A 57,128-nucleotide genomic window follows, 5' to 3' on the forward strand; every position below is an offset into this window, starting at 1 on the left:
CTCCGTCGAGTAGCGTTGCCGACCATGCGTCTCGTCATTGCCCGCTGCTCCGTCGACTACGCGGGCCGGCTCACCGCCCATCTGCCCTCCGCACCCCGTCTGATCCTCGTGAAGGCCGACGGCAGTGTCTCGATCCACGCGGACGACCGGGCGTACAAACCGCTCAACTGGATGTCCCCGCCGTGCACCCTCAAGGAGGGGACGGGAGACGAGGCGGGCGTCTGGACGGTCGTCAACAAGGCGGGCGAGAAGCTCATCATCACGATGGAAGAAGTCCTCCACGACTCCTCGCACGAACTGGGCGTGGACCCCGGCCTGATCAAGGACGGCGTGGAAGCGCACCTCCAGGAACTCCTCGCGGACCGCATCGACACCCTGGGCGAGGGCTACACGCTGATCCGCCGCGAGTACATGACGGCGATCGGCCCGGTGGACATCCTGTGCCGGGACGCCGACGGCGCCACCGTGGCTGTCGAGATCAAGCGGCGCGGCGAGATCGACGGCGTGGAGCAGCTCACCCGCTACCTGGAACTGCTGAACCGGGACCCGCACCTGGCCCCGGTCCGCGGCATCTTCGCGGCCCAGGAGATCAAGCCCCAGGCCCGCGTCCTCGCCACCGACCGCGGCATGGACTGCTTCGTCCTGGACTACGACGCCCTCCGCGGCATCGAGGACGACAAGCTCCGCCTCTTCTGACCCCCGGCCCGGTACGGGCGCCCGCCCGGTGTGGGCGGGCATCCCGCCCCGGTGTGGGCAGGCGTCCCGCAGGGCCCCGGAGTCCGCAGAGCCGGCGCGTCCCGCAGCGACGCCGCTACGACGCCCCGCTCCCGGAGGACGCGCTCGCCGAGGAAGACTGCGCGCCCGCGGTCACACTCGCCGAGGACGTGCTCGACGGCGACCCCGTCGGAGACGAAGACGGCGAGGAAGTCGGCGTCCCCGACGCCGGCGGCTCCGAAGTCGGCGTCGTCGGCGGCTTGGTGGCCGACGAAGACACCGGCGGCGAAGTCGGCGGCTTCACCGGCGGCGTCCGCGTCCCGCTCACACTCGCCGAAGGCGACGCCGACACCGACTGGCTCACCCCCGGCGACGGGCTCGACGTGGCGCTCGCGGACGAGGACGCGCTCCCCGACGCAGACGGCCGGCCGCTGTCCTCCGCCTCCTCCGAAGGCTCCGGCGCAGGATCGTTCCAGCTGTTCTTGGGGTCGACCGAGGTCGCCGTCCCGGACTTCGGCTGCACGCCCGGTTCGGTGCCGTCGCCCGAGGTCAGGACCAGGCTGATGCCCGTCCCCAGCAGGGCCACCACCAGGACGGCCGCGCCGGCCAGCACCACCGGGTCCCGGCGGTTCTGCTTCGGCCGCGGACCCTTCGGCGCCGGGCCGAGGTGTACGTCGTCCTCGAACGCCGCGGCCTGCGTGGTCGGCACCGTGGCGGAACCATGAGTCCCCGGCCCCCCGGAAGCACCCGGCAGCCCCACTCCGGGGCCGTAGGGCGCAACCGGCCCCGCCCCCGGCCCGGCCACCCGCGTCACGAGCTGCGTGGCCGCCTCCGAACCACCCGCGCCGGCCCCGGCCGCCGCAGCGGCGGCGACGGCAGCGGCAGCGGCGGGAGCTCCGGCAGCTGCGGCCGCGGCCGCAGCGGGCCGTACGGGCGCCGTGGGCGCACCCGCGGGCCGCACTCCGGGCACCGCCCCGGAAGACCCCGCCCGGCCGGGCAGGAACGCCGAAGCGGCCGAGGACGCCGAAGCGGGCAGGACCGGCGGACCGGCCGGGGCAGCCGGAGCGGGCAGCGCCGGCGGAGCAGCCGACGACGCCGGAGCGGACAAGCCCGCAGGGCCGCCCTCGGCGCCACCCGCCGCGCCACGGGGCAGCGCCGGCGCACCCGCGCCCGCACCCGCGCCCGCACCCGCACCCGCACCCGCACCCGCAGCACCCTGCGGCGCCTCCAGCCGCAGCGGCGGCGAGGCCACCGCCCGTCCGGCCGCCTCGGCCCGCTCCTGGTCCGCGACCAGCGCCAGCGCCCGCCGGCCGGCCACGGTGCCGCGCTTGTCCGCCAGCGCGCCCCTCAGCCCGATCGACGCCTCCAGTTCCGCCCGGGCCCGGTCCAGCCGGCCCCCGCACAGCGCGAGCACGCCCAACTCGTGGTGGAAGTAAGCCTGTTCCGCGACCTCCCCGGCCGTCCGCGCGGACTCCGCACCGGCCCGCAGCACCCGCTCCCAGGCGCCCCACTGCAGCGAAGCCGCGAAGGCGGGTGCGGCGCTGCGCGCCAGCATCACGCCCGCGACCACGTCGGCGCCGCCCAGTGCCGCCAGCACCGCGTCCGTCTCCGCCGCCACCCGTTCCGGGGTCACCGAGGCGTGCCCGGTCCACCAGGCGTAGTGCCGGGCCGCCGTACGCGCCTCCTCCGTCGGCTCCCAGCCCTCCTCGGCCAGCTGGCGCGCCACTCCGGCCGCCAGCCGGTACCGGGATCCGGCGGGGGTCAGCAGGCCGCAGGCCAGGAGTTCGCCGACGGCGAGGTCCGCGTGCGTGTCCCCGACCAGGGCCGGCAGGTGCGCGTGGTGCGGCATCTCGCCGCCCAGCGCGCAGGCGAAGCGGAGGGCGGCCTTCGCGGCCTCGCCGGCCCGGGCGGCCAGCAGCGCGGCGGGCGCGGCGGCTTCCGCCAGGGTCGGCAGCGGAACCGGTGCCGCATCGCGCGGACGCTCCTCGAAGACGCCCGGCTCCTCGCCGTCCTCGTCCTCCGGGCCCGCGGCCCGCCGGTTGAGTCCGTCGCACTGCCGCAGCAGCGCCGCCGCCTGGACGAAGCGCAGCGGCAGCCCCTCCGAGGCGAACCACAGGTCTCCGGCCCAGCCGCTCTCGTTCTCGGTCAGGGCGCGTCCGAGCGCCGCCTCCAGGAGTTCCGCGGAGCCGTCCCGGGTGAGCCCGCCGAGGGCGACCTCGTCCAGGTGGGCGTCCTCGGGGAGGGCGGGGCTGTCGGGGGTGGCGGCCAGAAGATAGGCGCATTCCGGGGTGGCGCGCAGGAGTTCGTCGAGGGCCGGGCCGCCCGGCTCCAGGTCGTCGACGAGCACGATCGCGCCGATCTCCCGGACTCCGGCGAGGAGTTCGTCCCGGTCGGGCCGCCGCAGGTCCGCTTCGTACACGGTGGTGTAGAGGACGTGCAGCAGCTCGGTCGCGGTGTGGCGGTGCCCGGAGAGCCGTACGACCCCGTCCGGGGCCAGTCCGGCGCAGTCCTCGGCGACCGCGTCGAGCAGGGCGCTGCGGCCGGATCCGGAGGCGCCCGTCAGCCGCACGGAACGGCCGCGCCCGAGCAGCCGTACGAGCCGCTCCCGCTCCTCCTCGCGCTCCAGCAGCGGAAGGGCGGGCAGGCCGGGTCCGGGCGGTACGGCGGGCAGTGCGGCGGCGGCGAGGGAGGTGCGGGCAGAGGCGCTCCGGCGGGCGGGGCGGCCGGTGTCCGCGGCGGCGTTCACGCCGGGGCGGAGCGGCTCGATCTCGCTGCCGTCCACGGGGTTGACGGTCAGGGCGAGTGCACCGGCCGTCAGCCGGACGACCCGGGCCGGGGCGATCGCGGATCCCGCCGTGCTGCCTGCCGGGGCTCCTGCCGGAACACCCGGTTCCGGGCCTGTGTGTCCCTGTGTGCGGTCCATGACCCTGTCCCCCGATCCCATTGTGCGGGCCCAAACCTAAACGGTGGCCGGGGCAGCCGGAACCGCAGGGGGGCCATCACCACCGGACCGTTACGTTTCGCCCGGTCTGCGCTCACACGAACAGGAAGAAAAGGGGCCGCGCGCCCTCGGGAGGGGCTGATCCCCCACCGGAACCACACCGGAATTCACACCGGATCTCACACCCGGGGCAGGGACTCCGCCTCCAGGCCGCCCTCGATCGCAAGGATCCGGTGGAGCCGGGTCGCCACCAGCAGACGCTGCATCTGCGGCGGGACACCGCGCAGCACCAGCCGTCGCCCGGTCCGGCCGGCCCGCCGGTGCGCGCCCATGATCACGCCGAGGCCGGTCGCGTCCCAGGAGTCGAGCGCGGTGAGGTCGAGGACGAGGTCACCCGCACCGTCGTCGAGGGCGGTGTGGAGGACCGAACGGGCGTCCGCCGCGCTGCGCACGTCGAGGCGGCCCCCGACAGCGAGTTCGGCGTGGTCGCCCCTGATGTGCATATGTGCTCCCCGGCAGGACTGCGTAGGCGTGCAACTCTCACTGCAACTGACTGCCGCACGGGCAGGGAAGTTGCCGACCGTGAGCGAACCGATACCTAATTCACCCGTGGGGGTGAGAAAGGTATCGGCCGCTATCGACAGGTTCCAACTGGTTTACGGGTGCGCGGTGAGCGCTCAGTGCTTGTAGAAGCCCTGCCCGCTCTTGCGGCCGATGTCGCCCGCGTCGACCATGCGGCGCATGAGCTCCGGCGGTGCGAACTTCTCGTCCTGGGACTCGGTGTAGATGTTGCTGGTGGCGTGGAGCAGGATGTCCACGCCCGTCAGGTCGGCGGTGGCAAGGGGACCCATCGCGTGCCCGAAGCCCAGCTTGCACGCGATGTCGATGTCCTCGGCGGACGCCACGCCCGATTCGTACAGCTTCGCCGCCTCCACCACCAGGGCGGAGATCAGACGGGTCGTCACGAAGCCGGCGACGTCGCGGTTGACGACGATGCAGGTCTTGCCGACGGACTCGGCGAAGGAGCGGGCGGTGGCGAGGGTCTCGTCACTCGTCTTGTAGCCGCGGACCAGCTCGCAGAGCTGCATCATCGGGACCGGCGAGAAGAAGTGCGTGCCGACGACCCGCTCCGGGCGCTCCGTCACCGCCGCGATCTTGGTGATCGGGATGGCGGAGGTGTTGGAGGCGAGGACGGCGTCGTCGCGGACCAGCTTGTCGAGGGTGCGGAAGATGTCGTGCTTGACCTCAAGCTTCTCGAAGACGGCCTCGACGACGATGTCGGCGTCGGCGACGGCCTCCAGCTCGGTGGTCGTGGTGATCCGGCCGAGCGCCGCCGCGGCGTCCTCGGCGGAGAGCTTGCCCTTGGCCACGAACCGGTCGTACGACGACTTGATGCCGTCGGTGCCGCGGGTCAGGGCGGCGTCGGTGACATCGCGCAGTACGACGTCCCAGCCCGCCTGCGCGGACACCTGAGCGATCCCCGAACCCATCAAGCCGGCACCGATGACGGCGAGCTTCCCAGCCACTGCACACCCCTGGTTTGTCGTAGGTCTCCGGCGGAGAGTAGCGCCCGCGGGCGGCCGTGTGACCGGGAAGTAACACGCGTCACGTCTCAGATGACGGACATCACACCGGTCCGGCCCAGCACCCCGCCCGCGCCCGGGACTTCGCTCCGCGGGCCCGCCCGGCCAGGGCATACGCTGACGGCATGGTGAACCTCACGCGCATCTACACCCGTACCGGCGACAAGGGCACGACCGCGCTCGGCGACATGAGCCGGACGGCCAAGACGGACCTGCGGATCTCCGCGTACGCCGACGCCAACGAGGCCAACGCGGCGATCGGTGCGGCCATCGCGCTCGGTGCGCTGCCCGAGGAGCTCGTGAAGGTGCTGGTCCGGATCCAGAACGACCTGTTCGACGTGGGCGCGGACCTGTGCACCCCGGTGGTGGAGGACCCGGAGTACCCGCCGCTGCGGGTGGAGCAGTCCTACGTCGACAAGCTGGAGGCGGACTGCGACCGCTTCAACGAACAGCTGGAGAAGCTGCGGAGCTTCATCCTGCCCGGCGGCACCCCGGGCGCGGCCCTGCTGCACCAGGCGTGCACGGTGGTGCGCCGCGCCGAACGCTCCACCTGGGCGGCGCTGGAGGTGCACGGCGAGACGATGAACCCGCTCGCCGCGACCTACCTCAACCGCCTCTCCGACCTCCTGTTCATCCTGGCCCGCACGGCCAACAAGGAGGTCGGCGACGTCCTCTGGGTCCCGGGCGGCGACCGCTGACGGGCCGGCCGGGGACACTCATCGGCGGCTCTTGGTGAACAGCGCGTCCACAGGGTCGGCCGGGGCGGTCCGGGGGGCCTTTTTCGGCCAGATCGTGTAGCCGACGGCGATCAGTGCGTGGATGCCCGCGATGCGGAGGGCGACGAACTGCCAGGACTCCAGCGAGCCGGTGTCGCCGTCGTCGCCGACGTACAGGATCGCGCCCTGGAGCAGGGCGAGTGTGACCGCGGCGGCGACCAGCGTGCGCAGCCACAGCTTCCACTCGTGGACGGCCCGGGCCTTGCCGTACCCGGCGCCGGGCGGCTTCGGCCCGCCGGCGAGGCGGTGCGCGGCGTGCGCATCCAGCCAGGTGATCGTGTAGTGCCCGAAGGCCACGGTGTAGCCGATGTAGAGGGCGGCCAGACCGTGCTTCCAGTCGGGTGCGGCTCCGTTCTTCAGGTCCACGGCGGTGACGGCCAGCAGCACGAGTTCGAGCAGGGGTTCCACCAGCAGGACAGCCGCGCCCAGCCGGGGCTTCTTCGCGAGGTAGCGCAGGGCGAGCCCGGCGGCCAGCAGCAGCCAGAAGCCGACCTCGCAGGCGATGATCAGCGCGACGATCACAGCGGTGTCTCCGTTCGGATCGGTGGGACGGGCGCCCGGTGGGGCACTCCTGAAAGGTTCTCGCCGCGGCGGGCCGGATGCGTCGTCTGCGGAGACGACCTCCGACTGCATCCTTCGATGTACTGCGGACTCACCTCCCGCGCCGACGTCCTGGCCGCCCGCGCCGTGTTGGATGGTCCCGTGAGACTTCCGCCGTTCCGTCCCCATCCCCATGACGTCCTGATCGCCGCGATCAGCGTGGTCGCCGGCCTGGCGCTGTGGTCGCTCGGGCTGTACACCACGGGGTTCCGGGACCTGCTGCCCGCGTGGGTGGCCCTGGTGCCGATGGCGGTGCTGGGCGTGCTGGAACTGGTCCGGCGGACCGCCACGCGGACCGCGGTGTTCGTCGGCACCCTCGCGGTGATCGCGGACCAGATCACCGTGGGGAACCTGGCCTCCGTCTTCATGTTCACGGACCTCGTCTACGCGGCCGTGGTCTACGGGCATCCCGCGATGGCCCGCAGGCTGCCGGTGTCCACCGGGCTGGTCACCGTCGCGGTCACCCTGCTCGCGGTGGCCTGGCTGCGCACCCCGGACGCGATCCTGATCGGCGTGGTGACCGGCATCGTGTCCTTCGGCCCGGCCCTGACCGGGGCCTCGGTCCGCAATCACCGCGAGGCGGCGGAGGCGGCCCGGCTGCGGGCCGAGCAGACCGCCCTGCTGGCCGAAATGGACCGCAAGGCGGCGATCGTGGCCGAGCGCGCCCGGATGGCCCGGGAGCTGCACGACATGGTGGCCAACCACCTGTCCGCCATCGCCATCCACTCCACCGCCGCCCTGTCCATCGACGAACCCGGCACCAGCCGGGAGGCCCTGGGCGTCATCCGGGAGAACAGCGTGCAGGGGCTGTCGGAGATGCGGCGGCTGATCGGGCTGCTGCGGGAGGCGGGGGCGGAGCAGGAGCCGGTGGCGGTGCCGTCCCTGGACGGGCTGGAGGCGCTGCTGGCACAGGCCGCCTCGACCGGTTCGGCGAGCGGGCTGGACTTCGTACTGGAGGACGGCCGGCCGCCCGGCGGGAACCCGCTGCCGGCGCCGGTGGAGCTGGCCGCGTACCGGATCGTGCAGGAGTCCCTGACGAACGCCCTCAAGCACGCGGTGCCCGGCACGGTCCGGGTCCGGGTGGACCGGTCCGACGGGCTGCTGACCGTACGGGTGGACAGCCCGTACGGGGACCGGACGGGCCCGCGGGCACCGGGGTCGGGGGCCGGCCTGGTCGGCATGCGGGAGCGGACGGAGCTGCTGGGCGGGGAGTTCGAGGCGGGCGGTCGGGGCCCGGTGTGGCGGGTGCGGGCGGTCCTGCCCGCCGAGGAGAAGGCGGTGGAGGCGTGACGATCAGGGTGCTGGTGGCCGAGGACCAGTCGGCGGTACGGGCCGGGCTGGTGCTGATCCTGCGCAGCGCGGGCGACATCGAGGTCGTGGGCGAGGCGGCGGACGGCGAGGAGGCGGTCCGGCTGGCCCGGGAGCTGCGGCCGGACCTGGTCCTGATGGACGTGCAGATGCCGAGGCTGGACGGGGTCGCCGCCACGGCGCAGGTGGTGGCGGAGGGGCTGGCCGACGTACTGGTGCTGACCACCTTCGACCTCGACGAGTACGTGTTCGGGGCGCTGCGCGCGGGCGCGGCGGGCTTCCTGCTGAAGAACGCGGACGCCCGGGAGCTGATCGAGGCGGTCCGTACGGTCGCCCGCGGGGAGGGCCTGATCGCCCCGGCGGTGACCCGGCGGCTGATCGCGGAGTTCGCGGCACCGCGCGCCGGGCGCCCGGCCTCCGGCCCGGTGTCCGGCCCGGCCGGCCCGCGGCGGGCCGCGGCCGTGGAGGGGCTGACCCGGCGGGAGCGGGAGGTCCTCTCCTGTCTGGGCGAGGGCCTGTCGAACGCGGAGATCGCGGTGCGGCTGGAGATGGCGGAGGCCACGGTGAAGACCCACGTCAGCCGTCTCCTGGGGAAGCTGGAACTCAAGAGCCGGGTCCAAGCGGCCGTGCTGGCACAGGAGTTGGGGATCCGCTGAGCCAACCCCAGGTTGGTCCAGACCTCTTGACGGTTGGTACAGACCTTTCTACGCTCACGCCCATACTGCGGTGAGCGCGCCATGACAAACATGCCCCCCGGCGCGCTCACGGGCGGCGCAGGTCCCACCCCCAAGCCGCCGCCGGACTCCGGCGGCGGCGGACCTACGGAGGAGCACCCTTGAGCGCAGCATCCCCCCCACGCACCCGCACCCGACTCCTGTCCCGGGTGGCGGCGACCGTCGCCGCCTTCGCCCTGCCCGTCGCAGGACTCGTCGCCCTGGCCTCCCCCGCCCAGGCCGCGACCTCCGCGACCGCCACGTACACCAAGGTCTCCGACTGGGGCTCCGGGTTCGAGGGCAAGTGGACGATCAAGAACACCGGCACCACCACCCTGAACAGCTGGACCGTCGAGTGGGACTATCCCGCCGGCACCCGGGTGACCTCGGCCTGGGACGCCACCGTCACCTCCTCCGGCACCCACTGGACCGGCAAGAACGTCGGCTGGAACGGCACCCTCTCCCCCGGCGCCAGCATCAGCTTCGGCTTCAACGGCTCCGGCCCCGGCGCCCCCGCCGGCTGCACGATCAACGGCGCCTCCTGCGACGGCGGCAGCCAGCCCGGTGACGCTCCCCCCTCCGCCCCCGGCACCCCCACCGCGACCGCCGTCACCGAGACCTCGCTGACCCTGAACTGGGCCGCCGCCACCGACGACAAGGGCGTCAAGGACTACGACGTCTACCGCAACGGCACCAAGGTCGCCACCGTCACCGGCACCTCCCGCGCCGAGACCGGACTGACCAAGGGCACCACGTACGGCTACCACGTCGTCGCCCGGGACACCGCCGGCCAGACCGGCCCCGCCTCCGGCACCCTGTCCGTCACCACCCCCGGCGGCACCGTCGACCCGCCCCTCCCCGGCGGCCCGGTCAAGCTCGGCTACTTCACCAACTGGGGCGTCTACGGACGCAACTACCACGTGAAGAACCTGGTCACCTCGGGTACGGCGAGCAAGATCACGCACATCAACTACGCCTTCGGCAACGTCCAGAACGGACAGTGCACCATCGGTGACTCCTACGCCGACTACGACAAGGCCTACACCGCCGACCAGAGCGTCGACGGTGTCGCCGACACCTGGGACCAGAGCCTGCGCGGCAACTTCAACCAGCTCCGCAAGCTGAAGAAGCAGTACCCGAACCTCAAGGTGCTGTGGTCCTTCGGCGGCTGGACCTGGTCCGGCGGCTTCGGCCAGGCCGCCGCCAACCCGGCCGCCTTCGCCAACTCCTGCTACAACCTGGTCGAGGACCCGCGCTGGGCCGACGTCTTCGACGGCATCGACATCGACTGGGAGTATCCCAACGCCTGCGGCCTGTCCTGCGACACCAGCGGCGCCGCGGCCTTCAAGAACCTGATGTCCGCGCTCCGAGCCAAGTTCGGTACGAACAACCTGGTCACCGCCGCCATCAGCGCCGACGGCTCCAACGGCGGCAAGCTGGACCTGGCCGACTACGCCGGCGCCGCCCCGTACGCCGACTTCTACAACGTCATGACCTACGACTTCTTCGGCGCCTGGGACGCCAAGGGCCCGACCGCCCCGCACTCGCCCCTGACCTCGTACAACGGCATCCCCGTGCAGGGCTTCAACTCCGAGGCCGCGATCACCAAGCTCAAGGGCAAGGGCATCCCCGGCTCCAAGCTCAACCTCGGCGTCGGCTTCTACGGCCGCGGCTGGACGGGCGTCACCCAGGACGCGCCCGGAGGCACCGCCACCGGCCCGGCCACCGGCACGTACGAGCAGGGCATCGAGGACTACAAGGTGCTCAAGAGCAGCTGCCCGGCCACCGGCACCGTCGCCGGCACCGCCTACGCCAAGTGCGGCGGCAACTGGTGGAGCTACGACACCCCCGCCACCATCGCCGGAAAGATGAGCTGGGCCAGGCAGCAGGGGCTGCGCGGAGCCTTCTACTGGGAATTCAGCGGCGACACCGCGGGCGGTGAGCTCGCCAACGCCGTCCACACCGGACTGCAATAGGCAGACCCAGACTGCAGCGACCCGCTGCAGACAGACCGAAGCCGGGATGACGGTTCGCCCCCGTCATCCCGGCTTCTTCACGTCTTGTAAGTCCTGAAAGTCCTGAAAGTCCTGAGGAAGATCCCTCAGGCGACATTCACCCTCTGTCCGGGCGGCGCCGCCTCCAGCCAGGCCAGGAAACCGGTCAGCGCGTCCTCGCTCATCGCCAGCTCCAGGCGGGTCCCCTGATGGCGACAGCCGAGCACGACCGCGTCGGACAGCAGGGCCAGCTCCTCCTCGCCCTCCGGGGCACGGCGGGCCAGCACCTCGATGGAGTCCCGCTCCAGCAGCCGGCGCGGCTTCGGTGAATAGCTGAACACTCGGAACCACTCGATGCGGTCACCGCTGTACCGGGCGACTCCGTACACCCAGCCCTTGCCGGACACGTCCGGCTCCTCCGCGACACCCCAGCGGAGGGAACAGTCGAAGGTGCCGCCGGATCGCTGGATCAGCCTCCGGCGCAGCCCGAAAACGAAGAGCCCGATCACCACCAGGGCTACGACCAGGCCGCTCACAAGCAGAGCGAGGAGCATCTTCACCGACCTCCTCGCTCATTCGAACTCGACGATTGCCCCACCGGACAGTGTCCGGTAAAGCAGCTGCATCGCCTCAGCCGCGACCCGCTCCGGAAAGTTCCGGTCGGGCCGCGGCTGAGGTTTCACACTCTTCGGTACGGGACTCAGTGCCCCGCGACCGCGCGCAGCCGGACATCGGCGCGCCGTTCGGCGGCCGCATCGGCCTCCGACTTGGCGCGCTCCAGTGCCCGCTCCGCCCGCTGGACGTCGATCTCGTCCGCGAGCTCGGCGATCTCGGCCAGCAGGGACAGCTTGTTGTCCGCGAACGAGATGAATCCGCCGTGCACCGCGGAGACGACGGTGTCGCCCCCTGCGGTACGGATGGTCACCGGGCCCGATTCCAGCACGCCGAGAAGCGGCTGGTGACCGGGCATGACGCCGATGTCGCCGGACGTGGTGCGGGCGACGACCAGGGTGGCCGCGCCGGACCAGACACTCCGGTCCGCTGCGACCAGCTCGACGTGCAGCTCAGCAGCCAAGGTGGCTCCTCGGGTCACCACCCGGCAGGTCTGCCGGGTGTTGGGTCAAATTCTAATGGGCGTGGGGAGAGGGACGGGACATGCCCGCCCCTCTCCGGTGATCCTTGGCGATCCTTTGGGAAGGACCGACCCGGATCAGGAGACGCCCAGCTCCTTGGCGTTGGCCTTCAGGTCCTCGATGCCACCGCACATGAAGAACGCCTGCTCGGGGAAGTGGTCGTAGTCACCGTCGCAGATCGCGTTGAACGCGGCGATGGACTCGTCGAGCGGGACGTCCGAACCGTCGACGCCGGTGAACTGCTTGGCGACGTGCGTGTTCTGGGACAGGAAGCGCTCGACACGACGGGCACGGTGGACAACGAGCTTGTCCTCCTCGCCCAGCTCGTCGATACCGAGGATCGCGATGATGTCCTGGAGGTCCTTGTACTTCTGAAGGATTCCCTTGACGCGCATCGCGGCCGAGTAGTGGTCCGCGGCGATGTACCGCGGGTCCAGGATCCGGGACGTGGAGTCCAGCGGGTCCACGGCCGGGTAGATGCCCTTCTCGGAGATCGGACGGGAGAGAACCGTCGTCGCGTCGAGGTGGGCGAAGGTGGTCGCCGGCGCCGGGTCGGTGAGGTCGTCGGCGGGGACGTAGATCGCCTGCATGGAGGTGATCGAGTGACCACGGGTCGAGGTGATGCGCTCCTGGAGGAGACCCATCTCGTCGGCCAGGTTCGGCTGGTAACCCACCGCGGAGGGCATACGGCCGAGCAGGGTCGACACCTCGGAACCGGCCTGGGTGTACCGGAAGATGTTGTCGATGAAGAAGAGCACGTCCTGCTTCTGCACATCGCGGAAGTACTCCGCCATGGTCAGACCGGCCAGGGCGACGCGCAGACGGGTGCCCGGGGGCTCGTCCATCTGGCCGAAGACCAGCGCGGTCTTGTCCAGAACGCCGGAGTCCGACATCTCCTCGATGAGGTCGTTGCCCTCACGGGTACGCTCACCGACACCCGCGAACACCGACACACCGTCGTGGTTGTTGGCGACGCGGTAGATCATTTCCTGGATCAGAACGGTCTTGCCGACACCGGCACCACCGAACAGACCGATCTTTCCACCCTTGACGTACGGGGTGAGGAGGTCGATGACCTTGACGCCGGTCTCGAACATCTCGGTCTTCGACTCGAGCTCGTCGAAGTTCGGGGCCTTGCGGTGGATCGCCCAGCGCTCGGTCACCTCGGAGTTGGCCTCCGGGTAGTTGAGCACCTCACCCAGGGTGTTGAACACCTTGCCCTTGGTGAAGTCGCCGACCGGGACGGTGATGCCCGCGCCCGTGTCGGTCACCGTGGCCTGGCGGACCAGACCGTCGGTGGGCTGCATGGAGATGGTGCGGACCATGCCGTCACCGAGGTGCTGCGCGACCTCGAGGGTCAGCGTCTTGAGCTTGCCCTCCTCGGCCGGGTCGGCGACCTGAACGGTCAGCGCGTTGTAGATCTCGGGCATCGCGTCGACGGGGAACTCCACGTCGACGACCGGGCCGATGACCCGGGCGACGCGGCCCGTGGCAGCAGCCGTCTCAATAGAGGTCGTCATTACTTGTCACTCCCCGCGGTCGCGTCGGCCAGGGCGCTGGCGCCACCGACGATCTCGCTGATTTCCTGGGTGATTTCGGCCTGGCGGGCCGCGTTGGCAAGCCGGGAGAGGCTCTTGATGAGCTCACCGGCGTTGTCGGTGGCCGACTTCATCGCACGCCGGCGGGCGGCGTGCTCGGAGGCGGCCGCCTGCAGCAGCGCGTTGTAGATCCGGCTCTCGACGTAGCGCGGCAGCAGGGCGTCGAGGACGTCCTCAGCCGACGGCTCGAAGTCGAACAGGGGACGGATCTCGCCCTTCGCGGCGTCAGCCTCGGAGGTCTCCGAGAGGCTGAGCGGCAGCATCCGCTTGTCCACCGCGTTCTGCGTCATCATCGACACGAATTCCGTGTAGACGATGTGCAGCTCGTCGACACCGCCGTCGGCCGTCTCCAGGGAGACCGCCTCGATCAGCGGGGCCGCCACCTTCTTGGCGTCCGCGTAGGTCGGGCTGTCGGTGAAGCCGGTCCAGCTGTCCGTGACCTTGCGCTCACGGAAGCCGTAGTAGGCGACACCCTTGCGGCCGACGATGTAGCTGTCGACCTCCTTGCCCTCGCCGCGCAGCCGCTCGATGAGCCGCTCCGCCGCCTTGATGGCGTTGGTGGAGTAGCCGCCGGCCAGACCGCGGTCGCTCGTGACGAGCAGGACCGCGGCGCGGGCCGGGGCGTCAGCCTCGGTCGTCAGCGGGTGCTTGGTGGTGGAACCGGTCGCCACCGCGGTCACCGCACGGGTGAGCTCGGTCGCGTACGGCGTGGAGGCCGCCACCTGGCGCTGCGCCTTGACGATGCGCGAGGCGGCGATCATCTCCATCGCCTTGGTGATCTTCTTGGTCGCGGTGACGGATCGGATGCGACGCTTGTAGACCCGGAGCTGGGCTCCCATGAGTCAGGTCCCTTCCGTCGTCACTTGGAGACGTTGACGGCCGGAGCGTCCTCGCCCAGGAGCTTGCCGTCCGAGGTCTCGAACTGCTTCTTGAAGTCGGCGATCGCGTCCGCGACGGACTGCAGGGTGTCGTCCGACATCTTGCCGCCCTCACGGATGGAGGTCAGGAGGTCCTTGCGGTTCAGGCGCAGGCTCTCCAGCAGCTCCGACTCGAAGCGGCGGATGTCGACGACCGGGACGTCGTCCATCTTGCCGGTGGTGCCGGCCCAGACGGAGACGACCTGCTCCTCGACGGGCATCGGCTGGTACTGGCCCTGCTTGAGCAGCTCGACCATGCGCTTGCCGCGCTCCAGGGAGTTCTTCGACGCGGCGTCCAGGTCGGAACCGAAGGCGGCGAACGCCTCCAGCTCGCGGTACTGGGCGAGGTCCACGCGGAGACGGCCGGAAACCTGCTTCATCGCCTTGTGCTGGGCGGAGCCACCGACGCGGGAGACCGAGATACCGACGTTCAGGGCCGGACGCTGGCCGGCGTTGAACAGGTCGGACTCCAGGAAGCACTGGCCGTCGGTGATGGAGATGACGTTGGTCGGGATGAACGCCGAGACGTCGTTGGCCTTGGTCTCGACGATCGGCAGACCGGTCATCGAACCGGCACCCATCTCGTCGGACAGCTTGGCGCAGCGCTCCAGCAGACGCGAGTGCAGGTAGAAGACGTCACCCGGGTACGCCTCACGGCCCGGCGGGCGGCGCAGCAGCAGCGACACGGCGCGGTAGGCGTCGGCCTGCTTCGACAGGTCGTCGAAGATGATCAGGACGTGCTTGCCCTGGTACATCCAGTGCTGGCCGATGGCGGAACCGGTGTACGGCGCCAGGTACTTGAAGCCGGCCGGGTCGGACGCCGGGGCGGCGACGATGGTGGTGTACTCCAGCGCGCCGGCGTCCTCGAGGGCACCGCGCACGGAGGCGATGGTGGAGCCCTTCTGGCCGATGGCGACGTAGATGCAGCGGACCTGCTTGTTCACGTCGCCCGAGCGCCAGTTGTCGCGCTGGTTGATGATGGTGTCGACGGCCAGAGCGGTCTTGCCGGTCTGACGGTCGCCGATGATCAGCTGACGCTGGCCGCGGCCGATCGGCACCATGGCGTCGACGGCCTTGTAGCCGGTCTGCATGGGCTCGTGGACCGACTTGCGGACCATGACGCCGGGGGCCTGCAGTTCGAGGGCGCGGCGGCCCTCGGTCGCGATCTCGCCGAGGCCGTCGATCGGGTTGCCGAGCGGGTCGACAACGCGGCCGAGGTAGCCCTCACCGACGGCAACGGAGAGAACCTCACCGGTGCGCTGCACCGGCTGGCCCTCCTCGATGCCGCTGAACTCGCCGAGGACGATCGCACCGATCTCGCGCTCCTCGAGGTTGAGGGCGAGACCGAGGGTGCCGTCCTCGAACTTCAGCAGCTCGTTCGCCATGGTCGAGGGCAGGCCCTCCACCTTCGCGATGCCGTCGCCGGCAAGGCTGACCGTACCGACCTCCTCGCGCGAGGCCGCGTCCGGCTTGTACGACTGGACAAAGTTCTCCAGCGCGTCCCGGATCTCCTCCGGCCGGATCGTGAGCTCCGCCATCTGGGTTCCCTGCTCTCCTTGTTGGGCCCGAAGTTTCTTAGGGGTCTGGGGGCGACCCCCAGGAATCTTCTGCAAGTTCTGCACGGCCCAACCGGGCCGTCGACAAATGCTTCTTGAGTTGGTGGCTGGTCAGCCGGCCATACGGCGGGACGCCTCGGCGAGGCGCTCCGCGATGGAGCCGTCGATGACCTCGTCACCGACGCGCACCGTGATCCCGCCGAGGACCTCGGGGTCCACGTCGAGGTTGAGGTGCATCTCGCGGCCGTACAGCTTGGCCAGCACCGCGCCGAGACGCGCCTTCTGCACGTCGCTGAGCGGAACCGCGGTGATCACGTGGGCGACCATGCGGTTGCGGCGCTCGGCGGCGAGCTTGGAAAGGGACTCCAGTCCCGCTTCCAGGCTACGTCCACGCGGCTGGGTGACCAGACGGACGACCAGGCGCTCCGTGGCGGCGTTGGCCTTCCCGCCGAGCAGGCTGCGGAGCAGCTCGCCCTTGGCGGTGCCGGTCGCGGCCTTGTCGGTCAGCGCGGCCCGCAGCTCGGTGTGCGAGGCGAGGATCCGGCCGAACCGGAACAGCTCGTCCTCGACGTCGTCGAGCGTGCCGGCGCGCTGGGCGGCCGTGAGGTCGGCGGTGTTCGCCAGCTCCTCGAGCGAGTCCACCAGGTCGCGCGACTGCGACCAGCGGGACCGGACCATGCCCGTCACCAGGTCGAGGGTCTCCCCGCCGACCTGGGTGCCGAGCAGCCGGTTCGCGAGCTCGGCCTTGGCCTCGCCGGACTGCGCCGGGTCGGTCAGGACCCGACGCAGCGAGACCTCGCGGTCGAGCAGCGCGGTGACGGCAGCCAGCTCGCCGGCGAGCTTCGCCGCGTCGACGGACGTGTTGTCCGTCAGCGCGTCGAGACGCTCGCGCGCGGCGCCCAGCGCCTCGCGGCTCGCTCCGTTCATCGGGCGGCCTCGGCCTTCGCCTCGAGCTCGTCGAGGAACCGGTCGATGGTGCGGCTCTGCCGGGCGTGGTCCTCGAGGGACTCACCGACGAGCTTGCCCGCCAGGTCGGTGGCGAGCTTGCCCACGTCCTGGCGAAGTGCCTGCGAGGCGGCCTTGCGGTCGGCCTCGATCTGGGCGTGACCGGCAGCGATGATCTCCTCACGCTGCCGCTGGCCCTCTGCGCGCAGTTCTTCCTTGAGCGCAGTGCCCTGCTCCAGCGCTTCCTGGCGCAGGCGAGCGGCCTCGTGCCGGGCCTCGGCGAGCTGGGCCTTGTACTGCTCCAGCACGCTCTGGGCCTCGGTCTGAGCGGCTTCCGCCTTCTCGATACCGCCTTCGATGGCCTCGCGACGCTCTTCCAGAACCTTGTTGATGTTCGGGAGGAGCTTCTTGGCGAGGAAGCCGAAGACGATGACGAAGGCGATAAGGCCGATGACCAGCTCAGGGAGCGGCGGGATGAGGGGGTTTTCTGCTTCCTCGGCCGCGAGAACCAGGAGGTTCACATCAGTGCCTTTCGTCTAGTGGGCTGGTTGCGATCCGAAGATCAGGGGCCGTAGACGAACGGCATGACCAGACCGATGAGGGCGAGCGCCTCACAGAAGGCGAAGCCGAGGATCTGGTTGGCGCGGATGATGCCGGCCGCCTCGGGCTGACGGGCAAGAGCCTGGGTGCCGTTACCGAAGATGATGCCGACGCCGACGCCCGGGCCGATGGCCGCGAGACCGTAACCGATGGAGCCGAGGGAGCCGGTGACTGCGGCAAGGGTCTGGGACATGCCAGTTCTTCCTTCTCTTTCACGGACCGGTGGGGGTTGGCCACCGGACGAATGGGGGCTTGGGGAGGGCGATCAGACGATCAGTGGTGCTCGGCGACCGCGCCCTGGATGAAGCTGCAGGCCAGGAGGACGAAGACGTACGCCTGGACAGCCTGGATGAAGAGCTCGAAGGCGGTCATCACGAGCACCATGACGAACGAGACACCCGCGTAGGCGATGCCGATTCCGTTCAGCAGGTACCAGCTGGCGATGGTGAACAGCAGCAGCAGGGTGTGACCGGCGAACATGTTCGCGAACAGTCGGACCGCGTGGGTGAACGGGCGGACCAGGACGTTCGAGAAGAACTCGATGACCATGACCATCGGCAGGACCGCGCCGAGCGACTTGTCGTAGCCCGTGATGTTCTTGAAGCCACCGACGAAGCCGTGACGCTTGAAGGTCAGCGGCAGCCAGATGAAGTAGACGATCGCGGCGAGCGCAGCCGGGTAGGCGATGATCGCCGTCACCGGGAACTGCGCCAGCGGGACGATCGACCAGAGGTTCATCATCCAGACGAAGAAGAACAGCGCCACCATGAAGGGGACGTACTTCTCGCCTTCCTTCTTGCCCAGGGTCTCGTAGACGATCCCGCGGCGGACGAAGTCGTAGCCGGCCTCGGCGACCATCTGCAGCTTGCCCGGAACGACCTTCGGCTTGCGGAAGGCGGCCCAGAAGAAGCCCAGGATCACGACGGTGCCCAGAAGGGCCAGCAGCATCGTCTTGTTGAAATAGCCGAAGGTGCTGTCTGCGTCACCGAAGATCGGCTCGAAGAGGAACGAGTGCAGGCCCGGAGCCGGGAAGCCACATCCGTCGAAGATGTGACAGTCGGTCTCGAAGGCGAGAACCTGCGTCGGGTCAGCACTCACCGCGGGCTCCTTCAGCGTGGCGCATAGGTACGGCAACCTCGTTGTGTCGGCGCGGCGCATGGCCGCGGTTCGGCACTGGACTGGTGTTACGGATGGAGGGGCGGCGGGCAGGCAGTGAGCCTCGCGATGGAACAGGCGTCAGCTCAGATGCCCGCGCCCGTTGTGCCGCACTCGGCACCGGACGATAGCAGGATCTCGAACGCGCACTTATCCCGGCCCTACCCTTCACGACTCCGGCCCCGATTTTTCGGGCTTCCCGGCCTTGGCCGAGTCCGGTTCGACGTAAAGGATCTTGGCCTTCATGTGGGCACGCGTCTGCGCGCCGATCCACACCAGGGTGGTGGCGACGAGCGTGATGGCGAAGGCCTTGGGGTTGAACAGGGTGGTGTTCTTGAACGCGGCGACAAAGATGAACAGCAGAAGAATTTGCGCCGTGTACAGCATCAATCCCATCGCCTGGAAGAGATGCGGCAGCGAGCGTGCCGTGCGCTGCAGTACGACGAATCCCATGCCCATGAAGAGGATCACGATCAGGGTCGCGACGACGGCGCCTATGGCTCCCTTGCCACCGGCGACCACACCGCTGATCACGGCGGCGAGAACGCCGACGGCAGCGGTGGGTACGGCGGCTTGCAGCAGGGATCGGACGTCATCAGACCGCATGGCGGGTTGCTCCGCATGTTTCGGGGGGCACGGGACTCGTACGGGACGAGCGTAATCCCGGTCCGAGAGAGAACCTCGGGCCAACGGACCGTCGCACTACGGTCCTTCGGCTCTGTCGCCGGGTCTAGTGAACGGTATCACAAACTATTTGATGAGGTCTTTACCTGGGTGTGTGCTCACTGTCACACATGAGGGTGAGCCTGCACGTGTGTGCGCGACACGCAGCCGTTCTGTCTGATATAGGCCGTTCGGTCCCGGTCCCCCGGGACCGCGTCAGCGCGGTGAACCGGCCTTACGCCGGTCGGGGAAGCGCGAACGGGGGCCCACGGCGGTCGCGCCGTTGACGCCGGACACTCCGCCGACGAGGAGCCCCGCCGGTTCCGGCTCGGCGTCCTGGCCGGCCCCGGGGGCACCCGCCCCCACGGCCTCGCGGGCGGCCTCCTCGGCGTCCCGCTCCGCGTGCCGGTAGCGGGGCGGGACCATGCCCTCGGCCCACTGCGGGGCGCGCGGGGTGAAGCGCGGCAGCAGGAGCAGGAGCAGGCCGACCCCGCTGAGCGCGGCGATCGCCAGCACGATCCACATCGAGGTGGAGTTGACCGAATAGGCCACCGCGCCGAAGGCGATCAGCGCCGACCAGAAGTACATGATCAGGACGGCCCGGCTGTGCGAATGTCCGATTTCCAGCAGCCGGTGGTGCAGGTGCCCGCGGTCCGCGGCGAACGGCGACTGGCCGTTCCAGGTGCGCCGGACGATCGCCAGCACCAGGTCCGCCGCCGGCAGCGCGATGATCGTCAGCGGCATCAGCAGCGGGATGAAGACCGGGAGCATCGCGTGGGTCGCGTTGCGCTCACCGCCGGCCCACAGGGCCATCGCGTCGGGGTCCACCTGGCCGGTGATGGAGATGGCGCCGGCCGCCAGCACCAGGCCGATCAGCATCGAACCGGAGTCGCCCATGAAGATCCGGGCCGGGTGCATGTTGTGCGGCAGGAAGCCCAGGCACATGCCCATCAGGATGGCCGCGAACAGGGTCGCGGGGGCCGCGGCCTCGATGCCGTAGCCGTACCAGATGCGGTACGAGTACATGAAGAACGCCGCGGCCGCGATGCAGACCATGCCCGCCGCCAGGCCGTCCAGGCCGTCGCAGAAGTTCACCGCGTTGATGGTGATGACCACCAGGGCGACGGTGAGCAGATTGCCCTGCCACTGGGTCAGCGAGACCGTCCCGATGAACGGGATCGGCAGCCACAGGATGGTCAGGCCCTGCATGACCATCACGCCCGCCGAGATCATCTGGGCGCCGAGCTTGATCAGCGCGTCGATCTCGAACTTGTCGTCCAGCACGCCGACCAGCCAGATCAGCGCCGCCCCGGAGAGCAGTGCCCGGGGCTCGTTCGACAGCTCGAAGACCCCGTTGAGGTTCTGCAGGTGGTCGGCGACGAGCAGGCCGGCGCAGAGTCCGCCGAACATGGCGATGCCGCCCAGCCGCGGAGTCGGCTCCCGGTGCACGTCGCGGGCGCGGATCTCCGGCATCGCGCCGGCCGCGATCGCGAACTTCCGCACCGGTCCGGTCAGCAGGTAGGTCACCGCGACCGTGACGCAGAGCGTCAGCAGGTATTCACGCACGGGCTGCCCCAGATGTATCGCCGGCCATCTCAGCCCCACACATTAGCCGTGATGTCCCCTGCACCGAGGACGCGAGGGGAGCGCTTCCCGGTTGCGCGGCGTCCCGACCGGGTCCGTTACTCCCCATAAGGGGGAAAAGCGTGCACCAGCTCGGCGACCTCCGCGCGGACCCGGGGGGCCTCCTCGCCGCGCAGCGCCCGCCCGAACAGCCCGGCGATCCGCACCATCTCCGACTCCCCCATCCCCTGCGTGGTCACCGCGGCCGTACCGAGCCGGATGCCGCGCTGGTCGCCGTACGGGAGGGCGCAGGTGTCCAGGACCATCCCCGCGGCCGCCAGACGGCCGCGTGCGGCCCTTCCGTCCATGCCCAGGGGTGCCGGGTCGGCGGTGATCATGTGGGTGTCCGTACCGCCCGTGGTGATCGCGAAGCCGAGGCCGGCGAGGGCCTGGGCGAGCGCGCGCGCGTTGGCGACCGTCCGGTGCGCGTACCGCGCGAACGCCGGAGTCGCGGCCTCGCCGAAGGCGACCGCCTTCGCGGCGATGGTGTGCATCTGCGCGCCGCCCTGGGTGAAGGGGAACACCGCCCGGTCGATCCGCTCGGCAAGCTCCGCACCGCACAGCACCATCCCGCCGCGGGGGCCGCGGAGCACCTTGTGGGTGGTCGCGCAGACCACGTCCGCATACGGCAGCGGGCTCGGCGCGGCACCGCCGGCCACCAGGCCGATCGGGTGCGCGGCATCGGCGATCAGCAGCGCGCCGACCTCGTCGGCGATCTCCCGGAAGGCGGAGTACTCGGGGTGCCGGGGATAGCAGATGGAACCGCAGACGATGGCTTTCGGCCGGTGGGTCCGGGCCAGTTCCTGCACCTGCCGGTAGTCGATGATCCCGGTCTCGGCGTCCACCCCGTACCCGACGAAGTCGAACCAGCGGCCGGAGAAGTTGGCCGGGGAGCCGTGGGTCAGGTGGCCGCCGTAGGTCAGGCCCATCGCCAGGACGGTGTCCCCCGGGCGCAGCAGGGCCGCGTAGGCGGCGAGCACGGCGGCCGAACCGGAGTGCGGCTGTACGTTGGCGTGTTCGGCGCCGAACAGGGCCCGGGCCCGCTCCATGGCGGTCCGTTCGGCGAGGTCGGCGTACTCGCACCCGCCGTGGTGCCGGGCCCCCGGGTACCCCTCGGCGTACTTGTTGGCGAGGGCGGACCCGAGCGCGGCGAGCACGGCCCGCGAGGTGAAGTTCTCCGCGGCGATCAGCTGCAGGGTGGTGCCCTGGCGGTGGGCCTCCCCCGAGAGGATGTCGGCCATCTGGGGGTCCTGCCGGCGCAGCACGTCCGCCCTGGGCTCACTGGTGACGGTCATGGCGCGCTCCCGAGCCGTGGGGATACCGGGTACGCCCACTGTAATTCCGAGCCCCCGCTCCCGCCCGCCGCCGTACGCGGCGCCCCTCACGCCCCTCGCGTCCCACCGGACGCGGTGCCCCTCACGCCGGCCGCCCGGTAACGGCACCGGCGGCCCGCGGTGCGGCCGGGGCGGACCCGACGCGGTCAGCGGCGGGTGGTGACGCCCGTCAGGGCCGTGACGACCGGGTCGAGGGCCTGGTCGATCTCGTCGCCGATCGAACGGAAGAACGTGATCGGCGCGCCGTACGGGTCGTAGACCTCGTCGGCGTCGGCGGACGGCGCCAGCAGCCAGCCGCGGAGCGCCGCCGCGGCCCGCACCAGGGCGCGGGCGCGGGCGGCCATGCCGTCGTCCAGCGGCGGGAGCGTCGCCGGGTCTATCGCCCGCACCAGCCGGGTGAACTCCTTCAGGGTGAAGGTGCGCAGGCCGGCCGAGTGCCCCATCGAGATGACCTGCGCCCGGTGGTCGCGGGTGGCCGTCAGGACCAGGTCGGCGCGGATGACGTGCTCGTCGAGGAGCTCGCGCCCGGTGAACCCGGACGCGTCCGCCCCGAAGTCGGCCAGCACGGCCGCGGCGTTCGCCTCCATCGGCGCACCCTCGTGGCCCCAGGTGCCGGCGCTCTCCACGATCAGGCCGCCGGTGGCGGCCCCGCCCAGACGGTGGGCCAGGGCGTGCCGGGTCAGCCGCTCGGTGATCGGCGAGCGGCAGACGTTGCCGGTGCTGACGTGGAGTATGCGGAAGGTGTCGCCCGATTCACTCGCTATGCCACGCCCCTGAGGGCTCACGGAGCGACCTCGAGGTCGGGTACGACCTCCCGCAGCTGGTCGGCGGTCAGTGCCCCCGCGCGCAGCAGCACGGGCACCTTCCCGGTGACGTCGACGATCGAGGAGGGCTCGATGCCCGGGGTGGGGCCGCCGTCGAGGTAGACGGAGACGGAGTCGCCGAGCATCGCGCGGGCGGCGTCGCAGTCCTCCGGCGCCGGGTGTCCGCTCAGGTTCGCCGAGGAGACGGCCATCGGGCCGACCTCGGTCAGCAGCTCGATCGCGACCGGGTGCAGCGGCATCCGGACGGCGACCGTGCCGCCGGTCTCGCCCAGGTCCCACGCCAGCGAGGGCTGGTGCTTGGCGACCAGGGTCAGCGCGCCCGGCCAGAACGCGTCGACGAGCTCCCAGGCCTGCTCGGAGAAGTCGGTGACCAGCCCGTGCAGGGTGTTCGGGGAGCCGATCAGCACGGGGGTGGGCATGTTGCGGCCGCGGCCCTTGGCGGCGAGCAGGTCGCCGACCGCCTCCGGGTTGAAGGCGTCCGCGCCGATGCCGTAGAGGGTGTCCGTCGGCAGGACCACGAGTTCACCGCGTCGCACGGCGGATGCCGCTTCACGCAGACCGGTCTTGCGGTCCGTCGCGTCGTTGCAGTCGTATCGCCGTGCCATCAGCGGGACTCCTCGTACGTGGGGGAAGGATCGGGCAGGGGGTGGCGGGCGCGGGTCACGGCATCGCCTTCCGGGCCGTGGCGAAGCGCGGGCGGTTGTTGAGGTCCGGGTGGTCGGCCGCGTCGGCCCAGCCCAGCTCCTCGGCGAAGATCCACGGCACCTGGCCGCCCTGGGTGTCCGCGTGCTCGACGACGACGAGGCCGCCGGGCCGCAGCAGCCGGTGCGCGGTGCGCTCGATGCCGCGGATGGTGTCCAGGCCGTCCTCGCCGGAGAACAGCGCCATCTGCGGATCGTGGTCCCGGGCCTCGGGGGCGACGTACTCCCACTCGGTGAGCGGGATGTACGGCGGGTTGGAGATGACCAGGTCCACCCGGCCGTCCAGCTCGGGGAGCGCGCTCAGCGCGTCGCCCTGGTGGACGGTGACCCGGGAGCCCTCGGCGTTCTTCCGGGTGTAGACGAGCGCGTCCTCGGACAGCTCGACGGCGTGCACGCGCGAGCGCGGCACCTCCTGGGCCATGGCGAGGGCGATCGCGCCGGACCCGGTGCACAGGTCCACGATCAGCGGTTCGACCACGTCCATGGCGCGGACGGCCTGTATGGCCCAGTCCACGACGGACTCGGTCTCCGGGCGCGGGACGAACACGCCGGGTCCGACCTGGAGCTCCAGGTAGCGGAAGAAGGCGCGCCCGGTGATGTGCTGGAGCGGTTCGCGCGCCTCGCGGCGGGCGACGGCCTCCCAGTAGCGGGCGTCGAAGTCACTGTCCCTGACGTGGTGCAGTTCCCCCCGTTTGACGCCGTGCACCCACGCGGCGAGCTCTTCCGCGTCGAAACGCGGAGAGGGCACACCGGCGGCGGCCAGCCGCTGGGTGGCCTGGGCCACCTCGGCAAGCAGCAAGTTCATCTGCGCTGGTCCTCCGGGCTGCTGTCGTACGGGGGCGGTACGCGGGGTACGCGGTCCGCTGGGCGGGAGCGGTTACTGCGCGGCGGCGAGCTTGGCGGCGGAGTCCGCGTCGACGCAGGCCTGGATGACCGAGTCGAGGTCGCCGTCGAGCACCTGGTCGAGGTTGTACGCCTTGAAGCCGACCCGGTGGTCCGAGATCCGGTTCTCCGGGAAGTTGTACGTGCGGATCTTCTCGGAACGGTCCACGGTGCGCACCTGGCTGCGGCGGGCGTCGGCGGCCTCCTGCTCGGCGGCCTCCTGGGCGGCGGCCAGCAGGCGGGAGCGCAGGATGCGCATGGCCTGCTCCTTGTTCTGGAGCTGGCTCTTCTCGTTCTGGCAGGAGGCGACCACACCGGTGGGGAGGTGCGTGATGCGCACGGCCGAGTCGGTGGTGTTGACGGACTGGCCGCCGGGGCCGGACGAGCGGTAGACGTCGATCCGCAGGTCGTTGGGGTTGACCTCGACCTCGACCTCCTCGGCCTCCGGGGTGACGAGCACGCCGGCGGCGGAGGTGTGGATGCGGCCCTGGGACTCGGTGGCCGGCACGCGCTGCACGCGGTGCACGCCGCCCTCGTACTTCAGGCGGGCCCAGACGCCCTGGCCGGGCTCGGTGGCACCGTTGCCGCCCTTGGTCTTCACGGCGACCTGGACGTCCTTGTAGCCGCCGAGCTCGGACTCGGTGGAGTCGATGATCTCGGTCTTCCAGCCCACCCGCTCGGCGTAACGCAGGTACATGCGCAGCAGGTCGCCGGCGAACAGGGCGGACTCGTCGCCGCCCGCGCCCGCCTTGATCTCCAGCAGCACGTCCTTGTCGTCGCTGGGGTCGCGCGGCACCAGGAGCAGCCGGAGCTTCTCGGTGAGCTCCTCGCGGTGTGCGGTCAGCTCCTTCACCTCGGCGGCGAAGTCGGGGTCGTCGGCGGCCAGCTCCTTGGCCGTGTCGATGTCCTCGGCCGACTGCTTCCAGGCCCGGAAGGTGGCGATGATCGGGGTCAGCTCCGCGTAGCGCTTGTTGAGCTTGCGCGCGTTGGCCTGATCGGAGTGGACCGACGGGTCGGCGAGCTTCTTCTCGAGGTCGGCGTGCTCGCCGACCAGGTCCTCGACGGCCTCGAACATCTCGGGCTCCTGGTGAAAGATTGCGAAAGGGCAGGGCAGCCGGATGGGCCGCCGGCTGCGGCGGGACGACAAAGGCGCCGGTCCGGCCACCCCCGCGTGGACAGGGGGCGGCCGGAGACCGGCGCCGAGGTCTCGCTACTTCTTGGCGGCCGCAGCCTTGCCGAAGCGGGCCTCGAAGCGGGCCACACGGCCACCGGTGTCGAGGATCTTCTGCTTGCCCGTGTAGAACGGGTGGCACTCGGAGCAGACCTCGGCACGGATGGTGCCCTCGGTCAGGGTGCTCCGGGTGGTGAACGACGCGCCACAGGTGCAGCTGACCTGGGTCTCGACGTACTCGGGGTGGATCTCGCGCTTCAAGGTGTCTCCTAGTTTCGGGAGGGCACCGGGTCGCAGGTGGCGGAATTGCTCCATGCGTGAACCGGGGCCGACGTACCAGTCTGCCAGGACCGGCCCGCCTGTCAAAATTCCAGGACGCACACCTCAACGGGTACCCGGGTCCCGTTATTCCGGCGGCTCCGCGCCGTTCTCGGTGCCGTTCCCGGTTCCGTCCCCCTAGCTGACCACGGATCCGGCGGTGCCCTTGTCCCCCGCGGACTTCTCGGTGGCCTCGGGCGGGATCGGCCGGTCGGCCCGCAGGGCCTCCCAGACCAGCGCGGACTCCTTCTGCAGCGGGACCACCCGGTTGGGGTCGCGGGTGTCCCCGCCGACCGGCAGGGTGATCATCTGCATGTCCTTGGAGTCGATGCCGCTCAGCCCGGACGCGAATCCCATCAGCGACTTCACGTCGCCCAGCCTGGAGTCGGTGGTGACCGCCTTGGTGCCGGTGTCGGCCAGGTCCAGCAGCCGCTTGGGGTTGTCGAAGAGCCCGATGCCCTTGACCTGCTTGAGCAGGGCCTTGATGAAGGCCTGCTGGAGCTGTATGCGGCCCAGGTCGCTGCCGTCGCCGACGCTCTTGCGGGTGCGGACCAGCCCGAGGGCCTGCTCCCCGTTGAGCCGGTGGGTCCCGGCGGGCAGGTCGAGGTGGCTGGCGCCGTCCTTGATGGGCTTGGCGGTGGTGACCTCGACCCCGCCGAGCTTGTCGATGATCTCCTTGAAGCCGGTGAAGTCCACTTCGAGGTAGTGGTCCATCCGGATGCCGGACATCTGCTCGACCGTCTTGACCGCGCAGGGCGCCCCGCCGACGGTGAAGGACTCGTTGAACATCCGCCGCGGGCCGCCGGGGTCGGTCCTGCCGGACGCCGTCTGGCAGGAGGGCCGGGTGACCAGGGTGTCCCTCGGTATGGATATGACGCTCGCCCGCCGGTGGCCCTCGTACACGTGGACGATCATGGCGGTGTCGGAGCGGGCGGAGCCGCCGTCGTCCCGGCCGTACTCGGAGTTCGCGCCGCCGCGCGAGTCGGAGCCGAGGACCAGGATGTCCTGGGAGCCGTTGTCCACGTCGGCCGGGCGGTCCTTGCCCAGGGCCGCGTCGAGGTCCACGCTCTTGATGTTGCCGTTGAACTTCACGTAGAAGTAGCCCAGGCCGGAACCGCCCAGGACCAGCACTCCTGCCGCGGTCCAGCCGGCGACCGCCACCGCCCGGCGCCGTTTCGCCGGTCTGGCCCGCCGCCCCGCCCGCGTCCCCGCCCTGTGGCCCGGGACCGCCTTGTCCTCGCCCATGCTCTCCTCGCCTCCCGTACGTCCGCCCTCACAGACGGGTGCCCGGGACCGCGGGTTCCATGGCAGGCCGTGAACGCACTGTGCCCACCGTGCGGACACGGTGGGCACAGAGTGGCGGCGAGTGGCCCGGAGGGCTCTTTCCCGCCGGTGCTGCCTGGGGTTTCGGCCGATCTCAGCCGAAGAGGTTGAACTGGGCCCAGGCGGTGCCGAAGGCCTTGCGTGTGGCGAAGGTCGCACCGGTGCTGCTGCCCGTTCCCGGGAACAGCCACAGGGCGTCGCCCTCGCGGGCCAGCAGGTCGGGCTTGCCGTCGTTGTTCACGTCGCCGACGGTGGCGAACGCGGTGTACGAGCTGCCCAGGGTGGCCACCTTCACGCGCGGCGCGAAGGCGTTCAGGCCCATCGTGCCGGTGCCCTTGTACAGGTAGACGTCGCCGGCGGGGGTACGGGCCAGCAGGTCCGTCTTGCCGTCACCGGTCAGGTCGCCGTGGCCGAGGACCTGGCTGTAGACCTGCCAGCCCGGTCCGCCGTCGACCTCGGCGTAGAAGCCGCCCTTGCCGTTGCCCGGGTGGATCCGCAGCCGGCCGGCCGAGTCCACCGAGATCAGGTCCTGCACGTCGTTGCCGTTGACGTCGCCGGGCGCGAGGAAGGTGCGCCGGGAACCCCAGCCGGAGGCCAGCTTGGTGTTCTGCCAGGTGCCGTTCGACTGGAACGTCCGGTACAGGTCGCCGGCGGCGGTGCGCCGGACGATGTCCTGCGAGCCGTCCAGGTCGAGGTCGGCCTGCACGAGCAGGTTGTCGGTCTTGAAGTCACCCGGAACCGAGGACTGCCAGGACAGGCTGGTGCCCTTGGAGTGGAACGGGAACAGCTTGCCGTCGGAGGCCCGGCGGGCCAGCAGGTCGGCCTGGCCGTCCTTGTTCCAGTCGGTGTCGTACGCGCGGGCCCGGATCGGGCCGGCGTAGGAGGTGACCTTCGAGTAGACCCCGTAGGCGCCCTTGTAGACGCAGTCCGTGACGCCCCACGAGACCACGCCGATCAGCCGGCCGTTGCGGACCAGCGGACCGCCGGAGTCGCCGTTGCAGGCGGTGGTGGTGCCGGCGTCCGACCCGGAGGCCGGGGTGCCCGCGCACACCATGTGGCCGCGGACCAGGTAGTCGCCCCAGAAGCCCGCGCAGGTGTCGTCGGACACCAGCGGCAGGGTGGCCTTCTTCAGGGTGGGCGAGACGTCCTGGCTGGTGGAGGTGTAGCGGCCCCAGCCGTAGACGTCGGCGGTGTTGCCCACCGCGTAGTTGCCGGTGTCGGTGCTGCGCGCGAACGGCAGCGTCGGAACGCTGACGGGCTTGGCGAGGGTCAGCACGGCCACGTCGTTGTCCGTGGTGCCGGCGTTGTACGAGGGGTGCTTCCACTGGCGGCGGACGGTCACCGGGGTGCCGCCCTTCCAGTCGGTCACCCCGGAGGAATCGACCGTGGGGAGCTGGGTGGCCCCGACGACGACCACGCTGTCCAGGGTCCAGTTGAGACCGTCGACGCAGTGCGAGGCGGTGAGGATCTTCGTGGGGGCGATGACCGTGCCCCCGCAGAAGAAGGCCTCGTCGTCGGCCTTGTCGGGGGTGTTGCGGTCGTCGTAGTAGTGCAGCTGCGCCATCCAGGGCGCGTTGGAGATGGTCTCCGTCTTGCCGCCGATGATGTACGGGGACGACTTGGGGGGTTCCGGCACGGACTTCCGCGGCGGGACCGGCTTGCTGACGTCCCTCGACTGCTGATCGGTCGTCATCGACCGGGCGACGCGCTGTCCGAGCTCTTTGGTCGTGGGCTCGGGCGTCGTGGAGGCGGCCTGCGCTCCGGTGGCCGTGAGCCCGGTACCGACCAGGGCGAGCACGGACACGGCAACAGGGACCGCCAGGCGCGAAGTGCGTATGTGCACGCGCGACATCCTTCTTCCGTTGGCGGAGCAGTTGATGGGTGCGGTGATCCTATGGCAACGCCGCCCCCACCCTCGCGGGTGGGGGCGGCGTCGGTGTGCTCCGCCGGTCCGGCCGGTGCGGCCGGTCCCGAGGTCAGTCGTTGTTGACGGCCGAGGGGGTCGTCTTGGCGATCTGCATCAGGAACTCGGCGTTCGACTTCGTCTGCTTCATCTTGTCCAGCAGCAGCTCGATCGCCTGCTGCGAGTCGAGCGCGTGCAGCACCCGGCGCAGCTTCCAGACGATGCTGAGCTCCTCGCTGTTGAGGAGGATCTCCTCCTTGCGGGTGCCCGACGGGTCGACGTCGACGGCCGGGAAGATGCGCTTGTCGGCGAGCTTCCGGTCGAGCTTGAGCTCCATGTTGCCGGTGCCCTTGAACTCCTCGAAGATCACCTCGTCCATGCGCGAGCCGGTCTCGACCAGCGCGGTGGCCAGGATGGTCAGCGAGCCGCCGTCCTCGATGTTGCGCGCGGCACCGAAGAAGCGCTTCGGCGGGTACAGCGCGGTCGAGTCGACACCACCGGACAGGATGCGGCCGGAGGCGGGCGCCGCGAGGTTGTACGCGCGGCCCAGACGGGTGATGGAGTCCAGCAGGACGACCACGTCGTGACCCAGCTCGACGAGGCGCTTGGCGCGCTCGATGGCCAGCTCGGCGACGGTGGTGTGGTCCTCGGCCGGGCGGTCGAAGGTCGAGGAGATGACCTCGCCCTTGACCGACCGCTGCATGTCGGTGACCTCTTCCGGACGCTCGTCGACCAGGACGACCATCAGGTGGCACTCGGGGTTGTTGTGCGTGATCGCATTGGCGATCGCCTGCATGATCATGGTCTTGCCGGTCTTCGGCGGGGCCACGATCAGACCGCGCTGGCCCTTGCCGATGGGCGAGACGAGGTCGATGATGCGGGTCGTCAGCACACCCGGGTCGGTCTCCAGGCGGAGCCGGTCCTGCGGGTACAGCGGGGTGAGCTTGTTGAACTCGGGGCGGCCCCGGCCGGACTCCGGCGCCATGCCGTTGACCGAGTCCAGGCGCACCAGCGCGTTGAACTTCTCGCGGCGCTCGCCTTCCTTCGGCTGGCGCACGGCACCGGTGACGTGGTCACCCTTGCGCAGACCGCTCTTGCGGACCTGGGCGAGGGAGACGTAGACGTCGTTCGGGCCGGGCAGGTAGCCGGAGGTCCGGATGAACGCGTAGTTGTCGAGGATGTCGAGGATGCCCGCGACGGGGATCAGCACGTCGTCCTCGGCCACGGTGGGCTCGCCGGCACCGAACTCGTCGCGGCCGCGACGGCCACGGCGGTCGCGGTAGCGGCCGCGACGGCCACGGCGGTTGCCGTCCTCGTCGAAGTCGTCCTGCGGACCGTTGTCCCGCTGCGGCTGGCTCTGGCCCTGGCCGCGGCTGCCCTGCTGCTGGCGGTCCTGGCGGTCCTGCCGCTCCTGGCGGTCCGGACGGCCCTGGCGCTCGCCGCCCTGGCGCTCGCCGCCCTGGGCCTGGCCGGCCTGGGCCTGCTCCTCGCCCTTGGCGCCGCGGTCACGGCGGTCGCGCTGGCGGTCGCGGCGGTCACGGCGGCCGCGGCCCTCGCCGTCCCGGTCGGAGACGGCGGTGGCAGCCTCGGCCTTGGCGTCGGCCTTGGCCTCGGGCTGCGCGGCGGGCGCCTCGGCCTTGGCCTCGGCGGCCGGGGCCACGACGGTGGTGGCGGCGGCCGGGGCCGTGGTCTCGGGAGCACCGGCGGGCGCGGTGGCCCGGCGGCGGCGACGCTCGCCGGCCGGCTGGTCGGCGGAGGCCGGCTGGCCCGGGATGTCGATCTGCTGCTGGGCGGCCGGCGCCTCGGCGGCGGCCTCGCCCGTACGGGCCTTGCTGGTGGCGCGGCGCTTCGGCTTGGCCTCGGCGGTGGCGCCGGAGTCCGCGGCCTTGGCGGTGGTGCCGCCGGCCTGCGCCTCCTTGATGACCTCGATCAGCTGGCTCTTGCGCATGCGCGCGGTGCCCCTGATCCCGAGGCCGGAAGCGACCTGCTGCAGCTCGGCCAGGACCATGCCCTCAAGGCCGGTGCCGGAGCGGCGACGCTTGGGGGCGGTGCCCGCAGCGGGAGCACTGGTGTCGACAGTGGTGTCGGCAGCGCCCATCAGATCGGTGGTGTCGCTCACGAAGGGTCCTTCCCTGGAGCGGACGTCGGCCTGTCTGGCTCGGCGACCGGTTGTGCTGTCCGACCACGGGTCGTGATCTTGTTGATCGTGGCCCGAAGTCGAGGCGGTGGTCCGCCGGACATCGATACGGCGGAGAGATACGTGCGTGGGTTCCGGCGAGAAGCCCCCCAGCTGGAAGCGTGGGAATGTGTCACGCCGATTCCGGAGCGTGCTCGAAACTGCCTGGCAGGAATCAAAGCAGTTGGGGAGGCTCCCGGAAGAAAGGTGGTCCCTGATGGGGACACTGAGCACCGAGCCCTGGCGGCTTCGGATGCGCACTTGAGAGTAACACTACCGGATCCAACAGACATTCCCCCTCTCAATCACCGGCAATCGCGCCTGTCTCCCCGGGTGCGGGCGGCCTGCCCGGCCGCCCGCCCCGGGCGGGCCGTCACTGCCCGCCCTGGGTCCCCAGGGGAAGGACGCTCGCGCCCGCGGCGTCGAGGGCGAGCCGGTTGGCCGCCCATCCCTCGCCCGCGAGCTGCGCGACCTTGTCGGCCGCACCGTTGTCGACCAGCGCGAGGACCGTGGGGCCCGCGCCGGAGATGACCGCGGGCACCCCGTCCGCCCGCAGCCGGTTCACCAGTGCCACGCTCTCCGGCATGGCGGGGGACCGGTACTCCTGGTGCAGCCGGTCCTCGGTGGCGGGCAGCAGCAGCTCGGGGCGCCGGGTCAGGGCCTCCACGAGCAGGGCCGCACGGCCCGCGTTGACGGCGGCGTCCACGTGCGGGACGGAGCGCGGCAGCAGGCCGCGCGCGGTCTCGGTCAGGACCGGCTTCGACGGCACGAAGACCACCGGAACGATGGAATCCGCGGGATCCATCCTGATGGCCTTGGCGCTGCCGCCGTCCATCCAGGCCAGGGTGAAGCCGCCGAGCAGGCAGGCGGCGACGTTGTCGGGGTGGCCCTCGATCTCGGTGGCGAGCTCCAGCAGCGCCGCGTCGTCGAGCCGGGCCTCACCGCCTATGGTCACGGCGCGGGCGGCGACGATGCCGGCGCAGATGGCCGCGGAGGAGGACCCCAGGCCGCGGCCGTGCGGAATGCGGTTGGCGCAGCGCACCTCCAGGCCGCGCGGCTGTCCGCCGAGCAGGTCGAAGGCGGTGCGCATGGAACGCACGAGGAGGTGGCTCTCGTCGCGGGGCAGCGTCTCGGCGCCCTCGCCCGCGATGTCGATGTCGAGGCCGGAGTCGGCCACCCGTACGACCACGTCGTCGTAGAGCCCCAGGGCCAGGCCGAGGGCGTCGAACCCGGGGCCGAGGTTGGCACTGCTGGCGGGGACGCGCACCCGTACGGCGGCGGCGCGGAACGCTGGACCGGCCATCGCTCGATGAACTCCTTGTGACGGTGGTGACTGTGCTGACTGCTGCGGGACCCTCGCACGGGATCTGCTCGGGGTCTGCCGGGGATCTTCCGCTGTGAATGTACTGGAGAACGTACGACACCCGAAGGCCCCCGAAACTCCCGAGGGGCAAGCACCTCGACACGTGACGGGGCACGTGCGCGGTGGCGGATGTAAGTACAGCGTATCGAAGGAAGGTTCTGTCGCGACATAGGGCGCACAGGAGGCGCACGATGCGTGTCGCGCACACCGGCCGCTCTTGCGCGGCTTTCGCCCCGCCCCGCCGGGTTCTCCGGCCCCGCACCGGCGGGTTTTCGGCCTCGTCCCGAGGGGGTTTTCGGCCTCGTACGCCGGGTTCCGGAGTGCTCCGGAACCCGGCGTACGGCGGCGGGTGCGGTCAGGTCCGGGCGCCGCGGCCCGGACCCGGTCCGGTCAGACCAGGCCGAGGCGTACGGCGGCGGCCTCGGCGTCCACCGGAACGGTGACCGGCTGCGGAGCGCCGGCGATCGCCCAGTCGGGGTCCTTCAGGCCGTTGCCGGTGACGGTGCAGACGATCGTCTGCCCCGGGTCGACCAGACCCTGCTCGGCGGCCTTGAGCAGACCGGCGACCGAGGCGGCCGAGGCGGGCTCCACGAAGACACCCTCCTGGGAGGCCAACAGCCGGTAGGCGGCCAGGATCTGGCGGTCCGTCACCTCGTCGATGAAGCCGCCCGACTCGTCCCGGGCCGCGAGCGCGTAGTCCCAGGAGGCCGGGTTGCCGATCCGGATGGCGGTGGCGATGGTGTGCGGCTCCTTGACGACCTCGCCGCGCACGATCGGCGCCGAGCCCGAGGCCTGGAAACCCCACACGCGGGGCGTACGGGAGGCCAGGCCGTCGGCCTTGTACTCCTTGAAGCCCTTCCAGTACGCGGTGATGTTGCCCGCGTTGCCGACCGGCAGCACGTGGATGTCGGGGGCGTCGCCGAGCGCGTCCACGATCTCGAACGCGGCCGTCTTCTGGCCCTCGATGCGCACCGGGTTGACCGAATTGACCAGCGCCACCGGGTAGTTGTCGGACAGCCGGCGGGCGAGCGTGAGGCAGTCGTCGAAGTTGCCGTCCACCTGCAGGATCTTGGCGCCGTGGACCAGGGCCTGGCCCATCTTGCCCAGCGCGATCTTGCCCCGCGGCACCAGGACCGCGGAGACCATCCCGGCGCGCACCGCGTACGCGGCCGCGGAGGCGGAGGTGTTGCCGGTGGAGGCGCAGATGACGGCCTTGGCGCCGTCCTCCTTGGCCTTGGTGATGGCCATGGTCATGCCGCGGTCCTTGAAGGAGCCGGTCGGGTTGGCACCCTCGACCTTCAGGTGGACCCGGCAGCCCGTGCGCTCCGACAGCACCTGCGCGGGCACGAGCGGAGTGCCACCCTCGCGGAGCGTCACCACGGGGGTCGTGTCCGTGACCGGAAGCCGGTCCCGGTACTCCTCGATGATGCCCCGCCACTGGTGGGTGTGCTTGGTGCTCATGGGTCCTTTACTCCCCTTCAACGCGCATGATGCTGGCGACACCGCGGACGGTGTCGAGCTTCCGCAGCGCCTCGACGGTCCCGGAAAGGGCGGCGTCGGGGGCGCGGTGGGTGACGACGACGAGGGACGCCTCACCGTCGATTTCTGGACGACCTTGCTGCCGGACGGTGTCGATGGACACGCCGTGCTCGGCGAAGACGGTCGCGACCTGGGCGAGCACGCCCGGCTTGTCGGCCACATCGAGGCTGATGTGGTACCGCGTCACGACGTCGCCCATCGGGCTGACCGGCAGCTGGGTGTACGCCGACTCGCCCGGCCCCGTTGCCTCGGCGAGCTTGTTCCGGCAGACGGCGACCAGGTCGCCGAGGACCGCGGAGGCGGTCGGCGAGCCGCCCGCGCCCGGGCCGTAGAACATGAGCCGCCCGGCGGCCTCCGCCTCGACGAAGACGGCGTTGTACGCCTCGCGCACGGAGGCCAGCGGGTGGCTGAGCGGGATCATCGCGGGGTGGACGCGGGCCGTGACGGACCCGCCGTCGGCGGCCCGCTCGCAGATCGCCAGCAGCTTGATGGTGCAGCCCATCCGCTTGGCGGAGGCGAAGTCGGCCGCGCTGACCTCGGTCATGCCCTCGCGGTGGACGTCGTCGAGCCGGACCCGGGTGTGGAAGGCGATGCCGGCCAGGATCGCGGCCTTCGCAGCGGCGTCGTAGCCCTCGACGTCGGCGGTGGGGTCGGCCTCCGCGTAACCGAGGGCGGTGGCCTCGTCCAGCGCCTCCTGGTAGCCGGCGCCGGTGGAGTCCATCTTGTCGAGGATGAAGTTGGTCGTGCCGTTGACGATGCCCATCACCCGGTTGATCTTGTCGCCGGCGAGCGATTCGCGCAGCGGGCGGATCAGCGGGATGGCGCCGGCCACGGCGGCCTCGTAGTAGAGGTCCAGCCCGGCCTGCTCGGCGGCGGCGTGCAGCGCGGCGCCGTCCTGGGCGAGCAGCGCCTTGTTGGCCGAGACCACGGCGATGCCGTGCTCGAAGGCGGTGGTGATCAGGGTCCGGGCCGGCTCGATGCCGCCGATGACCTCGATCGCGACGTCGATGTCGCCGCGTTTGAGCAGGGCGGTCGCATCGGTGGTGACCAGGGCCGGGTCGATGCCCTCACGGACCTTGGAAGGACGGCGCACGGCCACGCCGGCGAGTTCGACGGGCGCGCCGATCCGGGCCGCCAGATCGTCGGCGTGCGTCGTCATGATGCGCGCCACCTCTGAGCCGACCACTCCACAGCCCAGCAGCGCCACCTTCAGCGGACGCGTACGCATCATTTACCTACGCCTTTCGATCTTTGATCACTTCGATCGGCCCCGGTCCGCGGAATTGCACACCGGGGGTGGAACCAGTCTCACTCAATGGACAGCGGAATCCATCCTCGGTCCATTGAGTGAGACGTCATGAGACGTCCATTTTGGGGGGTCGGGACGTCTTCCGGGAAAAAACGCGTGTCATCCGAGGTCGAGACGCAGGAGATCTTCCTCCGTCTCGCGCCGGACGATCACCCGCGCCTCGCCGTTGCGGACGGCGACGACCGGCGGGCGGAGCGCGTGGTTGTAGTTGCTGGCCATGGACCGGCAGTACGCCCCGGTGGCCGGCACGGCGATCAGGTCGCCGGGCGCGAGGTCGGCGGGCAGGAAGGCGTCCTTGACCACGATGTCGCCGCTCTCGCAGTGCTTGCCGACGACCCGGGAGAGCATCGGCTCGGCCTCGGAGCGCCGGGAGACCAGCGCCACGCTGTACTCGGCGTCGTAGAGGGCGGTACGGATGTTGTCCGACATGCCGCCGTCGACGCTGACGTACGTACGGAGCCCTTCGAGCGGCTTGATCGTGCCGACCTCGTACAGGGTGAACGCGGTCGGGCCGACGATGGCCCGGCCCGGCTCGACGGAGATGCGGGGCACGCTCAGCCCGGCGCTCTCGCACTCGCGGGCGACGATCTCCTTGAGCGCCTTGGCGATCTCGTGGGGCTCGCGCGGGTCGTCCTCGGAGGTGTACGCGATGCCCAGGCCGCCGCCGAGGTCGATCTCCGGCAGCTCGATGCCGTGCTCGTCGCGTACGGCGGCCAGCAGGCGCACGACGCGCTTGGCGGACACCTCGAAACCGGCCATGTCGAAGATCTGCGAGCCGATGTGCGAGTGGACGCCGATCAGCTCCAGGCTGTCGTGCCCGAGCGCCCGGCGCACGGCCTCGGCGGCCGATCCGTCGGCGACGGCGATGCCGAACTTCTGGTCCTCGTGCGCGGTGGCGATGAACTCGTGGGTGTGCGCCTCGACGCCGACGGTGACCCGGATCTGCACGCGCTGGCGGACCCCGAGCTCGGCGGCGACGTGCGCGACCCGGACGATCTCCTGGTAGCTGTCGAGCACGATCCGGCCGACGCCGGCCGCGACGGCCCGGCGGATCTCGGGGACGGACTTGTTGTTGCCGTGGAAGGCGATGCGGTCGGCAGGCATCCCGGCGGCGAGGGCGGTCGCGAGCTCGCCCTCGGAACACACGTCGAGGTTCAGCCCCTCCTCCTTGAGCCACCGCACGACGGCCTTGGAGAGGAACGCCTTGCCGGCGTAGAACACGTCGGCGTCCTTGCCGAACGCGTGCGCCCACGCGCGGCAGCGCTGCCGGAAGTCCTCCTCGTCGAGGAAGTAGGCGGGGGTGCCGAACTCCTCGGCCAGCCGGGTGACTTCGATGCCGCCGACGCTGACGACGCCGTCGTCGGCGCGGGCGACCGTACGGGACCAGACCTTCTCGTCCAGCAGGTTGAGATCGGCCGGCGGCGGGGAGTAGTGCCCCTCGGGCACGTCGGCGGCGTGGCGGGGCCCGGCGGGGTGCGCTGAACGGCTCATCTCTGGTTCTCCAACAACTCTCTGGTCTCTAGATCAGCTCGGGGGCGTCGATGCCGAGCAGGGCCAGGCCGCCGGCCAGCACCGTCCCGGCGGCTTCGGCAAGGGCCAGCCGGGCGCGGTGGGCGGCCCCGGGTTTCTCGTCCCCGACGGGCAGCACCGTGTACTGGAAGTCGAGCAGGGCGTCGGCGACCACGACGAGCTGCCGCAGGAGCCGGTCCGGCTCCCGGTGGTGGGCGGCGGCTTCGAGGGCCATCGGGTGGTCGGCGAGGGCGCCGAGGAGGGCGGGGGCGTCCACGTCGCCGGGCTCCGCGGTGAACCCGAGCAGGGCGGCGTTCCGGGTCAGCGCCGCGCACCGGGAGCGGGCGTAGAGCACCCGGAAGAACTCGTTGCTCTCGTCCTGCACGAGCAGCAGGTCGCCGAAGACCGGCGTCTCCCTGGGCCCGACGGCGAGCATGGCCCAGCGGGCGGCGCCGGCCCCGTAGCGGGCTTCGACGTCCCCGTCACGGCGGGCGACGGGAGCGACGGCGTCGGGACGGGGATGACCGTGGGCGTGGACGGCGAGACCCTGGGCTGCGGCGATCCGCAGCACCGCGCCGAGGACGGCGCGCTCGCGCGGCCCGGCGCCGGCCGGCACGTCGGCGGCCCGGTCGGTGGTGTCGGCGGACCCGTACGACCGCCCGTACGACCGCCCGTCACGGAGCGCCCGCTCCACGAGGGCGGCGGCACCGCTCCGCTCCAGGGTGAAGTTCAGGAAACCGGCCCCGGTGACGGCGACGTCCGAGATCCCGGCCTCGCCTGCCAGCCTCCGGGCCAGCACCTCCGCCACCTCGGCGGGCTTGACCCCGGCTCCCTTGGCGACCTTGAAGGCAACGGGGGTGGCGTACTCCCCCACCCCACCCGGACGGGTCCGCTCGACCACCACCCGCTCGGGGACCTCGACCGCCAGCTCCCCGTCCTCAACGGCGCAGCGCAGGGCGCGTACGACGGAACGGGAGAGATCAGCGGGGTTCACGGCACCAGCCTAGGCGAGAAGCCCCCGCCGACCGCGAAGGGTTTCGCCATGTGAAATCAAGGCAATCGGAGTGCGGGCTACCGACCGAGCCGGACACCCTTCCGGTCGACGAGCCGCCGTACGACCCGCACCAGCTCGGCCGGCTCGAAGGGCTTGGCGAGGAAGGCGTCCACCCCGGCCTCCACCCCGACCTCGACCTCGTGCTGGGTACAGGCGCTCACGATCGCGACGGGCAGGTCCCGCGTCCGCGGATCGGCCCGCAGCCGCGCAGCCGTCCCGAACCCGTCCAGCCGGGGCATGACCACATCAAGCGTCACGACGTCCGGACACACCTCGTGCACCACGTCCAGACACTCGGCACCATCGGCCGCGGTCACGACCTCGAAGCCCTCCAGCTCGAGATTGACCTTGATCAGCTGCCGGATGACCTTGTTGTCGTCGACAACAAGAACCCGGCCCGAGGCTCCTGGCACAACTCGAGAGTAGGTCGCCGCCGGGCCCCGCGTCCGGGTTTTGCCCACTTCCACCCCGTCCGAGCGACCCGGCCCCCTCTCCTGCCCGAAACCCGTTCCTGATCACCCCTCCGGAGCTGGTAGTGTTCATCCCGTCGCCGCGAGAAGCGAACGACACGCCCCCGTAGCTCAGGGGATAGAGCAACGGCCTCCGGAGCCGTGTGCGCAGGTTCGAATCCTGCCGGGGGCACTTCGCAGGAAGTGCCCGACAGACCCCGCCACAGCGCCAACGCTGAGGACGGGGTCTTCGCGTATCTGCAGAGAGTGCGCCACTGGCGCTGTGTCAGCACCGCGTGGCGAGCAAGGTCCCGCCCTCCGACTGCAAGGTGAACCGTCCGGGTGGCAGCCCACCGGGGTCGGGGCGTGCGTTCGACGAACCGCGCACCGATACCTCTCACGTCCATGCCGATTGCCTGATGAGGTCAGTTCCCGTGCAGCCAACCCCGAGTGCCGTCTTTCTGGAGAGCCCGGCCACCAGGCTCATCGACCTGGCCATCCGGGCCCGGGAAGGGGGCCGCGACGGATCGTCCCTCGACGATGAGATCCGTCGCTACAACCGCGTCGTCAGAAATTCGTGGCGGGCTGACTGGAACTGCCCGCCCTACACGGCCGCGGCCATGCTGGACCTCATCGCGGTGGTTGTCGCCACGCCGGGCCCCCTGGTCCCGTTGCCTGCTTCCTTCGAGGAAAAGCTGGCCCGGGCGGCTGACGGAATGGATCAGGCCGAGTACCTCCACGCACTTGCGGAAATGGTGCGGATCCTCGACCGCGAGCAGCCCGCCGCCTACGACGAGCTCGCAATGGCTGCGTGGGAGCTCTCCCTGCTCTTCCCCCATCTGAACGGCTTCTCCGCCGAGCTGGACGACGGCGGCCACCCCTCTTTTGCGGCTGCTGTCGCCTCCGGTGTGCTGAACGAGCACCCGTACTGCGTGGAGCCGGCGGTCCCGTACACCACCGAGGCCCAGCTCGGGCTCACGCTCTTCCCCGACGAGCATTCCCTCGGCCGGTACGTCCCCTGGGCTACCCGCGACCGGCTCCGTGAGCTCCTCGACGTCGTCAACGACCACATGCAACGAGAGCACTCATGACCACCCCCCGGTCACCCGACGTCTCACCTTGGTGAAACGGTCAGAGTTCCGGAGCGAGCGCGGTCAGGCGCAGGAGTGCGAGCAGGGCCAGGGCGGCCGGGATCGCGTACCACCAGCTGCGGAGCCATTCGGCCTTCACGCACACCCACGAGAGGAGGCCGGTGACGACGACGGCCGCCAGGGCTGTGCCGGAGGCGAAGCCGGAATTGCTGACGGCCTGACTGTCCCAGGGCCCGTCCGGCTCGACCATGTACGCGGTGAGGACGACGTAGCCCGTGACCAGGTGCGCCAGTACCAGGGTCACGGCCGATACGGCTGTGCCCAGCCTGCCGGCCGATCCGCTCACCCCAGAGCCTCCTTCGCCTGGTCCACCCTGCGGTCAAAACCGCGTCCGTAGGCCTGAGCGGCGTCGCTCTCGTAGTAGGGCCCGCCGTTGTAGCGCGCGGCGAGCTCCTGCATCTGGGCGCGGGTCATCTGCTCCGGCGGCACGTCGGCGAATCCGCTCTCCGCCTTGAGCTGGGCAAGGTACTCGGACGCGATGAAGATGTTCTTGGCGGGATCCTTGATCGCGCCGACCACCTGGTCACGCTGGGCGTCCGTGAGGTTGGCGGGGTCGTAGCCCAGCACCTCGGCAGCGCGCCTCACCTGGATGGCCATGGGCCCCATGGACGTGCGGTCGGGGTCCTCGGCGCCCGGAAGTATCTTGCGGCCCTCGTAGGCGGGCAGGAGCGCAACCATGTCGTTGCACTGGTCCTGCGCGAACCGGGCGAAGGTGTCGACGTTCGCGGCGACGTCCGCGTGGGCCCGCGGTGCTCGGCAGCCCGTCGCGTTCTCACCGTCCATCCGGCCCTCGTACAGCAGACCGGCGATCTCCATGAGCAGGTGCGAACTACCGTTGATGGAACTCGCGTTCGCCGAGTAGCCGGCCGACCCGCCGCCGCCGAACGGCAGGGCGGGGCCGGTGGCATCAGGAGCCTGGTTGAGCCGCATCTGCGGGGAGCCCTGCCGGGCGGCAGCGGCTTTCGCGCTGCTCCACTCGTCGTCGAAGGACATCCAGCCCAGCCCCCTCCAGTGGCCGCGTTTACGCGAATGCATGTGCGCATCCCTGTCCATCATGACATGACCCCGACGGATGACCGGAGTTGACGGGATGGGGGTCTCGGGTGTGCGTCGGGGTGCGCGGTCGCATTTCGCGAGACGGAGCGTCTTGCGGGGAGAGCGGGGGTGGCTTACTGTTTCGCGAGTGAGGCGAGACGAGACGTCTCGTTGTAGCGAGAGGGAGGGGTTGCCTGTGCGTGCGTCAGTTGCCGGTAGTCAGGTCGTGATGGGTGAGGTCACCAAGGCGTACGGGGGGCGGGTCGTGCTGGATCGGGTCAGTTGGTCCGTGCGGTTCGGGGAGCGGGTCGGGGTGGTCGGGGGCAACGGGGCCGGGAAGTCCACGCTGTTGAGGCTGCTGGCGGGGCTGGAGCGGGCCGATGGAGGGGAGGTGTCGGTGCGGGCGCCCGGCGGGGTCGGCTACCTCGCGCAGACGATCGGGCTGCCCGGCGGTGCGCGGGTCGGGGACGCGGTCGATCGTGCGCTGGCCGGGGTGCGGGAGCTGGAGCGGCGGATCCGGGCCGCCGAGGACGGGTTGCATCTGGCCCGGCCGGACGAGGTCGACGCGTACGAGCGGCTGGTCGCCGAGTACGAGGTGCGGGGCGGGCGGGATGCCGACCGGCGGGTGGACGTCTTCCTGCGGCGGCTCGGCGAGCGGGAGGCACTGGAGCGGGGGCGGGCGCTCGGGACGCTGTCCGGCGGGCAGCGGTCGAGGCTGGCGCTTGCGGCCGCGCTCGCCGCCGAGCCGGAGCTGCTGCTCCTCGACGAGCCCACCAACGACCTGGACGACGAGGCCGTCGGGTGGCTGGAGGAGCATCTGGTGGGGCGCACCGGCACGCTCGTCGCCGTCACCCACGACCGGATGTTCCTGGACCGGGTCACGACCGCGGTCCTGGAGGTGGACCAGGACCGGCGGACCGTGCGCCGGCACGGCAACGGGTATGCGGGGTACCTGGCCGCCCGGGCCGCCGCCCGGGCCCGTTGGGAGCGGGAGTACGAGGAGTGGGGCGAGGAGGTCCGGCGCGTACGGCGGCTCGCCGAGAGCAATACCGTGCGGCTGGCGGAGATCCCGCGGAAGGCGCCGGCCGCTTTCAGCGGTGCCGGGGCCTTCCGGGCCCGCTCGCGGTCGCACGGGGCGATGAGCAGGATCCGTGACGCGAAGGAGCGGATGCGGCGGCTCACCGAGGATCCGGTGCCCGCGCCGCCGGAGCCGTTGCGGTTCACCGGGCGGTTCGGGGCGGCCGGCGGGGCCTCCTCCGGTGCGGTGGAGGTCGACGGGCTCGCCGTGCCCGGGCGGCTGGCGCCCGTTTCGTTCCGACTGGCGGCGGGTGAGCGGTTGCTGGTCACCGGGCCCAACGGGGCGGGGAAATCCACCCTGTTGCAGGTGCTGGCCGGGCTGGTGCCGGTCGGGCAGGGGCGGGTACGGGCTCCGGGGCGGGTCGGGCTGCTCCGGCAGGACGACCCCTGGGCGGGTGAAGGCCGGTCGGTGGAAGGGCTGTTCGGGGAGGAGGTGGGTCAAGCAGTGGTGGGCATGGGACTGCTGGCCCCGGTGGACCTGGGCAAGCCCGTTCGGGAGCTGTCCGCGGGACAGCGGCGCAAGCTGGAGCTGGGGAGGGTGGTCGCCGGGGGCCCGTACGACCTGCTGCTGCTCGACGAGCCCACCAATCACCTGGCGCCGGGCGTGGTGGAGGACCTGGATGCGGCGCTGGCCCCGTACGCCGGCACGCTGATCGTCGTCAGCCACGACCGGAAGGTCCGGTCCGGGTTCACGGGGTGGCGGCTGGAACTGGCCGGTGCCGGCGACCGTGAGCCGGTCGGGGACCGTGTGCCGACCGGGGACCGTGAGCCGTTCGGGGACCGTGAGTCGGTCGGGGCTTGCTGACCAGGCCGGGGCGTGCCCGCCGGGTGCGCATGCGGCCCCGGAGCCGGGGAACGGAAGCGGGGACGGACCCACGGGGCGGTGGGGCGGCACCGGTCCGTCCCGGTGGTTCGCACGAGGGCGGGGAAGGGGTTACGGGGCTTTTCGACGCTTGTTTCGGGGGGAAGTGCGGTGCCTAGGATTTTGGGGAAGGCTGCTCGGTGCCGTTGACCTGGCACTTCGCGGCGCGGGTGGTTCGGACGAGGAGGTACCGGGGCATGCGGGAGCTGGTGGAGACGGCACGGCGGTGGATCTCCGAGGGGCGGTCGGCGTTTCTGGCGCGCCCGGTGACCGAGCAGGGGTTCGGTCCGCGGGATCCCTCCGGGGCGCTGCTCATCGACACGCGCGGTGAGTGCGCGGGATCCCTGTACCGGGGCGTGTTCGACGCCGAGCTGGCCGCCGAGGCGGCCGCCGTGCCGGCCGGGGTCACCGCGCGGGTGTGCGAGGTGTCCGTGCGCCGGGGCGAGGCCGAGGAGGCCGGGCTGACCTGCGGCGGCGGCGCCGAGGTGCTGCTGCAGCCGCTGGCCGGCGTACCGGCCGAGTGGTGGGATCTGCTCGCGGACGGCGCCGGGGTGGCACTGGTGACCCGGCTGAACGAGGCGGCCGACCGGGCCGAGAGCACGGTCGTACGGGCGGTGGACGCGCCCGCGACCGACGCCGAGCGGCGCGCGGCGGAGCTGCTGGCCACCCGGCGGGCGGGCCGGGACGCGCTCTACGGCGAGGCCGGGCTGCTGCTCGTCGAGGCGTTCCCCTCGGCCCCGCACGTGGTGATCTGCGGTGGCGGCGAGCTCGCCAAGCTGATCGCACGGCAGGCCCGGCTGCTGGAGTGGGAGGCGGTGGAGGTCGCCGACGCCGCCGAGGGCGAGAAGGTGCTGGCCGCGCACCGGGACGCGGCGTGCCTGGTGGTGCTGACCCACGACGACACGTTCGACGTGCCGGTGTTGCGCCACGCGCTCGCGGAGCGCATCCCGTACGTGGGTGCCCTCGGCTCGCGGAGGACCCAGGCGCGCAGGACCGAGGCGCTGCTCGCGGCCGGGGTGGCCGAGGCCGACCTGGCCCGGGTGCACGGGCCGATCGGCCTGGACCTGGGCGCCCGCACTCCCGCGGAGACGGCGCTGGCCGTATGCGCGGAGATCCTCGGCGTACTGGGCGGCCGCGGGGGCGGGGCCATGCGGGACATGAAGGGCCCGATCTCCAGCTGATGCGAAGGGCGCTGCCGGGCGCCGCCGCCGTCGGTCGTCAGGGTCGGCGGGCCGGCGCCGGGCAGCGGGCCGGCGCCAGGCAGCGGGCCGGCGGGCTGCCGGACCTGACGGTCGGCGCCCGGCGGTGGGCCGGCAGCGGGGGCCGGCAGCCGTCGGACCGGACGGTCGGCGCCCGACCGCCCGCGCCCGGCGCCCGGCGCCCGTCGCCCGAATCAGCTGCTGCCCAGGGCCTTCTTCAGCTCCGCCTTGTTCATGTCCGAGCGGCCGTGGATGTTGCGGCGCTGCGCCTCGGCGTAGAGCTGGTCGTACGTCGGGCCCTGTGCGCCCTCGTGTGAGCGCAGGCCGCCGCGGCGGGAGGAGGACATGTCCTCCAGCGACTGCCTGCTCGCCGTCTTCGACTCGCCGGCGCGGGCGCGTTCCTTGTTCACCGTGCGGGCCGCGATCTCCTCCGCCCGGTCCGTGGACTCGCCGCGCTCCAGGGCGCTCTCCTTGATGTGTTCGTACTGGCGTTCCCGCTTGGGGGACGATCCGCGGGGCATGGCGCACTCCTGCCTTTCGCCGTTCGATTGCGCACTCGTGCTGTGCGCCGCGCCTACCCCGGACGGACCGGGGAATTCGCACCCTTTCGTACGCATGGGCCGGTTTCCGGCGGGTACACGGGGGCTATGGACAGCACTACAGGCAACGCCGCGTGGTTCCTGGTCGTCGGCATAGCCGTGGCCGGGTTCCTCGTGCTCATGTTCTGGCTGGGCAGGCGTGTCCGGGACCGTGAGCCCGAGCCGCCGACTGCTGAGAGCCAGCCGCACCTGCCCGAGGGCGGTGCGGTCTACGAGGTCCGCGAGGAACGGGACCAGGTCGAGATCCCCACGGGCGGCCTCCGCCCGCACGAGATGCAGGGCTACGGAAACTTCGGGTCCACCACGTCCACCCACCCGGACGAGGCCCGGAAGGAACGGCAGCCGGAGTACACCGGCCTGCACCGCCGCTGGCCGGAGCACAAGCCGCGGTCCGGGGGCGGCGGCGGAACGGTGAAGCCGGCGTAGACCCCCACCCCTGACACCTCCACCCCTGACAGCAGACCGATCCCCCGAGGACCAGGAGGGCCCGCGTGCGGCGGCCACGCCGCGCGCGGGCCCCCGCACGTCCGCGCACGCCCACCGATGCCCACCCCCTCACAGCTCCTCCCGGAGCCGCAGCACCTCCGGCGGCGGATGCCGCTTGGCCGCTGCCCGGACCTCCACCGCCAGCGGCGGGTCGAGCACCCGGAACGGCACCTCCCCCAGTCCGATCGCGGTGACCGTGCCGCCCGGCCGCGCCCCCGCCCCCCGCTCCCGCAGCGCCGCCGCCACCTCCGCCCGCACCGCCGGCGACAGCGGGCTCGACACCATCGGCGCCTCGTCGTCCTCGCCCGGCAGTACGAGGACCAGCGCGGCCGGGCGCCGCACGGTCCCGGTGTAACCGATCACCGCCGCGTCACGGGTGTCGGTGTGCCGGAGCTTCCGCCAGGCGCGCCTGCCCGCCGGGTAGGGCTGGTCCAGGCGCTTGATGACCAGCCCCTCGATGCCGCTGTCGGGCAGGGTTTCGTACCAGGTGGCCGCCAGTTCCGGATCCGTCGTCATCGGCACCGGCTGGAGCGGCGGCCCCAGCGGCAGCAGCAGGTCGACCAGCAGCGCCCGGCGCCGCTCGTAGGGCCGGGCCCGTACGTCCAGGCCGGCGAGGGTGAGCACGTCGAAGGCCGCGTACGAGGCCGGGAGGCTCTGCGCGAGCAGCGCGGCCCACGCCGGGGTGGCGGCGGCCCGGCGCTGCACCAGCGCGAAGTCGGTGCGTCCGGCGTGCCAGACCACGACCTCGCCGTCGAGCACCGTCTCGGGCGGCAACTGCCGCGCCGCGCCCGCCAGGTCGGGGAACGCACTGGTGACGATGCGCCCGGACCGCGCCTGGAGGACGACGTCCGTCGCGGTCCGGGAGATCACCATCCGATGGCCGTCGAACTTGGGTTCGTACGCCAGGCCGGGCCCGTGCGGCAAGGTCCGTACGGGGGCGGCCAGCGCGACCCGGATCATGACGGCTCACCGCCCCGGCCGAGGTGGCACGGGCAGCGGCCGGGCAAGGCCGGGATCGACGAGCGCGGCGTACAGATCGCCGTCACGGGCCAGCCGCGGCGCGATGTCGTCAGCGAGGAACACCAGGTCGCCGGGCGCGCGGCACCCCGCCACCTCGTCCCACGACACCGGTGCCGAGACCGCCGGCAGGGCCCGGGCGCGCAGGGTGTAGGGCGCGGCGGTGGTCTTGGCGGCGGCGTTCTGGCTGTGGTCGACGAAGACCTTGCCCGGGCGCAGGGACTTGGCCATGCGGTGGACGACCAGGTCGGGCAGCTCGGCCTCCGCTTCCTGCGCCAGACGTTTGGCGTACGCCGAAACCACCTCGGACGGGGTCGGCTCCAGCGGTGCGGCCAGGTGCAGCCCCTTCGAACCGGAGGTCTTCGCGCACACCGTCAGACCGTCCGCCCGCAGCCGGTCGCGCAGCCACAGGGCGGCGGCGCAGCACTCCACCACCGTCGCGGGCGCACCGGGGTCGAGGTCGAGCACCAGGCGGTCGGCGACGGCCGGGCTGCCCACGGGCCACTGGTGGACGTGGAACTCGACCACCAGGTTCGCCGCCCACACCAGGGTGGGCAGGTCGGCGATCACCACCTGTTCGGCCCGCTCGTCCTCGGAGCGCGGCACCGGAGCGGTCTTCACCCATGCGGGCGTGCCGGGCGGCGGGTTCTTGGTGAAGAACAACTGGCCGTCCGGCCCGTCGGGATAGCGCAGGAAGGAGACCGCCCGGTCGTGGACGTGGGCGAGCAGGGGGTCCGCGACCGTGGCGTAGTAGTGGAGCACCTCGCCCTTGGTGTAGCCGGTCTCCGGATAGATGACCTTGTCGAGATTGCTGAGCGCGAGGCGACGCCCCTCCACCGATGTGATCGGCGTCATACGATGAGATTGCCATGAAAGAGGAGGAACCGTGCGATCCATCTGGAACGGTGCGATCTCCTTCGGCCTGGTCAGCATCCCGATCAAGCTGGTGAACGCCACCGAGAACCACTCCATCTCCTTCCGCCAGATCCACCTGGAGGACGGCGGCCGGATCCGCTACCGCAAGGTCTGCGAACTCGACGGCGAGGAGGTCGAGACGGCGGAGATCGGCAAGGGCTACGAGGAGGCCGACGGAGCGATCATCCCGGTGACCGACGAGGACCTGGCGCAGCTGCCGCTGCCGACCGCGAAGACGATCGAGATCGTCTCCTTCGTCCCGGCCACGGAGATCGACCCCCTCCAGATGGACGCGGCGTACTACCTGGCGGCGAACGGCGTGTCGGCCGCCAAGCCCTACACCCTGCTGCGCGAGGCCCTCAAGCGCAGCGAACGCGTGGCCATCGCGAAGTTCGCGCTGCGGGGTCGGGAGCGGCTCGGCATGCTGCGCGTCATCGATGACGTCATCGCGATGCACGGCCTCCTCTGGCCGGACGAGATCCGCGCCCCGGAGGGCGTGGCGCCGGACACGAAGGTGACGGTGCGCGACGCCGAACTCGACCTGGCGGACGCGCTGATGGCCACACTGGGCGAGGTCGAGGTCGCGTCGCTGCACGACGAGTACCGCGAGGCGGTGGAGGCGATGCTCGCGGCGAAGTCGGGCGAGGCGATCGAACGCGAGCTGCCGGAGGAGGGCGCGGAGGCTGCGCCCGGCCAGGTCATCGACCTGATGGCCGCACTGGAGAAGAGCGTACGGGCGGCCAAGGCGTCGCGCGGCGAGGACGCGGGGGGCTCCGGGGGCGCGGGTGGCGCCGGGGGCACCGGTGACCGGGAGGCGGAGGTCACGCCACTGGCCCGCAAGCGGTCCCCTGCGGGGGGCGGGCGGGCCGGTGCGGGCGCGGGTGCCAAGGCGTCCGGCGCAGCCTCCGCCCGCAAGCGGGCTCCGGCTGCGCCGAAGGCGGTGGGCGGGAAGAAGTCGACGACGACGAAGTCGAAGTCGTCCGCGGGGGCGGCGGGGGCCGCTGGGGCCTCTGGGGCGAGTACGAAGAAGTCGACGAGCAAGACGAGTACGTCGCGTGCGGCGAGCTCGGCGAGCGCGGCGAAGTCGACAAGGTCGACAAAGTCTGCGGCAGCGGCCAAGAAGGCGACACCGCGCAAGCGGACGTCTGCCTGAGGGCACTCGCCTCCTTGGGGGGGTGGGGGGTGGGGGGTGGCTGAGCGCCGTTGGCGGCTGGCGCGCCGTGCGTTTTTCCGCGCTTCGCGCGGGGGGCCACCCGCACCACCCGTACAAGGCATCACGGATGCCGAGCCGCCTGTGGGTGGTTGCGCGCCATCGGCGGCAGACCGACCGCCGGCCCTGGCCCGGGCCCAAGCCCGGGGCGGGCGTGGCACCAACCGAACTCCCGTCGGGACGGGACCGGTCGGCGGGTGGGGGTGTTGGTGTGCCGGGGCTCCGCCTGGACGGAATCAGGGAGGTGCCCGGGGGCTGCCCGTCAGTCCTCACTGTCCTTCCGTGCCGGCCGCCGGCGTCGTCCGGCTCGGTGGCGCGGTGCCGGGGGGCGAGTGGGTAACCCCCGACCGGGCCCGGCAGGGCTCGGGGGGTGGAGCGGGCCACGGCAGGAAGGCCGTATCCCGCCCCCCAACCGTCCGGTCAGACGTCCGTCCAGGTCTGGCGGTCGCGGGCCGTTGCGTACAGGGCTTCTATGTCGGTCGGTTTCAGGACGCCGCCCTGTCTCGACAGGGCGGCCGAGGTGGTGCCCTCGCGCAGGACGCGGACGTCACGGAGCGTGGGGGCCACGTCCACTCGGGCAGCGTCCACGACCGCCACGGCCGGGGTGACGGCCACCGTCAGGGCGTGGCACGCCCGTTCGGCAGCGCGGCGGGCCCAGCGCGGGTCCGGGCGCGGCTCTGCGCGCCCCACGGTGACCAGCAGGTCCCCCACGTTCGCGCGCTGGCGCCGGCCCGGCACCGTACGGACGCACCAGACACCGGCCGGTCCGATCAGCAGGTGGTCGATGCGCCCGGCACCCGGCAGCGGTACGGCGTGCAGCACCCGCCAGCCCGCGCCCTCGAGCTCGTCGAGTTCCGCCCCCATCCGCTGCTGTGCGACGAGGTCCTGGCGCAGCCGGTGCCGGGCCCGGGTGCCGGTGGCGCCGGCTCCGCCGTATTCCAGTTCACCGAGGAGCGCCTCGCCCGGCCGGTTGGGGGCCAGGTCGTCGTCCGGGTGGAGGGCCAGGCGTACGAGATCGGCCCTGGACGGCACCGGTGGCGGGCCGACCGCGACGCTGCCGGTCAGGTAGGGGCGCAGGGCCCCCAGTACTTCCTCGGTCCGGTCCTCCGAGAGCACGCAGACCCGGCTCGTCTCCCGGTCGTACCAGGCCACGCTGCGCCCGTCGGGCGTGTTGACGTAGAGCCGTCCGCGCGCGTGCTGGCCGCCCGGCAGGACCCTCAGCCCCTTGCCCCGACCCAACGGTGTCGCTGCCTTCGCCTTCGCCATCGGCGTCACCCCCGCCGTCCATGGGAGCAGGCCGGAGGGCGCTCGGCAATCCCCCGGACGGGCTCCCGGGAGTCGGTTTCGGCGGCCTTCGGGGCGGACCGGGGACGTTTCCCGGCAGTTGTGTAACCGCTTCGCGGAGACAGTGCCGAGCGGTTGTTACACAACCGCGGCGGAGCCGGTACGACCGCCGCCTAGGTTCTTCGTGGGGGCTTCGCACCCCCGCACGTTCCCCTTGCGGGGCCGGCCTCTGGCTCCTTGCCGCCCGTACCGACACCCGAAACCCGAGACACGAGCCCCGAGCCCCGAGCCCCGAGGAAGCAACCGTGAACACCGTCCGCCGCACCCTCGTCCGCGCCGCCGCCGTTGCCGCATGCGCCGGGAGTGTCCTGGCGCTGCCGGTTGCCGCGGCCCTCGCCGACACCGCGCCCGCCGCCGCGCTGCCGCAGACCCTCGTGAAGAGTCCGGTCGCCGACGAGGCGACCGATGCCGCCGTTGCCGCCGATGCGGCCGACGCGGCCGACGCGGCCCGCGTCACCCCGTCCGGGTCCGGGCGGATCGAGGGCGGTCGGAAGACCGCCACCCGGCCCGGGGTGCCCCGCCCCGGGCCGGCCGAGACGCTGCGGCTGAACACTCTGGCGGACGATGCGGGTGACGGCGTGCTGCTGGTCGCGGCGGGCGGCGGCATGGCCGCCGTGGGTGCGGCCGGGCTGGGCTTCGCGATGCTGCGGCGCGGACGGACCGACGGCTGAGACCACGGCCGGGCCGATGGCCGGGTCGATGGCCGGATGCGTGGCTGGATGGGTGGCTGGATGGGTGGCTGGATGGGTGGCTGGTACGGCAGCTCGTAAGGCAGCCCGTACGACAGCTCGCGCGACAGCCGGGGAGCAAATCACACCTATCGGCACATAAAGTGGGGCGGAGACAGCGTCCCCTCCGAGGAGGGCGGGACGGGAGCACCTACGAGGAGGACTGGAGGACGGAGGTCCGTGAAGCCGCCCCGTACGAGCCGTGTCCGCTTCGCCCTGCCCTTGTCCTTTTCTCTCCTCCCGCTGCCCCGCCTCTTCCGTCCGCTTCCCCTTCCCCTTCCCCGCTCGATCGGTCTGCTCGGCCTGCTCGGTGCGGCCGGTCTGTTCGCCTTGACCGGTTGTGGTGCCGACACCGGCGGGCTGGCCGGAGCGGGGCCGACGCCCACTGCGAGCGGGCCGGTCCACTTGTGGCCCCACCGCCAGGGGGCGTCCGTACCGCCCGCGGCGCCGGGCGGGGAGCCGCCCCAGTACGTGACCGGCCTGCCGCCCGTCGCCGACCAGAACGTGCACGGCGTGGACCCGGTGGCGCTGGTCAAGGCCGAGCTCAAGGCGCACGGCGACCAGGTCGTCGGCCCGGACGGCATGCCCGCCGAGACCGCCGACGCGATCCGCGCCTGTGAGCCGGGCCAGGCCGGCGAGAGCAGGGGGGCGGGCCGGGACGCCCCCGGGTGCCCCGTCCTCACGCCGTACTACCGGGACCTCACCGACAACGGCAAGGACGAGCTGATCGTGGGGATCGAGTTCCCCGGCCCGGAACACGAGCTCGCCGTACGGGTCTACACCGCCGACCCCGACGGGCGGCTCAACCGGATCATGGCCACCACCGAGCCGGCCATCAGCGTGGAGCTGACCGAGCGGGACATCATCGTCCGCTCGCCGAGCGGAAATCCCGGCTACGAGCTCGCCACGGCGTGGTCGTACGACGCGAACCAGCGGGCGATGCTGCCGACGCGGGAGCAGGTCACCCGGGTGTCCCCCACGCCGGCGTCGGGAGCACGGGCCACCGTCCCCGCCCCGGCTGCCTCCGGCCCGGTCACCTCCGCCCCCGTCGCCCCCGCCCCAGCCGCATCATGAGGCCCCGTCTCCCCGCCTGGACCGCGACGCTGACCTTCAAGACGGCGTGCTTCATCGTGGTCATGTGCTGCGCGCTCGCCGCCGTGCTCGGCGCGCTCGTGCACGTGGAGGTCACCCGGCAGACCGTCGAGACCGCCCGCGAGAAGGCCCTCGGGCGGCTCGCCGAGGCATCGCTGCTCTACGAGGAGGGCGAGGCCCTCCCGCCCGACTCCGGCATCGACCCGCCCGGGCTGCCGCCCTCCCTCCGCGCGCTCGCGCTGTCGGGACAGCGCGGCACGATGGTCGGCGACCACGGCGGCCGTGCCGCGATGTGGGCGGCGGCGCCCGCCGACGGAAAAGCGCTGGCCACGGCCGTGGACTACACCCAGAGCGCGAGCACGATCAGCGGCCTGGACAACGCGATCATCGGGTCGTCCGTCCTGGCGATCGGCGGGACACTGCTCCTCGGGGCGTTCGCGGTCACCCGGGTCACGCGGCGGCTCCACATGACCGCCGCCGTCGCGCGCCGGATCACCCAGGGCGACCTGGACGCCCGTGTCGGGGACCCCCGTACGAAGGGTCCGGCGCGGCGGCAGGACGAGGTGGCGACCGTTGCCGGAGCACTCGACACCATGGCCTCGACACTGCAGGCGAAGCTGGTACGGGAGCAGCGGTTCACGGCGGACGTGGCGCACGAGCTGCGCACCCCGCTGACCGGCCTGCAGGCCGCCTCCGAGCTGCTGCCCGAGGGCCGGCCCACGCAGATGGTGCAGGAACGGGTACGGACCATGCGGCAGCTCACCGAGGACCTGCTGGAGATCTCCCGGCTGGACGCGGGCAGCGAGCGCGTGGAAGCGGAGCTGCAACGGCTGGGGCGGCTGGCGGAACGGGTGGTGCGGGCCTCCGGGACGGCCACGGAGGTCGTGGTCGTGCGGGACGTGTACGTGGAGACGGACCGGCGGCGGCTGGAGCGGGTGCTGGGCAATCTGGTGGCGAACGCGCACAAGCACGGGGCGGGGCCGGTGGTGCTGACCGTGGACGTGTCGGAGGGCGGGCAGCCGGTGGTGACCGTGCGGGACCACGGGGCGGGGTATCCGGAGTACCTGGTGAGGGAGGGTCCGCAGAGGTTTCGCACGGAGCCGAGGGCCGGCGCTGCCGGCGGGGCGGGTGGAGCGGGCGGGGTCGGCGCTGCCGGCGGGGCCGGCGGTGTCGGCGGCACGGGTGCCGGGACCGGGACGGGGCTGGGGCTGACGATCGCCGTGGGGCAGGCGGCGGTGCTGGGGGCGCGGCTCGTGTTCCGCAATGCGGAGGGGGGCGGGGCGGTGGCGGAGCTGACGCTGCCGGTTCCTGCGGAGCCGGTGGGGCCGGAGGGACCGGCGGAGTCGGCCGGCTCGGGGCGGGCCGAGACCGGGCGCGGGCCCGGCGGGCCGGGGTAGCGGCGGGGCCGGCTTGGCTTTTCGCCCAGGGCCCTTGGTGTGCCGGGCCCTGGCACCCCGGCCGGCCCGGCGGGACCGCGCGGGTGACCCGCACGGGGCACGCCGCGCCGGGCGGGCGGGGCGCTGCCCCGCGCCTCAAACGCCGGCGGGGCCGGAAGTGCAGCCGAAGCCGGCCTCTAGGGGTTCGGTTTCGTCCAGGGCCAGCGGAGCTTCGGTTTGGTGCCCGTCGGGTCGTATGCGTACTTCCAGCCCTGCTGGAGGTGCAGGCGCTTCGAGTAGCCGGCCGGGACCCGTTTGTAGAGGAGTACGGTCGGGGGGCCGCCTGCCGGGTCCGGGACCGGGATCTCGTACCACTTCGGCGGGTGGCCGGTGGGGCCGAGGATGATCGGCAGGACCCGGCCGTCCATCGGGCCGCCCTCGAAGCGGGTGCGTTCGCTCTTCACCCGACCAGTTTCACAGCCTTCCGGTCACAGCAGGTGCGCCGCCTCCGCGAGCACCGGGATCACGCGTCGGGCCAGGACGCCCGCCGGGCCGTCGGGCGACTCCAGGGCCAGCGCCGCGCGAGCCGCCGCCGCCGTCTGGGGGTCCGTCGCGGCGGTCGCCGTGAGGAGGGCGATGAACTGGTCGACCAGCCAGTCGCGGAGCTCCTCGACCCCCGGCTGCTTGCCCTCGTCGATCCAGATCAGCGAGGCCGCCTCGACCGCCGTGATCCACGTGCGCACCATCATCCTCAGCCGCGGTCCGGGGTCGGGCACGGCCATGTGCACGAGGATCTGCCGGGCCGCGGCCCGCCGGATCCCGTCCACGGTCGCCGTGGTCCGGGAGGTCTCCACCACGCTGCCGCCCTTGAGCAGGGCGCTGAAGCCGGTGTCGTGTTCGTCGACGAAGGCCAGGTAGCGGTCGAGGGCCCGGGACAGCCGCCGGGTCAGCGGGCCGGCCTGGGGTTCGGCGAAGCAGAGGTCCAGTTCCTCCGCCGCCGAGCGGAGGGCGGCCTCGTACAACTGCTGTTTGCCGCCGGGGAAGTAGCGGTAGACCAGCGGCCGGGAGACGCCCGCCGCCTCCGCCACGCCGTCCAGGGAGACGTCCTCCGGCGCGTGCTGCGCGAAGAGGGAGAGCGCCGTGGTGAGCAGCTGCCGCCGGCGCTCCTCGACGCTGAGGCGGCGGTACGCGCGCGGCGCCGCCGGGGCGACAGCCGGGGCCGAAGCCGACGCCGAAGCCGAAGCCGACGCCGACGCCGACGCCGACGCCGACGCCGACGCCGACGCCGACGAGGAAGACTCGGCCGCCTGTGCCTGCGCCGGAACCGGAGCCGTGGCCGGAGCCGTGGCCACCGGGGCGGCCTTGGAGGTGGGCGTCATGCCCGCAGCGTAACGCCCCCGGGACGGCCTGGCGGGTGGGAAGGAAGGCTTCCCACCTCATCCTTTCGCCCGGGTTCAGGCCAGCAGGCCCGAGCTCTTCCACAGCCTGCGGCCCACGCCCCGCAGGACGCCGATGTCGTCCAGGAAGTCGGTGAGGCGCTTCGCGCCCGTCTGCATCACCTCGCGGCGGTGCCCGCTCGCCCTGACCTGGGCGACGGCCTCGCGCCGGTCCAGGCCCACGTTGTCGTACACCGCCGGGTTCACGAAGGCGAGGGAGAAGACCCGGGCGGCCTCGCCGCAGCTGATGCGGGTGAGTTCCTGCTCCCAGCGCGGCGCGGTGACCATCTGGCGGCGCAGTTCCTCGCGCGCGTACCGGACGTGCCGGGCCTCCTCGATGACGTGGATCCGGGTGACCCCGCGGACCAGGGGCTGGATCCGCTCGTCCGGGAAGGTCAGGCGCTGCATCCAGTCGAGGATCTCCTCGCCGAGCAGGGTGCAGGCGAAGGAGCCGGGGGTGGTGGAGATGGTCTTGAGGATGCGGGCCAGGTTGTGGTTGAGGCGGGAGACGGGGTAGGCGGGGGCGCCGCCCTTCTGGATCATGCGGGCGAACATCATCGAGTGCCGGCACTCGTCGGCTATCTCGGTGAGGGCGTACCGGACGTGATTGCTGGTCAGGGACTTGTCGTAGATGTGCCGGACCAGCAGCTGCATGAGGATGATCTCGAACCAGATGCCGAGGGAGGCGAGGGCCGCGGCCTCGTGGCGGGCGAGGTCCATGCGCTGCTCCTCGGACATCCGCTTCCACAGAGGGGTGTCGTAGAGGGAGACGAGCTCCGGTGGCCAGAACCATTTGCCGTCGACGGGCGGTGCGTCCCAGTCGAGTTCGCGGTCCGGGTCGAAGGAGTGCTTGGCCGAGGATTCGAGCAGTCGCTCGGCGACCTGTTCGCGGTCCTTGAGCGCGCCGAGCGCATCCCTCAGGAGGGTGATGTCGGCGGCCGCCGGGCCGAGGTCGGATGCGTGCTCGTCGGCCGTCCGGTGCGCGGTGGTCATGGGTCGACCCCTCGTGTGTGGGAGTGGGCTGGGGGGTTACCGGCGAAGGCGCTGGAGGGCGTTACCGGCGGACACTGTCAACGTCACCCGTTATAAGACTCCCTGTCAGCAAGACCGTCAATCCCTCGCGCACGACTTGTTGACCCCGCGTCTACCAACGTGCTGCACTGCACTCACGAGCAAACGCTCGCGTATGCAACACGTGCACCGCCAACTGTCCCGTTCCGCACGGCTCCCGGAGCCGCCGCGGAGCCGAGGAGGGGGAGGGCCGCCAGTGTCGACGAACGAGCTCTACACCAAGGACCCGGGCGAGGGCGTCTGGCCGGTCCCGGCCACGGGCGCGGCCCGTTTCAGCTGGGAGTACGACGGGGGCCGCGAACGCCTCCTGGCCCTCTACCAGAAGGGCAAGGACAAGCAGTGGGACGGCGTCAGGCGCATCGACTGGGACCTGGAGGTCGACCCCTACGACCCGCTCGGCACCCCGGACGAGGCCCTGACCCTGCACGGGACCCGGCACTGGGCGAAGATGACCGACAAGGACAAGGGCGATCTGCGCCGGCACTACACGGCCTGGCAGTTCAGCCAGTTCCTGCACGGCGAACAGGGCGCGATGGTGTGCGCCGCACGGATCGTGGAGTCCGTCCCGGACCTGGACGCGAAGTTCTACTCGGCCACCCAGACCATGGACGAGGCCCGGCACGCCGAGATCTACGCCCGCTTCCTGCACGAGAAGATCGGCATGCTCTACCCGATCAACGACAACCTCCAGGGGCTGCTCGGCGACACCCTGCGCGACTCCCGCTGGGACATGCCCTACCTGGGCATGCAGGTGCTGATCGAGGGGCTGGCGCTGGCCGCGTTCGGGATGATCCGCGACACGACGGACAAGCCGCTGCCCAAGCAGATCCTCGCGTACGTCATGCAGGACGAGGCGCGGCACGTGGCCTTCGGGCGGATGGCGCTGCGCGACTACTACAGGGAGCTGTCGGACGCGGAGCTGCGCGAGCGCGAGGAGTTCGTGATCGAGGGCTGTTACCTGATGCGCGACCGGCTGCGCGGGGTGGAGGTCCTGGAGAACTTCGGCATTCCGCGGCGGGAGGCGGAGGAGCTCACCGAACGCTCGGAGTTCCTCCACCTGTTCCGCAAACTGCTCTTCAGCCGCATCGTGCCGTGCGTGAAGGACATCGGCCTGTGGGGCGAGCGGCTGCAGCGGGCCTACGTCGACATGGGCGTCTTCGACATGGGGGATTCCAACCTCGACCTGCTGATGCGCCAGGACGAGGAACTGGCCGAGGCCCTGGACCGGGAACGCTTCGCCGCGGAGGAAGCGGCCCGGGTGGCCGAGGTCTCCGCCGCGATCAGGGAGGGCGGAGAGGGGTAGCGGCCCCGGCGGACGGTGGTCGACATCAGCGATCGGCGGTCAGCGGTCAGGGGTCAGCGACCTGTGATCGGCGGCCGGTGGTCGGCGGTCAGCGGTCAGCGGCCGGCTACGGCAACCGGCCCTCACGGCCGATGCCGGCCGGGGGCGGCTCCAGGTCCGGGATCGGGATCGGGGTCGGCGCCGGTCCCGGCCTGCGCCCGGGGGCCGGTGCCGGCGGGCGGGCGGCGGGCAGGGCCGCCTCCATCACCGCGCGGGCGATCGGGGCCGCCGCGCTGTTGCCGCTGATGTCGCGGCGGTCGGCCGCCGCGTCCTCGACGACCACCGCCACCGCGACCTCGGGCACCGCGGACCGGTGCCCCTTCGCCCAGGCGATGAACCACGCGTACGGGGTTCCCGCGTTGCCGACGCCGTGCTGTGCCGTGCCCGTCTTGCCGCCCACCAGCGCGCCCGGGATCGCCGCGTTGCGCCCGGTGCCGTCCTCCACCACGCCCACCATCAGCTGCTGCATCCGCACCGCCGTCGCCGGGCTCATCGCCCGTCCCAGGCTCCGCTG

At 71.8% G+C, this 57,128-nt stretch carries 54 protein-coding genes and 1 tRNA gene (1 of these 55 only partly in view); 15 read left to right on the forward strand and 40 right to left on the reverse strand.

What is annotated here, in order from left to right:
• Positions 1-24 precede the first annotated feature (24 nt).
• Positions 25-696, forward strand: a complete 672-nt coding sequence (gene nucS, locus AB0O36_RS18490; protein WP_365111155.1) for an endonuclease NucS — start codon at positions 25-27, stop codon at positions 694-696.
• Positions 697-811: 115 nt separating this feature from the next.
• On the opposite strand, the gene AB0O36_RS18495 is transcribed toward nucS, so the two are convergent.
• From AB0O36_RS18495 to AB0O36_RS18505, 3 genes are all read right to left on the reverse strand, one after another.
• Positions 812-3,637 carry an ATP-binding protein gene (locus tag AB0O36_RS18495; RefSeq protein WP_365111157.1) on the reverse strand — a complete coding sequence of 942 codons (2,826 nt, stop codon included), beginning with the start codon at positions 3,635-3,637 and terminating at the stop codon, positions 812-814.
• A 197-nt stretch (positions 3,638-3,834) separates the two neighbouring features.
• Positions 3,835-4,158 carry an STAS domain-containing protein gene (locus tag AB0O36_RS18500; RefSeq protein ID WP_365111160.1) on the reverse strand — a complete coding sequence of 108 codons (324 nt, stop codon included), beginning with the start codon at positions 4,156-4,158 and terminating at the stop codon, positions 3,835-3,837.
• Positions 4,159-4,332: 174 nt separating this feature from the next.
• Complete coding sequence (locus AB0O36_RS18505) at positions 4,333-5,181, reverse strand: 3-hydroxyacyl-CoA dehydrogenase family protein (RefSeq protein WP_365111162.1); 849 nt, start codon at positions 5,179-5,181, stop codon at positions 4,333-4,335.
• Positions 5,182-5,363: 182 nt separating this feature from the next.
• Here AB0O36_RS18505 and AB0O36_RS18510 point away from each other — a divergent pair, with 182 nt between their 5' ends.
• Positions 5,364-5,936 carry a cob(I)yrinic acid a,c-diamide adenosyltransferase gene (locus tag AB0O36_RS18510; protein ID WP_365111165.1) on the forward strand — a complete coding sequence of 191 codons (573 nt, stop codon included), beginning with the start codon at positions 5,364-5,366 and terminating at the stop codon, positions 5,934-5,936.
• Positions 5,937-5,954: 18 nt separating this feature from the next.
• Here the strand turns inward: AB0O36_RS18510 and AB0O36_RS18515 are convergent, their stop codons facing one another.
• Positions 5,955-6,536: a hypothetical protein gene (locus tag AB0O36_RS18515; RefSeq protein ID WP_365111167.1), complete on the reverse strand. Its 582-nt coding sequence runs from the start codon at positions 6,534-6,536 to the stop codon at positions 5,955-5,957.
• Between the two features lie 180 nt (positions 6,537-6,716).
• Between AB0O36_RS18515 and AB0O36_RS18520 the strand changes: the two genes are divergently transcribed.
• From AB0O36_RS18520 to AB0O36_RS18530, 3 genes are all read left to right on the forward strand, one after another.
• Positions 6,717-7,904 (forward strand): histidine kinase, encoded by a 1,188-nt coding sequence (locus AB0O36_RS18520; RefSeq protein ID WP_365111170.1) that lies wholly within the window; start codon positions 6,717-6,719, stop codon positions 7,902-7,904.
• Positions 7,901-8,578, forward strand: coding sequence for a response regulator transcription factor (locus tag AB0O36_RS18525; RefSeq protein WP_365111173.1), 678 nt, complete (start codon positions 7,901-7,903; stop codon positions 8,576-8,578). The genes AB0O36_RS18520 and AB0O36_RS18525 overlap by 4 nt, the downstream gene beginning before the upstream one ends.
• 218 nt (positions 8,579-8,796) lie before the next feature.
• Positions 8,797-10,611 (forward strand): glycoside hydrolase family 18 chitinase, encoded by a 1,815-nt coding sequence (locus AB0O36_RS18530; protein WP_365111428.1) that lies wholly within the window; start codon positions 8,797-8,799, stop codon positions 10,609-10,611.
• Between the two features lie 125 nt (positions 10,612-10,736).
• On the opposite strand, the gene AB0O36_RS18535 is transcribed toward AB0O36_RS18530, so the two are convergent.
• From AB0O36_RS18535 to AB0O36_RS18660, 26 genes are all read right to left on the reverse strand, one after another.
• Entirely contained in the window at positions 10,737-11,183 is a 447-nt protein-coding gene (locus tag AB0O36_RS18535) for a DUF2550 domain-containing protein (RefSeq protein ID WP_365111176.1), read from the reverse strand.
• 146 nt (positions 11,184-11,329) lie between these two features.
• On the reverse strand, positions 11,330-11,704 hold the full coding sequence (locus AB0O36_RS18540) for a F0F1 ATP synthase subunit epsilon (protein WP_365111179.1): 375 nt from the start codon (positions 11,702-11,704) through the stop codon (positions 11,330-11,332).
• A gap of 135 nt (positions 11,705-11,839) precedes the next feature.
• Positions 11,840-13,282 (reverse strand): F0F1 ATP synthase subunit beta, encoded by a 1,443-nt coding sequence (atpD, locus tag AB0O36_RS18545; RefSeq protein ID WP_365111182.1) that lies wholly within the window; start codon positions 13,280-13,282, stop codon positions 11,840-11,842.
• Positions 13,282-14,199 carry a F0F1 ATP synthase subunit gamma gene (locus AB0O36_RS18550; RefSeq protein ID WP_365111185.1) on the reverse strand — a complete coding sequence of 306 codons (918 nt, stop codon included), beginning with the start codon at positions 14,197-14,199 and terminating at the stop codon, positions 13,282-13,284. The genes atpD and AB0O36_RS18550 overlap by 1 nt, the downstream gene beginning before the upstream one ends.
• A gap of 20 nt (positions 14,200-14,219) precedes the next feature.
• A complete protein-coding gene (gene atpA / locus AB0O36_RS18555; RefSeq protein WP_365111188.1) occupies positions 14,220-15,815 on the reverse strand; it encodes a F0F1 ATP synthase subunit alpha in 1,596 nt (531 codons plus the stop codon).
• A gap of 129 nt (positions 15,816-15,944) precedes the next feature.
• Positions 15,945-16,760 (reverse strand): F0F1 ATP synthase subunit delta, encoded by an 816-nt coding sequence (locus AB0O36_RS18560; protein ID WP_365111190.1) that lies wholly within the window; start codon positions 16,758-16,760, stop codon positions 15,945-15,947.
• Entirely contained in the window at positions 16,757-17,299 is a 543-nt protein-coding gene (locus AB0O36_RS18565; protein WP_365111193.1) for a F0F1 ATP synthase subunit B, read from the reverse strand. The genes AB0O36_RS18560 and AB0O36_RS18565 overlap by 4 nt, the downstream gene beginning before the upstream one ends.
• A 41-nt stretch (positions 17,300-17,340) precedes the next feature.
• Positions 17,341-17,571, reverse strand: coding sequence for a F0F1 ATP synthase subunit C (locus AB0O36_RS18570; protein ID WP_365111196.1), 231 nt, complete (start codon positions 17,569-17,571; stop codon positions 17,341-17,343).
• A gap of 80 nt (positions 17,572-17,651) precedes the next feature.
• Positions 17,652-18,491: a F0F1 ATP synthase subunit A gene (gene atpB / locus AB0O36_RS18575; RefSeq protein ID WP_365111431.1), complete on the reverse strand. Its 840-nt coding sequence runs from the start codon at positions 18,489-18,491 to the stop codon at positions 17,652-17,654.
• Positions 18,492-18,701: 210 nt separating this feature from the next.
• Positions 18,702-19,139 (reverse strand): hypothetical protein, encoded by a 438-nt coding sequence (locus AB0O36_RS18580; RefSeq protein ID WP_365111199.1) that lies wholly within the window; start codon positions 19,137-19,139, stop codon positions 18,702-18,704.
• A 273-nt stretch (positions 19,140-19,412) separates the two neighbouring features.
• A complete protein-coding gene (locus AB0O36_RS18585) occupies positions 19,413-20,774 on the reverse strand; it encodes an MraY family glycosyltransferase (protein WP_365111434.1) in 1,362 nt (453 codons plus the stop codon).
• Positions 20,775-20,878: 104 nt separating this feature from the next.
• A complete protein-coding gene (glyA, locus tag AB0O36_RS18590) occupies positions 20,879-22,114 on the reverse strand; it encodes a serine hydroxymethyltransferase (RefSeq protein ID WP_365111202.1) in 1,236 nt (411 codons plus the stop codon).
• Between the two features lie 185 nt (positions 22,115-22,299).
• On the reverse strand, positions 22,300-22,938 hold the full coding sequence (locus AB0O36_RS18595; protein ID WP_365111205.1) for a protein-tyrosine-phosphatase: 639 nt from the start codon (positions 22,936-22,938) through the stop codon (positions 22,300-22,302).
• Positions 22,935-23,582, reverse strand: coding sequence for an L-threonylcarbamoyladenylate synthase (locus tag AB0O36_RS18600; protein WP_365111208.1), 648 nt, complete (start codon positions 23,580-23,582; stop codon positions 22,935-22,937). Before AB0O36_RS18600 ends, AB0O36_RS18595 begins: the two co-directional genes overlap by 4 nt.
• Before the next feature lie 55 nt (positions 23,583-23,637).
• Positions 23,638-24,483 carry a peptide chain release factor N(5)-glutamine methyltransferase gene (gene prmC, locus AB0O36_RS18605; RefSeq protein WP_365111211.1) on the reverse strand — a complete coding sequence of 282 codons (846 nt, stop codon included), beginning with the start codon at positions 24,481-24,483 and terminating at the stop codon, positions 23,638-23,640.
• 72 nt (positions 24,484-24,555) lie between these two features.
• Positions 24,556-25,635 (reverse strand): peptide chain release factor 1, encoded by a 1,080-nt coding sequence (prfA, locus tag AB0O36_RS18610; protein WP_365111213.1) that lies wholly within the window; start codon positions 25,633-25,635, stop codon positions 24,556-24,558.
• A 135-nt stretch (positions 25,636-25,770) separates the two neighbouring features.
• Positions 25,771-25,992, reverse strand: coding sequence for a 50S ribosomal protein L31 (rpmE, locus tag AB0O36_RS18615; RefSeq protein ID WP_365111216.1), 222 nt, complete (start codon positions 25,990-25,992; stop codon positions 25,771-25,773).
• Positions 25,993-26,187: 195 nt separating this feature from the next.
• A complete protein-coding gene (locus AB0O36_RS18620) occupies positions 26,188-27,294 on the reverse strand; it encodes an LCP family protein (protein WP_365111219.1) in 1,107 nt (368 codons plus the stop codon).
• A 172-nt stretch (positions 27,295-27,466) separates the two neighbouring features.
• Positions 27,467-29,215 (reverse strand): trypsin-like serine protease, encoded by a 1,749-nt coding sequence (locus AB0O36_RS18625; protein WP_365111222.1) that lies wholly within the window; start codon positions 29,213-29,215, stop codon positions 27,467-27,469.
• Between the two features lie 133 nt (positions 29,216-29,348).
• A complete protein-coding gene (rho, locus tag AB0O36_RS18630; RefSeq protein WP_365111225.1) occupies positions 29,349-31,394 on the reverse strand; it encodes a transcription termination factor Rho in 2,046 nt (681 codons plus the stop codon).
• Between the two features lie 430 nt (positions 31,395-31,824).
• Complete coding sequence (thrB, locus tag AB0O36_RS18635) at positions 31,825-32,754, reverse strand: homoserine kinase (protein ID WP_365111227.1); 930 nt, start codon at positions 32,752-32,754, stop codon at positions 31,825-31,827.
• A gap of 450 nt (positions 32,755-33,204) precedes the next feature.
• Positions 33,205-34,275, reverse strand: a complete 1,071-nt coding sequence (gene thrC, locus AB0O36_RS18640; RefSeq protein WP_365111230.1) for a threonine synthase — start codon at positions 34,273-34,275, stop codon at positions 33,205-33,207.
• Between the two features lie 7 nt (positions 34,276-34,282).
• Positions 34,283-35,581: a homoserine dehydrogenase gene (locus AB0O36_RS18645; RefSeq protein ID WP_365111437.1), complete on the reverse strand. Its 1,299-nt coding sequence runs from the start codon at positions 35,579-35,581 to the stop codon at positions 34,283-34,285.
• Positions 35,582-35,761: 180 nt separating this feature from the next.
• Positions 35,762-37,153, reverse strand: coding sequence for a diaminopimelate decarboxylase (lysA, locus tag AB0O36_RS18650; RefSeq protein WP_365111233.1), 1,392 nt, complete (start codon positions 37,151-37,153; stop codon positions 35,762-35,764).
• Positions 37,154-37,181: 28 nt separating this feature from the next.
• Positions 37,182-38,165, reverse strand: a complete 984-nt coding sequence (gene nrtL, locus AB0O36_RS18655) for an ArgS-related anticodon-binding protein NrtL (protein ID WP_365111235.1) — start codon at positions 38,163-38,165, stop codon at positions 37,182-37,184.
• A 77-nt stretch (positions 38,166-38,242) separates the two neighbouring features.
• Complete coding sequence (locus tag AB0O36_RS18660) at positions 38,243-38,692, reverse strand: response regulator (RefSeq protein ID WP_365111238.1); 450 nt, start codon at positions 38,690-38,692, stop codon at positions 38,243-38,245.
• Between the two features lie 103 nt (positions 38,693-38,795).
• Between AB0O36_RS18660 and AB0O36_RS18665 the strand changes: the two genes are divergently transcribed.
• Positions 38,796-38,867: transfer RNA gene (locus tag AB0O36_RS18665), tRNA-Arg, on the forward strand.
• Positions 38,868-39,108: 241 nt separating this feature from the next.
• Positions 39,109-39,765 (forward strand): hypothetical protein, encoded by a 657-nt coding sequence (locus AB0O36_RS18670; protein WP_365111240.1) that lies wholly within the window; start codon positions 39,109-39,111, stop codon positions 39,763-39,765.
• Positions 39,766-39,805: 40 nt separating this feature from the next.
• Here AB0O36_RS18670 and AB0O36_RS18675 read toward each other — a convergent pair whose 3' ends face one another.
• Together AB0O36_RS18675 and AB0O36_RS18680 are read right to left on the reverse strand one after the other, a co-directional pair.
• A complete protein-coding gene (locus tag AB0O36_RS18675) occupies positions 39,806-40,111 on the reverse strand; it encodes a hypothetical protein (protein ID WP_365111243.1) in 306 nt (101 codons plus the stop codon).
• Complete coding sequence (locus AB0O36_RS18680) at positions 40,108-40,860, reverse strand: hypothetical protein (protein ID WP_365111246.1); 753 nt, start codon at positions 40,858-40,860, stop codon at positions 40,108-40,110. Before AB0O36_RS18680 ends, AB0O36_RS18675 begins: the two co-directional genes overlap by 4 nt.
• A 229-nt stretch (positions 40,861-41,089) precedes the next feature.
• Between AB0O36_RS18680 and AB0O36_RS18685 the strand changes: the two genes are divergently transcribed.
• Both AB0O36_RS18685 and AB0O36_RS18690 read left to right on the forward strand, forming a co-directional pair.
• The gene (locus AB0O36_RS18685; protein WP_365111249.1) at positions 41,090-42,742 is read left to right on the forward strand and encodes an ATP-binding cassette domain-containing protein; all 1,653 of its coding nucleotides are present in this window, start codon (positions 41,090-41,092) and stop codon (positions 42,740-42,742) included.
• Positions 42,743-42,996: 254 nt separating this feature from the next.
• On the forward strand, positions 42,997-43,980 hold the full coding sequence (locus tag AB0O36_RS18690) for an XdhC family protein (protein ID WP_365111251.1): 984 nt from the start codon (positions 42,997-42,999) through the stop codon (positions 43,978-43,980).
• A 212-nt stretch (positions 43,981-44,192) separates the two neighbouring features.
• Here AB0O36_RS18690 and AB0O36_RS18695 read toward each other — a convergent pair whose 3' ends face one another.
• Entirely contained in the window at positions 44,193-44,519 is a 327-nt protein-coding gene (locus tag AB0O36_RS18695; RefSeq protein WP_365111254.1) for a plasmid stabilization protein, read from the reverse strand.
• A gap of 126 nt (positions 44,520-44,645) precedes the next feature.
• Here AB0O36_RS18695 and AB0O36_RS18700 point away from each other — a divergent pair, with 126 nt between their 5' ends.
• Positions 44,646-45,023 (forward strand): DUF6479 family protein, encoded by a 378-nt coding sequence (locus AB0O36_RS18700; protein WP_365111256.1) that lies wholly within the window; start codon positions 44,646-44,648, stop codon positions 45,021-45,023.
• Positions 45,024-45,152: 129 nt separating this feature from the next.
• Here AB0O36_RS18700 and AB0O36_RS18705 read toward each other — a convergent pair whose 3' ends face one another.
• Entirely contained in the window at positions 45,153-46,043 is an 891-nt protein-coding gene (locus AB0O36_RS18705) for an ATP-dependent DNA ligase (protein ID WP_365111259.1), read from the reverse strand.
• 6 nt (positions 46,044-46,049) lie between these two features.
• Positions 46,050-46,955, reverse strand: a complete 906-nt coding sequence (gene ligD / locus AB0O36_RS18710) for a non-homologous end-joining DNA ligase (protein WP_365111262.1) — start codon at positions 46,953-46,955, stop codon at positions 46,050-46,052.
• 31 nt (positions 46,956-46,986) lie between these two features.
• Between ligD and AB0O36_RS18715 the strand changes: the two genes are divergently transcribed.
• Complete coding sequence (locus AB0O36_RS18715) at positions 46,987-48,168, forward strand: Ku protein (RefSeq protein WP_365111265.1); 1,182 nt, start codon at positions 46,987-46,989, stop codon at positions 48,166-48,168.
• A 477-nt stretch (positions 48,169-48,645) separates the two neighbouring features.
• Here the strand turns inward: AB0O36_RS18715 and AB0O36_RS18720 are convergent, their stop codons facing one another.
• Positions 48,646-49,491 (reverse strand): nuclease-related domain-containing protein, encoded by an 846-nt coding sequence (locus AB0O36_RS18720; protein WP_365111268.1) that lies wholly within the window; start codon positions 49,489-49,491, stop codon positions 48,646-48,648.
• Between the two features lie 323 nt (positions 49,492-49,814).
• Between AB0O36_RS18720 and AB0O36_RS18725 the strand changes: the two genes are divergently transcribed.
• The 3 genes from AB0O36_RS18725 (at position 49,815) to AB0O36_RS18735 (ending at position 52,786) form a co-directional block, all read left to right on the forward strand.
• Positions 49,815-50,240, forward strand: coding sequence for a hypothetical protein (locus AB0O36_RS18725; protein WP_365111271.1), 426 nt, complete (start codon positions 49,815-49,817; stop codon positions 50,238-50,240).
• A gap of 279 nt (positions 50,241-50,519) precedes the next feature.
• Positions 50,520-51,371, forward strand: a complete 852-nt coding sequence (locus tag AB0O36_RS18730) for a hypothetical protein (RefSeq protein ID WP_365111274.1) — start codon at positions 50,520-50,522, stop codon at positions 51,369-51,371.
• Positions 51,368-52,786, forward strand: a complete 1,419-nt coding sequence (locus AB0O36_RS18735) for a sensor histidine kinase (RefSeq protein ID WP_365111277.1) — start codon at positions 51,368-51,370, stop codon at positions 52,784-52,786. The genes AB0O36_RS18730 and AB0O36_RS18735 overlap by 4 nt, the downstream gene beginning before the upstream one ends.
• Before the next feature lie 176 nt (positions 52,787-52,962).
• Here the strand turns inward: AB0O36_RS18735 and AB0O36_RS18740 are convergent, their stop codons facing one another.
• The 3 genes from AB0O36_RS18740 to AB0O36_RS18750 all read right to left on the reverse strand — a co-directional run bounded on the left by AB0O36_RS18740 (position 52,963) and on the right by AB0O36_RS18750 (position 55,194).
• Positions 52,963-53,229, reverse strand: a complete 267-nt coding sequence (locus AB0O36_RS18740) for a hypothetical protein (RefSeq protein WP_365111279.1) — start codon at positions 53,227-53,229, stop codon at positions 52,963-52,965.
• 24 nt (positions 53,230-53,253) lie between these two features.
• A complete protein-coding gene (locus AB0O36_RS18745) occupies positions 53,254-54,144 on the reverse strand; it encodes a TetR/AcrR family transcriptional regulator (protein ID WP_365111282.1) in 891 nt (296 codons plus the stop codon).
• 75 nt (positions 54,145-54,219) lie between these two features.
• On the reverse strand, positions 54,220-55,194 hold the full coding sequence (locus AB0O36_RS18750; protein ID WP_365111285.1) for a diiron oxygenase: 975 nt from the start codon (positions 55,192-55,194) through the stop codon (positions 54,220-54,222).
• Positions 55,195-55,468: 274 nt separating this feature from the next.
• Here AB0O36_RS18750 and AB0O36_RS18755 point away from each other — a divergent pair, with 274 nt between their 5' ends.
• Entirely contained in the window at positions 55,469-56,575 is a 1,107-nt protein-coding gene (locus tag AB0O36_RS18755; protein ID WP_365111287.1) for a ferritin-like domain-containing protein, read from the forward strand.
• Between the two features lie 106 nt (positions 56,576-56,681).
• Here the strand turns inward: AB0O36_RS18755 and AB0O36_RS18760 are convergent, their stop codons facing one another.
• Positions 56,682-57,128, reverse strand: the 3' portion of a protein-coding gene (locus tag AB0O36_RS18760) for a penicillin-binding transpeptidase domain-containing protein (protein WP_365111290.1). 1,125 nt of this gene lie beyond the right edge of the window; the window shows 447 of its 1,572 coding nt (coding positions 1,126-1,572); its start codon lies off the right edge, out of view; its stop codon occupies positions 56,682-56,684.

Origin of the sequence: Streptomyces sp. NPDC089799 (genome assembly GCF_040684755.1) — a bacterium.
In the GTDB taxonomy this organism is placed as follows: Bacteria; Actinomycetota; Actinomycetes; order Streptomycetales; family Streptomycetaceae; genus Streptomyces.

Coding starts and splice junctions, on each gene's coding strand:
- nucS (WP_365111155.1), top strand. CDS start 25: ATGCGTCTCGTCATTGCCCGCTGCTCCGTCGACTACGCGGGCCGGCTC.
- AB0O36_RS18495 (WP_365111157.1), bottom strand. CDS start 3,637: ATGGACCGCACACAGGGACACACAGGCCCGGAACCGGGTGTTCCGGCA.
- AB0O36_RS18500 (WP_365111160.1), bottom strand. CDS start 4,158: ATGCACATCAGGGGCGACCACGCCGAACTCGCTGTCGGGGGCCGCCTC.
- AB0O36_RS18510 (WP_365111165.1), top strand. CDS start 5,364: ATGGTGAACCTCACGCGCATCTACACCCGTACCGGCGACAAGGGCACG.
- AB0O36_RS18535 (WP_365111176.1), bottom strand. CDS start 11,183: ATGCTCCTCGCTCTGCTTGTGAGCGGCCTGGTCGTAGCCCTGGTGGTG.
- atpD (WP_365111182.1), bottom strand. CDS start 13,282: ATGACGACCTCTATTGAGACGGCTGCTGCCACGGGCCGCGTCGCCCGG.
- AB0O36_RS18550 (WP_365111185.1), bottom strand. CDS start 14,199: ATGGGAGCCCAGCTCCGGGTCTACAAGCGTCGCATCCGATCCGTCACC.
- atpA (WP_365111188.1), bottom strand. CDS start 15,815: ATGGCGGAGCTCACGATCCGGCCGGAGGAGATCCGGGACGCGCTGGAG.
- AB0O36_RS18560 (WP_365111190.1), bottom strand. CDS start 16,760: ATGAACGGAGCGAGCCGCGAGGCGCTGGGCGCCGCGCGCGAGCGTCTC.
- AB0O36_RS18570 (WP_365111196.1), bottom strand. CDS start 17,571: ATGTCCCAGACCCTTGCCGCAGTCACCGGCTCCCTCGGCTCCATCGGT.
- AB0O36_RS18580 (WP_365111199.1), bottom strand. CDS start 19,139: ATGCGGTCTGATGACGTCCGATCCCTGCTGCAAGCCGCCGTACCCACC.
- glyA (WP_365111202.1), bottom strand. CDS start 22,114: ATGACCGTCACCAGTGAGCCCAGGGCGGACGTGCTGCGCCGGCAGGAC.
- AB0O36_RS18600 (WP_365111208.1), bottom strand. CDS start 23,582: ATGGCACGGCGATACGACTGCAACGACGCGACGGACCGCAAGACCGGT.
- prmC (WP_365111211.1), bottom strand. CDS start 24,483: ATGAACTTGCTGCTTGCCGAGGTGGCCCAGGCCACCCAGCGGCTGGCC.
- prfA (WP_365111213.1), bottom strand. CDS start 25,635: ATGTTCGAGGCCGTCGAGGACCTGGTCGGCGAGCACGCCGACCTCGAG.
- AB0O36_RS18620 (WP_365111219.1), bottom strand. CDS start 27,294: ATGGGCGAGGACAAGGCGGTCCCGGGCCACAGGGCGGGGACGCGGGCG.
- thrB (WP_365111227.1), bottom strand. CDS start 32,754: ATGGCCGGTCCAGCGTTCCGCGCCGCCGCCGTACGGGTGCGCGTCCCC.
- thrC (WP_365111230.1), bottom strand. CDS start 34,275: ATGAGCACCAAGCACACCCACCAGTGGCGGGGCATCATCGAGGAGTAC.
- AB0O36_RS18645 (WP_365111437.1), bottom strand. CDS start 35,581: ATGCGTACGCGTCCGCTGAAGGTGGCGCTGCTGGGCTGTGGAGTGGTC.
- lysA (WP_365111233.1), bottom strand. CDS start 37,153: ATGAGCCGTTCAGCGCACCCCGCCGGGCCCCGCCACGCCGCCGACGTG.
- AB0O36_RS18680 (WP_365111246.1), bottom strand. CDS start 40,860: ATGCATTCGCGTAAACGCGGCCACTGGAGGGGGCTGGGCTGGATGTCC.
- AB0O36_RS18685 (WP_365111249.1), top strand. CDS start 41,090: ATGGGTGAGGTCACCAAGGCGTACGGGGGGCGGGTCGTGCTGGATCGG.
- AB0O36_RS18690 (WP_365111251.1), top strand. CDS start 42,997: ATGCGGGAGCTGGTGGAGACGGCACGGCGGTGGATCTCCGAGGGGCGG.
- AB0O36_RS18695 (WP_365111254.1), bottom strand. CDS start 44,519: ATGCCCCGCGGATCGTCCCCCAAGCGGGAACGCCAGTACGAACACATC.
- AB0O36_RS18700 (WP_365111256.1), top strand. CDS start 44,646: ATGGACAGCACTACAGGCAACGCCGCGTGGTTCCTGGTCGTCGGCATA.
- AB0O36_RS18705 (WP_365111259.1), bottom strand. CDS start 46,043: ATGATCCGGGTCGCGCTGGCCGCCCCCGTACGGACCTTGCCGCACGGG.
- ligD (WP_365111262.1), bottom strand. CDS start 46,955: ATGACGCCGATCACATCGGTGGAGGGGCGTCGCCTCGCGCTCAGCAAT.
- AB0O36_RS18720 (WP_365111268.1), bottom strand. CDS start 49,491: ATGGCGAAGGCGAAGGCAGCGACACCGTTGGGTCGGGGCAAGGGGCTG.
- AB0O36_RS18735 (WP_365111277.1), top strand. CDS start 51,368: ATGAGGCCCCGTCTCCCCGCCTGGACCGCGACGCTGACCTTCAAGACG.
- AB0O36_RS18745 (WP_365111282.1), bottom strand. CDS start 54,144: ATGACGCCCACCTCCAAGGCCGCCCCGGTGGCCACGGCTCCGGCCACG.
- AB0O36_RS18750 (WP_365111285.1), bottom strand. CDS start 55,194: ATGACCACCGCGCACCGGACGGCCGACGAGCACGCATCCGACCTCGGC.